The 57,671-nt window shown below is 72.2% G+C and carries 46 protein-coding genes and 1 pseudogene (2 of these 47 running past the window's edge); 11 read left to right on the plus strand and 36 right to left on the minus strand.

Annotation, left to right across the window (positions count from 1 at the left end; genetic code table 11):
* The 6 genes from LNW73_RS00560 to LNW73_RS00585 form a co-directional block, all read right to left on the minus strand.
* Positions 1–872: the 5' portion of an ABC transporter ATP-binding protein gene (locus tag LNW73_RS00560; protein WP_250988404.1), read on the minus strand. Its footprint begins 301 nt before the window's first position; only the first 872 of its 1,173 coding nucleotides appear in the window; it begins with the start codon at positions 870–872; its stop codon lies off the left edge, out of view.
* Positions 850–1,815 (minus strand): ABC transporter permease, encoded by a 966-nt coding sequence (locus tag LNW73_RS00565; protein WP_250988405.1) that lies wholly within the window; start codon positions 1,813–1,815, stop codon positions 850–852. The genes LNW73_RS00560 and LNW73_RS00565 overlap by 23 nt, the downstream gene beginning before the upstream one ends.
* Complete coding sequence (locus tag LNW73_RS00570; RefSeq protein WP_250988406.1) at positions 1,812–2,846, minus strand: ABC transporter permease; 1,035 nt, start codon at positions 2,844–2,846, stop codon at positions 1,812–1,814. Before LNW73_RS00570 ends, LNW73_RS00565 begins: the two co-directional genes overlap by 4 nt.
* Positions 2,843–4,432, minus strand: a complete 1,590-nt coding sequence (locus tag LNW73_RS00575) for an ABC transporter substrate-binding protein (protein WP_250988407.1) — start codon at positions 4,430–4,432, stop codon at positions 2,843–2,845. The genes LNW73_RS00570 and LNW73_RS00575 overlap by 4 nt, the downstream gene beginning before the upstream one ends.
* A 505-nt stretch (positions 4,433–4,937) precedes the next feature.
* Positions 4,938–5,852: a DsbA family oxidoreductase gene (locus LNW73_RS00580; RefSeq protein ID WP_250988408.1), complete on the minus strand. Its 915-nt coding sequence runs from the start codon at positions 5,850–5,852 to the stop codon at positions 4,938–4,940.
* On the minus strand, positions 5,849–6,313 hold the full coding sequence (locus LNW73_RS00585) for an RrF2 family transcriptional regulator (protein WP_250979275.1): 465 nt from the start codon (positions 6,311–6,313) through the stop codon (positions 5,849–5,851). Before LNW73_RS00585 ends, LNW73_RS00580 begins: the two co-directional genes overlap by 4 nt.
* A 274-nt stretch (positions 6,314–6,587) precedes the next feature.
* Between LNW73_RS00585 and LNW73_RS00590 the strand changes: the two genes are divergently transcribed.
* Complete coding sequence (locus tag LNW73_RS00590) at positions 6,588–7,214, plus strand: cupin domain-containing protein (protein WP_250988409.1); 627 nt, start codon at positions 6,588–6,590, stop codon at positions 7,212–7,214.
* 25 nt (positions 7,215–7,239) lie between these two features.
* Here LNW73_RS00590 and LNW73_RS00595 read toward each other — a convergent pair whose 3' ends face one another.
* The 8 genes from LNW73_RS00595 to LNW73_RS00630 all read right to left on the minus strand — a co-directional run bounded on the left by LNW73_RS00595 (position 7,240) and on the right by LNW73_RS00630 (position 17,105).
* The gene (locus LNW73_RS00595) at positions 7,240–8,313 is read right to left on the minus strand and encodes a rod shape-determining protein (protein WP_250988410.1); all 1,074 of its coding nucleotides are present in this window, start codon (positions 8,311–8,313) and stop codon (positions 7,240–7,242) included.
* 180 nt (positions 8,314–8,493) lie between these two features.
* The gene (locus LNW73_RS00600) at positions 8,494–9,729 is read right to left on the minus strand and encodes a transglycosylase family protein (protein ID WP_250988411.1); all 1,236 of its coding nucleotides are present in this window, start codon (positions 9,727–9,729) and stop codon (positions 8,494–8,496) included.
* Between the two features lie 147 nt (positions 9,730–9,876).
* Complete coding sequence (locus LNW73_RS00605) at positions 9,877–10,746, minus strand: chitosanase (RefSeq protein WP_250988412.1); 870 nt, start codon at positions 10,744–10,746, stop codon at positions 9,877–9,879.
* Positions 10,747–10,959: 213 nt separating this feature from the next.
* Positions 10,960–12,282 (minus strand): lipase family protein, encoded by a 1,323-nt coding sequence (locus tag LNW73_RS00610; protein ID WP_250988413.1) that lies wholly within the window; start codon positions 12,280–12,282, stop codon positions 10,960–10,962.
* 148 nt (positions 12,283–12,430) lie between these two features.
* On the minus strand, positions 12,431–13,468 hold the full coding sequence (locus LNW73_RS00615; RefSeq protein ID WP_250988414.1) for a rod shape-determining protein: 1,038 nt from the start codon (positions 13,466–13,468) through the stop codon (positions 12,431–12,433).
* Between the two features lie 67 nt (positions 13,469–13,535).
* On the minus strand, positions 13,536–14,615 hold the full coding sequence (locus LNW73_RS00620; RefSeq protein WP_250988415.1) for a rod shape-determining protein: 1,080 nt from the start codon (positions 14,613–14,615) through the stop codon (positions 13,536–13,538).
* A gap of 311 nt (positions 14,616–14,926) precedes the next feature.
* Complete coding sequence (locus LNW73_RS00625; protein WP_250988416.1) at positions 14,927–15,733, minus strand: SDR family NAD(P)-dependent oxidoreductase; 807 nt, start codon at positions 15,731–15,733, stop codon at positions 14,927–14,929.
* A gap of 91 nt (positions 15,734–15,824) precedes the next feature.
* Entirely contained in the window at positions 15,825–17,105 is a 1,281-nt protein-coding gene (locus tag LNW73_RS00630) for an alginate lyase family protein (RefSeq protein WP_250988417.1), read from the minus strand.
* 321 nt (positions 17,106–17,426) lie between these two features.
* On the opposite strand from LNW73_RS00630, the gene LNW73_RS00635 reads away from it, so the two are divergent.
* Complete coding sequence (locus LNW73_RS00635) at positions 17,427–18,542, plus strand: baeRF3 domain-containing protein (RefSeq protein WP_250979267.1); 1,116 nt, start codon at positions 17,427–17,429, stop codon at positions 18,540–18,542.
* A gap of 19 nt (positions 18,543–18,561) precedes the next feature.
* Positions 18,562–19,521 carry a tellurite resistance/C4-dicarboxylate transporter family protein gene (locus tag LNW73_RS00640; protein ID WP_308407774.1) on the plus strand — a complete coding sequence of 320 codons (960 nt, stop codon included), beginning with the start codon at positions 18,562–18,564 and terminating at the stop codon, positions 19,519–19,521.
* On the opposite strand, the gene recQ is transcribed toward LNW73_RS00640, so the two are convergent.
* From recQ to LNW73_RS00665, 5 genes and pseudogenes are all read right to left on the minus strand, one after another.
* On the minus strand, positions 19,518–21,488 hold the full coding sequence (gene recQ / locus LNW73_RS00645) for a DNA helicase RecQ (RefSeq protein WP_250988419.1): 1,971 nt from the start codon (positions 21,486–21,488) through the stop codon (positions 19,518–19,520). The genes LNW73_RS00640 and recQ overlap by 4 nt on opposite strands.
* Before the next feature lie 86 nt (positions 21,489–21,574).
* The gene (locus LNW73_RS00650; RefSeq protein WP_250992762.1) at positions 21,575–23,515 is read right to left on the minus strand and encodes a Xaa-Pro dipeptidyl-peptidase; all 1,941 of its coding nucleotides are present in this window, start codon (positions 23,513–23,515) and stop codon (positions 21,575–21,577) included.
* A gap of 177 nt (positions 23,516–23,692) precedes the next feature.
* Positions 23,693–24,279 (minus strand): annotated as a pseudogene (locus tag LNW73_RS00655) (oxygenase MpaB family protein); the annotation flags it as partial.
* 84 nt (positions 24,280–24,363) lie between these two features.
* Complete coding sequence (locus LNW73_RS00660) at positions 24,364–26,784, minus strand: Tex family protein (protein ID WP_250988420.1); 2,421 nt, start codon at positions 26,782–26,784, stop codon at positions 24,364–24,366.
* 107 nt (positions 26,785–26,891) lie between these two features.
* On the minus strand, positions 26,892–27,395 hold the full coding sequence (locus LNW73_RS00665) for a GNAT family N-acetyltransferase (protein ID WP_250988421.1): 504 nt from the start codon (positions 27,393–27,395) through the stop codon (positions 26,892–26,894).
* Between the two features lie 157 nt (positions 27,396–27,552).
* Here LNW73_RS00665 and LNW73_RS00670 point away from each other — a divergent pair, with 157 nt between their 5' ends.
* Positions 27,553–28,620 carry a fatty acid desaturase family protein gene (locus LNW73_RS00670; RefSeq protein WP_250988422.1) on the plus strand — a complete coding sequence of 356 codons (1,068 nt, stop codon included), beginning with the start codon at positions 27,553–27,555 and terminating at the stop codon, positions 28,618–28,620.
* Positions 28,621–28,649: 29 nt separating this feature from the next.
* Here the strand turns inward: LNW73_RS00670 and LNW73_RS00675 are convergent, their stop codons facing one another.
* Both LNW73_RS00675 and LNW73_RS00680 read right to left on the minus strand, forming a co-directional pair.
* Complete coding sequence (locus tag LNW73_RS00675) at positions 28,650–30,056, minus strand: M1 family metallopeptidase (protein ID WP_250988423.1); 1,407 nt, start codon at positions 30,054–30,056, stop codon at positions 28,650–28,652.
* A gap of 5 nt (positions 30,057–30,061) precedes the next feature.
* Positions 30,062–31,852 (minus strand): AMP-dependent synthetase/ligase, encoded by a 1,791-nt coding sequence (locus tag LNW73_RS00680; RefSeq protein WP_250988424.1) that lies wholly within the window; start codon positions 31,850–31,852, stop codon positions 30,062–30,064.
* 160 nt (positions 31,853–32,012) lie between these two features.
* On the opposite strand from LNW73_RS00680, the gene LNW73_RS00685 reads away from it, so the two are divergent.
* Entirely contained in the window at positions 32,013–32,750 is a 738-nt protein-coding gene (locus LNW73_RS00685) for a MerR family transcriptional regulator (RefSeq protein ID WP_250979260.1), read from the plus strand.
* Positions 32,751–32,786: 36 nt separating this feature from the next.
* Here the strand turns inward: LNW73_RS00685 and LNW73_RS00690 are convergent, their stop codons facing one another.
* The 6 genes from LNW73_RS00690 to LNW73_RS00715 all read right to left on the minus strand — a co-directional run bounded on the left by LNW73_RS00690 (position 32,787) and on the right by LNW73_RS00715 (position 41,261).
* Positions 32,787–34,964, minus strand: a complete 2,178-nt coding sequence (locus tag LNW73_RS00690; protein WP_250988425.1) for a 3-hydroxyacyl-CoA dehydrogenase NAD-binding domain-containing protein — start codon at positions 34,962–34,964, stop codon at positions 32,787–32,789.
* 31 nt (positions 34,965–34,995) lie between these two features.
* Positions 34,996–36,210 (minus strand): acetyl-CoA C-acetyltransferase, encoded by a 1,215-nt coding sequence (locus LNW73_RS00695; protein WP_250979258.1) that lies wholly within the window; start codon positions 36,208–36,210, stop codon positions 34,996–34,998.
* 46 nt (positions 36,211–36,256) lie between these two features.
* Positions 36,257–37,408 carry an acyl-CoA dehydrogenase family protein gene (locus tag LNW73_RS00700; RefSeq protein ID WP_250979257.1) on the minus strand — a complete coding sequence of 384 codons (1,152 nt, stop codon included), beginning with the start codon at positions 37,406–37,408 and terminating at the stop codon, positions 36,257–36,259.
* Positions 37,405–38,592 carry a CaiB/BaiF CoA transferase family protein gene (locus LNW73_RS00705; protein ID WP_250988426.1) on the minus strand — a complete coding sequence of 396 codons (1,188 nt, stop codon included), beginning with the start codon at positions 38,590–38,592 and terminating at the stop codon, positions 37,405–37,407. Before LNW73_RS00705 ends, LNW73_RS00700 begins: the two co-directional genes overlap by 4 nt.
* 145 nt (positions 38,593–38,737) lie before the next feature.
* Positions 38,738–40,267 carry an APC family permease gene (locus LNW73_RS00710; RefSeq protein WP_250988427.1) on the minus strand — a complete coding sequence of 510 codons (1,530 nt, stop codon included), beginning with the start codon at positions 40,265–40,267 and terminating at the stop codon, positions 38,738–38,740.
* A gap of 37 nt (positions 40,268–40,304) precedes the next feature.
* Positions 40,305–41,261, minus strand: a complete 957-nt coding sequence (locus tag LNW73_RS00715; protein ID WP_250988428.1) for a hypothetical protein — start codon at positions 41,259–41,261, stop codon at positions 40,305–40,307.
* Positions 41,262–41,544: 283 nt separating this feature from the next.
* Here LNW73_RS00715 and LNW73_RS00720 point away from each other — a divergent pair, with 283 nt between their 5' ends.
* From LNW73_RS00720 to LNW73_RS00730, 3 genes are all read left to right on the plus strand, one after another.
* The gene (locus LNW73_RS00720) at positions 41,545–41,910 is read left to right on the plus strand and encodes a nuclear transport factor 2 family protein (RefSeq protein WP_250979253.1); all 366 of its coding nucleotides are present in this window, start codon (positions 41,545–41,547) and stop codon (positions 41,908–41,910) included.
* A 95-nt stretch (positions 41,911–42,005) separates the two neighbouring features.
* Positions 42,006–43,466 (plus strand): MFS transporter, encoded by a 1,461-nt coding sequence (locus tag LNW73_RS00725; RefSeq protein WP_250988429.1) that lies wholly within the window; start codon positions 42,006–42,008, stop codon positions 43,464–43,466.
* Between the two features lie 85 nt (positions 43,467–43,551).
* Positions 43,552–44,682 carry a WD40/YVTN/BNR-like repeat-containing protein gene (locus LNW73_RS00730; RefSeq protein WP_374118256.1) on the plus strand — a complete coding sequence of 377 codons (1,131 nt, stop codon included), beginning with the start codon at positions 43,552–43,554 and terminating at the stop codon, positions 44,680–44,682.
* A gap of 77 nt (positions 44,683–44,759) precedes the next feature.
* On the opposite strand, the gene LNW73_RS00735 is transcribed toward LNW73_RS00730, so the two are convergent.
* The 3 genes from LNW73_RS00735 to LNW73_RS00745 form a co-directional block, all read right to left on the minus strand.
* Complete coding sequence (locus LNW73_RS00735; RefSeq protein WP_250979250.1) at positions 44,760–45,626, minus strand: hypothetical protein; 867 nt, start codon at positions 45,624–45,626, stop codon at positions 44,760–44,762.
* Positions 45,626–46,900 carry a VWA domain-containing protein gene (locus tag LNW73_RS00740; RefSeq protein WP_250988431.1) on the minus strand — a complete coding sequence of 425 codons (1,275 nt, stop codon included), beginning with the start codon at positions 46,898–46,900 and terminating at the stop codon, positions 45,626–45,628. The genes LNW73_RS00735 and LNW73_RS00740 overlap by 1 nt, the downstream gene beginning before the upstream one ends.
* Before the next feature lie 102 nt (positions 46,901–47,002).
* Positions 47,003–48,517, minus strand: coding sequence for an acyl-CoA synthetase (locus LNW73_RS00745; RefSeq protein ID WP_250988432.1), 1,515 nt, complete (start codon positions 48,515–48,517; stop codon positions 47,003–47,005).
* Positions 48,518–48,675: 158 nt separating this feature from the next.
* Between LNW73_RS00745 and paaK the strand changes: the two genes are divergently transcribed.
* Complete coding sequence (gene paaK, locus LNW73_RS00750; protein ID WP_250988433.1) at positions 48,676–50,010, plus strand: phenylacetate--CoA ligase PaaK; 1,335 nt, start codon at positions 48,676–48,678, stop codon at positions 50,008–50,010.
* 23 nt (positions 50,011–50,033) lie between these two features.
* On the opposite strand, the gene LNW73_RS00755 is transcribed toward paaK, so the two are convergent.
* The 3 genes from LNW73_RS00755 to LNW73_RS00765 form a co-directional block, all read right to left on the minus strand.
* Positions 50,034–50,570: a hypothetical protein gene (locus LNW73_RS00755; protein ID WP_250988434.1), complete on the minus strand. Its 537-nt coding sequence runs from the start codon at positions 50,568–50,570 to the stop codon at positions 50,034–50,036.
* A gap of 252 nt (positions 50,571–50,822) precedes the next feature.
* Entirely contained in the window at positions 50,823–51,263 is a 441-nt protein-coding gene (locus LNW73_RS00760) for a nitroreductase family deazaflavin-dependent oxidoreductase (protein ID WP_250988435.1), read from the minus strand.
* 324 nt (positions 51,264–51,587) lie between these two features.
* Positions 51,588–52,541, minus strand: coding sequence for a quinone oxidoreductase family protein (locus tag LNW73_RS00765; protein WP_250988436.1), 954 nt, complete (start codon positions 52,539–52,541; stop codon positions 51,588–51,590).
* A 231-nt stretch (positions 52,542–52,772) separates the two neighbouring features.
* On the opposite strand from LNW73_RS00765, the gene LNW73_RS00770 reads away from it, so the two are divergent.
* Complete coding sequence (locus LNW73_RS00770) at positions 52,773–53,858, plus strand: hypothetical protein (protein WP_250988437.1); 1,086 nt, start codon at positions 52,773–52,775, stop codon at positions 53,856–53,858.
* A 94-nt stretch (positions 53,859–53,952) separates the two neighbouring features.
* Here the strand turns inward: LNW73_RS00770 and LNW73_RS00775 are convergent, their stop codons facing one another.
* Positions 53,953–55,113: a citrate synthase/methylcitrate synthase gene (locus LNW73_RS00775; protein WP_250988438.1), complete on the minus strand. Its 1,161-nt coding sequence runs from the start codon at positions 55,111–55,113 to the stop codon at positions 53,953–53,955.
* Between the two features lie 100 nt (positions 55,114–55,213).
* Between LNW73_RS00775 and LNW73_RS00780 the strand changes: the two genes are divergently transcribed.
* Complete coding sequence (locus LNW73_RS00780) at positions 55,214–56,518, plus strand: citrate/2-methylcitrate synthase (RefSeq protein ID WP_250988439.1); 1,305 nt, start codon at positions 55,214–55,216, stop codon at positions 56,516–56,518.
* Positions 56,519–56,815: 297 nt separating this feature from the next.
* Here LNW73_RS00780 and LNW73_RS00785 read toward each other — a convergent pair whose 3' ends face one another.
* Both LNW73_RS00785 and LNW73_RS00790 read right to left on the minus strand, forming a co-directional pair.
* Positions 56,816–57,004: an acyl-CoA carboxylase epsilon subunit gene (locus LNW73_RS00785; RefSeq protein WP_250979242.1), complete on the minus strand. Its 189-nt coding sequence runs from the start codon at positions 57,002–57,004 to the stop codon at positions 56,816–56,818.
* Positions 57,001–57,671 carry the 3' end of an acyl-CoA carboxylase subunit beta gene (locus LNW73_RS00790; RefSeq protein WP_250992763.1) on the minus strand. 874 nt of this gene lie beyond the right edge of the window, so only the last 671 of its 1,545 coding nucleotides appear in the window; its start codon lies beyond the right edge, outside the window; its stop codon occupies positions 57,001–57,003. The genes LNW73_RS00785 and LNW73_RS00790 overlap by 4 nt, the downstream gene beginning before the upstream one ends.

Genomic DNA, 57,671 nt, shown 5'->3' on the forward strand with positions numbered 1-57,671 from the left:
CGCAGCAGCGCCTCCGTGTACGGGTGCGAGGGTGCGGCGAGCACGTCCGCGGTGGGTCCGTCCTCGACGATCTCGCCCGCGTACATCACCAGAATCCGGTCGCAGACCTCGGCGACGACGGCGAGGTCGTGGGTGACCAGCAGCAGGGCGAGTCCGTGCTCGGTGCGCAGCCGGTGCAGGAGTTCCAGGATCTCCGCCTGGACCACGACGTCGAGTGCGGTGGTGGCCTCGTCCGCGATGAGCAGTTCGGGGTCGCAGGAGATCGCGATGGCGATGAGGACGCGTTGCAGCATGCCGCCGGAGAGTTCGTGCGGGTACTGGTGGTAGACGTCCTCGGGGTGGTGCAGCCCGACGTCGGTGAGGAGCTCGACGGCCCGGGCGTGCGCGGCGGCGCGGGACAGCCGCAGGGTGACCCGCAGTTGTTCGGCGAGCTGGCGGCCGACGGTGAGGGACGGGTTGAGGTAGGACGCCGGGTCCTGGAAGACCGCTCCGAGGCGGCTGCCGCGGACGCCGTCCCACTGACGGCGGGTCAGCGCGGTGAGTTCGATGCCTCCTTCGGTGCCTCCAGCGCCTTCGGCGGAGCCGTCGGCCGCGGTCCCGGTGAGGACGACCCGTCCTCCGGCGACCTCGCAGCCGGGCGGCAGCACGCCCAGCACGGAGCGGCAGGTGAGGCTCTTGCCGCTGCCGGACTCCCCCACCAGCCCGACGGATTCGCCGCGCGCCACGGAGAAGGACACCTCGCGGACGGCCCGCGAACGTCCGCCGCCGACCGTGACGGTGAGCCCCTCGACGGACAGCGCCGTCGCGCCGCGCTCGACAGCGCTCGCGGTGCCTCGTTCGGTGACGCGCTCAGGCGACGGGGACTGCGGCATCGGCCTGCTCCTTCCTGCTGGTGCGGGGCTCCTGAACGGCGGTGCGGAGGTCCGGCACCGGCTCGTCCCGGCCGGTGGGTCCGGCGGGTGCGGCGGGTGCGGCGGCCGGTACGTCCCGCGGCGGCTCGGTGGCGGCGCCGCTGTCGCGGATCGCGTCGGCGAGCACGTTGAGCGCACCGACGGTGATCATGATCACCGCGGCGGGGAGCAGCGGGGCCCAGGGCTGCTGGGCGAGGAAGCCCAGGTCGGCGGCGAGCATGCCGCCCCAGGTCGGGGCGGGCGGCTGGACCCCGAGGCCGAGGAAGGTGAGGGAGGCGACGACGAGGAGGGCCTGGCCGACGGCCTGGGCGGTGGTGACGGCGACCGTCGGCAGGATCTTGCCCCAGATGTGGACGCGCAGGATCCACCAGGGGGAGGCGCCCACGAGTTCGGCCGCCTCGACGTACTGGGCCTGCTTCAGGCCGAGTGCGGCGGCCCGGGTGACCCGGAAGAACAGCGGGGCGAACAGCACGCCCAGCGCCAGCATCGCCTGGTGCATCCCGTTGCCGAGCGCCCCGACCACCGCGATGGCGAAGACCGTGAACGGCAGCGTCATCAGGGCGTCGACCGCCCGCAGCGCGGTCCACTCGACCCCGCGGCCGAGCCAGACCGACGCCAGGCCGGGCAGGATGCCGAGCGCCATCGCGGCGGCGACCGCCTCCAGCGCCCCCGCCACCGACAGGCCGGTGCCCGACAGCAGCCGGCTCAGCACGTCGCGCCCCAGGTAGTCGGTGCCGAGCCAGTGCGCGGCGCCGGGACCGTGCAGCATGTTCGCGGTGTCCTGGGCCAGCGGGTCGTAGGGGCTCAGCGCCCCGCCCGCGACGGCCAGCACGGCGACACCGGCCAGCACGAGCAGGGCCAGGCGCGCCGCACGCAGCCGCCACGCCCGGCGCAGTGACCTCATGATCCGTTCCCTTCGACAGCCGGTGCGGCCCGCCGGGCCGCCGGGTTGAGGGCGGTCAGTGCCGCGTTCACCGCGACGTTGGCGATGAGCACGACGGTGACGGTGACGAGCAGGGTGCCCTGGATGACGGGGATGTCGTGCTGCTGGGCGGACTGCAGGGAGAGTTGTGCGATCCCCGGCAGATTGAAGATCCGCTCGGTGACCACCGCGCCGCCGAGGATCACCGGCACGCTCATCCCCAGGACGGTGAGCGCCGGTCCCGCCGCGTTGCGCAGTACGTGCCCGAACAGCACCCGCCGTGCGGAGAATCCGCGCATCACCGCGCCGGTCACGTAGTTCTCGTCGAGTGCGCCGACGAGTGAGGTCCGCAGCTGGCGGGCGATGGACGCGGCGGCGTCGACGCTCAGCGCGAAGGCGGGCAGGATCGCGTACCGCAGCCAGCCGGCCGGGTCGGCGGAGAAGGCGACGTAGCCGCCGCTGGGCAGGGCGCCCAGTTGGACGGAGAACACGACGATCAGGGCGATCGCCACCACGAACGCGGGCAGCGTGCCCAGGACCGAGCAGACCAGGGTGACCCAGCGGTCGATCCGGCCGCCGGCGTGCAGCGCGGCGGTGATTCCGGCGGCGCCGCCGAGCAGCACCGCGATCAGCAGGGCGAGTCCGGCGATCGACAGGTCCACCGGCAGCGCCTGACCGATGCTGTCGGACACCGGGAGGGTGGTGAACCAGGAGCGCCCCAGGTCACCGGTGAGCGCATGGCCCAGCCAGCTGAAGTACTGGACGATCAGCGGGCGGTCGAGACCGAACTGGTGCTGCATGCGGCTGATGTCGGCGGGGGTCGCCGTCTCCCCCAGGACGGCGGCCGCCGGGTTGGCGCCGGACAGCGCGCCCAGGCCGAAGGTGAGGAACGAGGAGAGCAGGAAGACGGTGCCGCTGACGGCCAGCAGCCGGCCGAGCGGCCGCGGGGCCGCGGCGGCCCGGCGCGCGAGCCGCGGCAGCGATGCCCGGAAGGCAGGCGCTGAGGCGCTCATGACGCGGTGACCCCCTCGAAGCGCTGCACCACGGTGAAGGCGGGGATCTCGGAGACCTTCGGGCTGCGGGCCAGGATGCGCGGAACGGTGTAGAGGAAGACGTTGGGCATCGACCGGACGGCGATCGAGGTGGCCTTCTGCAGCAGCCCGGGATAGTCCGGGGACTCCAGCGGCGTGCGCCGTACGACGTCGAGCGCCGCGGTGAGTTCGGGGTCGACGGTGCGGCCCGGGTTCATCAGCCCCTGCTCGCCGAAGAGCACCTGGAAGGCCTGCACGGCGGAGTCACGTCCGGCGAACTGGTCGGTGAACAGCGCCCGCGAGTGCTGGATGTAGATGATCTGGGTGGCCTGGGCCGCCGGTATCACCTCGATCTTCGCGGTGATGCCGACCTTCTTCAGCTGCGCCTGGACGAGTTCGGGCACACCCTGCGCGGCCGAGGTCGTGATGGTGAGTTCGACGCTGTCGGCGTGCCCCGCCTTCGCGAGCAGCTCCCTGGCCTTCTGCGGGTTGTACGGGTAGAGGTCGTCCAGTTCGTCGTTGTGGCCGACGTAGCCCTTCGGGAAGGGCTGGTAGCTGACCTCCCCGTGACCGAACGCGGTCGCCTTCAGGAGTTCCTGCCGGTCGATGGCGTACTTCAGCGCCAGCGCGACATCCGGGTCGGTGAAGGGCGCCTTCTTGATGTTGACGTCGAGTGTCGCCACCACCAGCGACGGAATCACCTGCACCTGGAGCCCGGCGGCCTTCGCCGCCTCGACCTGACTGCCGGGGATCTGCGCGACGTTGTACTGCCCCGACTGCAGGGCCGCCACGACGGTGGAGGGTTCGGGCAGCGGATAGACCTCGAAGTTCTCGGTCTTGATCCGGGCGGCGTCCCAGTAGGTCGGGTTGCGGCGCAGTACGGCGCGGGAGTTCTGCACGTACGAGGTCAGGGTGAACGGTCCGGCGCCGGCCGGCTTGGTGGCGAGTGCGGCGGCGTCGGCTCCGGCCTCGAAGGCCTTCGGGTTGACCACCATGCCGGTCTTGCCCGCGAACAGGGCCGGGAGTTGGAAGTCGGGCCGCGCGAGGCTGATGGTGACGGTGCCGGCGTCGGGTGCGGTGACCGTCTTGATGTTCGCCAGCTGTGCGGCGATGAGTGACTTCGGGTTGTCCCGGCCGCGTTCGATGCTCTTCTTGACGGCGGTGGCGTCGAGCGGGGTGCCGTCGCTGAACGTCGTCCCCTTGCGCAGTGTGAAGGTGACCGAGGTGCCGTCGGCGTTGTACTTCCAGGACTCGGCGAGGGCGGGAACGGGGTCGCCCTTCTCGTTCTCCTTGGTGAGTCCGGCGTAGACCAGCGACAGGACGTGCACGTCCCAGCCCGCCGAGGACGTCACCGGGTCCCATGAAGTGGGCAGCGCCCAGCCCCACTTGAGGGTTCCACCGGTGCCGCCGGCGGTGGCCGGGGTGGCGTCCGAGCCGCAGGCGGCCAGGGTGAGGACGGCGCCCGCGCCGAGGGCGAGCCCGAGGAACGAACGTCTGCCGAGGCCCGCGGGGAGCGTGCCGGGCCGGTCGGCGTCTGCGGTGGTGGAGGGGGTGCGGAAGATCTGCATGGGCGTGCGCCACCTTTCTCGGCCGTGCCGGACATGCCGGGCGGGGGCATGGGGGCAGGGCCGTACGGCGCCTCGTCGGGTACCGAGGGCGCGGAAGGATTCGGAGTGAGGGTGTGCGGAACGTGCGGAATCGGCGGACGAATGCGCGGGTGCACGTGCAGCGGTACGGCGACGAGGAGGGGCCTGGAGCAGGCGGCAGCGGCGGCGCCGTCAACAGGGGAACGGGGACGCCACAGGACTCGCACGGACGGCCGTCCGTGCGACCGGTGGGCGGCCGGCCCGCGTCAGCGGGTCAGATGCCGGTCGGGCTTCGCCGGGGCTGGGGGCCGGGTGGAGAGGGCGGGGTCAGCGACAGAGTGCGCTGGAGGTACGCCGGTAGTCCACGTATCGGCACACCACACCGGGGTGCGTCGGGTTCATGCGCACATACTGGCGGCGGGTCCAACGCGCTGTCAATGGACACCTTCTGGTGTCTCATGGGCCGAGATCTCGCCAACCAGGCAGATCACGCCACCCCCGACACCGCCGGGTGGGTACGCGCCTCGTCCGGGTGCAGCCACAGCGGCCCGTTCCCCGTCACGATCCGCACCGCGCCCCCGGGCGCCCGGCCATCCCCGGTGAGCAGGCGCAGTTCCGCCTCGGTCAGGGTGCGGTAGCGCTCCAGCGCCTCGTCCGCGGGCATCAGGTCCGCGGACAGCGTGATCCCGGGCGCGGCCCGCAGGACCGCGTCCGCGTACTCCTCGTAGGGCCGCCAGCCGGGCACATGGACGGTGCCGCCGGGTCCGGTCAGCCGCAGGGTCGGCAGGGCGTAGCGGTGCCGGCCGTTGACGAACTTCGCCCGGCCGCCGTGCGGTCCCGGCCCGTCGGTCTCCAGCACACAGCGCGCCGGGGCGCGGGTCTCCCGCCAGTCGCGGCGCACCGCCAGTAGGGTGGCCGGATCCCGCATGTCCCGCAGCAGCCGCTCCGGATCGAGTTCGGGCACCCCGGTGACGGTCTCCCGCACACCGCGTTCGCTGTCCGCGGGCGTCCCGACGACGAACGTGGACTCGCGCAGCCGTCGCAGCACCCGCTCCGCGACCAGTGCGCCCTGCGCCTCGGCGGACTTCGCCGCGAGCGACGCCGGCCAGCTGCTGACGGCCACGCGCTCCAGCCGGTGCGCGAACGGCGCGGCGGTGTGCTCGGCGATCCCCGCGACGAACTCCCGGTACCAGCGCGCCTCCGCCTCGGGGTCGGGAGCGGGGTCGTCGCCCTCGTCGAAGAGGATTCCGCAGACCCGGCGCCAGGAGACGTGCCCGGCCTCCTCCGCGCCGCTCAGCGCGTGCCGCAGCCTGCGGAACGTGGGTTCCGAACCCCAGGCCCAGGGGCAGGCCGGATCGGTGAACTCCACGATCTCCAGGGTCGTTCCGGTGCCCCGCGTCACGCCGGTGCCACCGCACCCGCGCGCGGCGCGAACAGGTCCACCGGCCCCGGCCCGGCCGCCGCTCCCCCGTCCAGCAGCTCGGCGACGGTGATCCGCCCGAGCAGGTCCTCCGCCGCCGCCTGGACCGCGCGCCACACCGAGGGCAGCTGCCGGGCCGCGCCCGGATAGTCCAGTGCGTCCAGGCGCTCGCCGCGCAGGGTCATGAAGTCGCCGTCGACCGCGACCATCACCTCGGCCAGGGTGATCAGCCCGGCGTCACGGCCGAGCCAGTAACCGCCCTCGCAGCCGCGCTGGCTGCGGACCAGTCCCGCCCGGCGCAGATCGCCGAAGACGGACTTCAGGAAACGGAACGGAATCTCCTGCGAGGAGGCGATGCCCTCACAGGTCAGCGGCCTCCCGCCATCGGCGGCGAGCTCCACGAGCGCCCGCACCGCGTAGTCCGTCTTGGCCGAGATGTGCATGGGTACCGTCTTCCTCGTGAGGGTGCGTCCCTGAGCGGCAAGGGGCCCCGGCAAACGGCGTACCGCCAGGCCGGCGCTAATGGACACATCTTGACATCCATTCAACCCGCTCTCTACGGTCGGGGGCCAGGGCCGCCGGGCCCCGCCGTTCGCCCACCGCTGCCGCCTCGTGGAATGTCGGCAACGCCGGCCGCCGCGCCCGCATTCCTGGACGGCGGCCCGACCGCGCGGCGCCGTCCGCATCCGAGCTGTCGAACCCCGGGCAGGAACCACGATGACCTCGCACGCGCACCACCCTCCGCAGCCGGATCCGGCACGCACGCCGGAACGGACCACGGAACGGACGACGGAAACCGGCCCGGAAACCGGCTCCGGATCCGCGTCGGCCACCGCGCTCGACGGCTTCCACCCGGATCTGCCCGACCCCGGTCCCGCGGCGGGAGCCGACAGCTCGCTGCCGCTGCACGCCCGGCTGCACCACATCCGCGCCGGCTCCCTCGACGGCGACACCGCGCAGACCGGCGGCATGCGCCGCTTCGCCGCCATCAGCGGGCGCACGGTCGGTTCAGAACGCATCTGGATGGGGCAGACGCACGTCGCCCCCGCCACCGCGTCCTCCGACCACCACCACGGCGCGTCCGAGACGGCGATCCATGTCGTCAGCGGCCACCCCGAGTTCGTCTTCCTGGACGAGTCGAACGGCGTCAGGGAAGAGGTCAGGCTGCGCACCTCCCCCGGCGACTACATCTTCGTGCCGCCCTTCGTCCCGCACCGCGAGGAGAACCCGAGCGACGACGAGGAGGCCGTCGTCGTGATCGCCCGCAGCACCCAGGAGGCGGTCGTCGTCAACCTCCCGGGGCTGTACGTCCTGGGCGACCCGGGCACCGAAGCGGCGCTTTGAGCCATGGGCCGCACGGCCCGCCGGATCAGACCGGGAGCATCTGCTGGGGCAGGAACTTCGCCTCGGTGAGGTACTTGCGGGCACCGAGGATCGCCGAGGACATCGGATCGGCCGCCGGGAGGACCGGCATGCCGACCAGTTCGGCGAGCAGTTCGCGCAGGCCGCCCATGAGCGAGCCGCCGCCGGTCAGCACCAGACCCTGGCGCGCGATGTCGTCGGCGACGCTGGCGGGACTCTGCTCGAGTACCGCGCCGACCGTCTCGGCGATCATCCGGACGTAGGGCGCGACGACCTCGGTCAGCTCGGCCCTGGCCACCTGCACCGTACGGGGCCGCCCGGTCTCGCCGTCGCGGCCGGTCACCGACAGCGAGGCCGGGCCCGGGGCGCCGGCGGTGCCGCTCAGTTCGGTCTTGATGCCCTGCGCCCAGCGGACGCCGAGCGCCAGCCCGTGCCGGCTCTCCAGGTGCGCGGCGATCACCTCGTCGAAGGTGTCTCCGGCCGCTGCGGTGGACGACGACGCGACCATGCTGCCGAAGGCGAACCCGGCCACGTCGGTGGTGCCCGCCCCCACATCGACGACCATGCACCCGTCGCCGTCCCACACCGGCAGCCCGGCGCCGAGCGCGGCGGCCATCGGCTTGGGCAGCATCCGCACCTGCCGGGCGCCGGCCGCGTGCAGCGCGTCCTGCAGCGCCCGGCGCTCCACCGAAGTGGCCAGGACCGGGACCGTGACCATCACCCGGGGCGGCGCCCACGCCGTCCACTGCCGTCTGCGTCCCAGCACGTGCCACAGCAGCCGCGACGCCGCCTCGAACTCGGTGATCGCCCCGTGGCGCAGCGGGGAGGTGGCCACGATGCCGGGCGGGGTGCGGCCGAGCATCTTCCGGGCGTCCTCGCCGATGGCCAGCACCTTGTTGGTCCCGGTGCGTACGGCCACCACCGAGGCGCCCTCGCTCACCGGGCCGTTCCTGCTGTGCACCCGGGTGGTCGCCGTTCCCAGGTCCACCACCAGGTCGAGGGTGCCGGAGGCCCCGTGCGGGACGGGCGAGTCGGTCTGCTGCCGGCTGGTGAAGACGTTCAGCAGCTGAGGGAGCGTCATGGTGACTCCTCGGAGGGATACCTGGGACGGGCCTGACCTGTCGTCATGAAGGCATGCCCGCCTTCACGCGCGCGGTGGTGCCCGTTGCGTGTTGTCCCTCGAAAGAGTGAATCCCGTCGCCCCGGCGGCCGATGGCCGTGCCGAACGGCCCGGCGCCGGGTGCCCGCGGTCCGGCCGGCGTCAGATGCTGACGCCGTGTGCCCGCAGGTAGGTGAGGGGGTTGATGTCCGAGCCGTACTCGGGCCCGGTGCGGATCTCGAAGTGCAGATGCGGTCCTGTGGCGTTGCCGGTGGAACCGGAACGGCCGATCTGCTGACCGCGGTTGACGGGCTGCCCGGCCCGTACGGACAGTTGCGACAGGTGCCCGTACTGGCTGTACCTGCCGTCGGGGTGCCGGATGACGACCTGGTAGCCGTACGCGCCGCCCCAGCCGGCGGAGACGACCGTCCCGTTGCCGACGGCCTTCACCGAGGTGCCCGTGGAGACCGGGAAGTCGACGCCGGTGTGGTAGCCGCTCGACCAGCTGGCGCCGGAGGCGTGGTACGGGGTGCTCGGGCTGACCCCGCTGACCGGTGCCATGAAGGTCTGCGATCCGGACTGCGCCGGCTTCTGGGCCGGCTTCTGCGCCGCCTTGTGGGTCGCCACCGGCTTGGCGGGGGCCTGGGCGGGTGCCGCCTTCGCGTGCTGCTGCGGCTTCGCGGCGGGCGCCTGGGTCCTGGCCACCGGTCCCTTGGTACCGGTGAGGCTGAGGTGCTGGCCGGGGAGGATCAGGTCCGGGTCGCCGCCGACGACCTGCCGGTTGGCGGAGTACAGCTGGGGCCAGCCGCCCTTGGTGTGATGGTCCGCGGCGATACCGGACAGCGTGTCGCCGCTGACGACCACATACGCGTCGGCCGTGGTCCTGCCGGGCGTCGCGGGCGAGGAGGGCTTGGCGGCCGGCGCCGGCTTGGCGGGCGCGGCCTTGGTGGAGACCTTCACCGGTGTCTTCACGGGGGTGGTCTTCTTCGGGTGCGCCGGGGCCTGTTGCGGGGCCGCGCTGTCGCGGGTGAGCCCGGCCCGGGGGCCGCACACCGGCCATGCTCCCGGTCCCTGGCCGCGCAGCACCTTCTCCGCGACGGCGATCTGCTCGGACTTCGACGCGAGGTCGGCGCGGGAGGCGTACGCGGTGCCGCCGTAGGCCTTCCAGGTGCTCGACGCGAACTGCAGCCCGCCGTAGTAGCCGTTACCGGTGTTGATGCTCCAGTCCTGGGTACTCTCGCACTGCGCGACCTTGTCCCAGGTGCTGAGCGGCGCGGCCGCCGCGCCGCTGACGCTGATCAGCGGCAGGGCGAGACCCGCTCCGCCGGCGGTGACGGTCAGGGAGGCCTGCGAGACCCGGCTGGGCCGGTAGCGGCGGTGACGACCACGTAAGGGCATAGACCTCGTCCTCTTCCACGACCGGGGGCCGGACTGGCGCCCCACAGGGTAGACGCAACGATTTGGCCACCACAAGGGGCGCACGTGGAGCGGCTGTTGGGGCGGGCCGCACCGGATGGCCTCCGGTGCGGCCCGCCCCGCCGTCGATCAGTTGGCGATGTTGTAGCTGTCTCCGTAGACCTTCCAGCTCAGCGGCGGGTTGAGGTCGAAGTTGCCCTTCTGGAGGAAGACGCGCTGCTCGGTGTCGACACGGCTGGTGTCGCTGTGCGCCTCCTCGGTCTTCATCGCGGCCTTGCGGGCGTCGAGGAAGGCATTGAGGTACGTTGTCTCGTTTCCGCCCTGGGCGGGGGTCTTGGCCTTCTTCATGGCGGTCTTGCGGATACCGCCGAAGCTGGTGCTGTCGTCGCCCGGGCCGTGCATCACGATCGCGTCGTAGTAGGCGAACTGGCCGAGCGCGCGCAGGCCGTCGGCCTTGGCCTGGTTGACGGCCGGGTTGAAGTACACCCGGTCGCGCTCGTCGTTCTGCGCGGTCTGGAACGCGGCGTCCTTGGCGGCGGTCTTCCAGGCGCTCTCGAAGGCGGAGCCGAGGCCCGAGTGCGATTCGGTGCCGTTGACCTTGCGCAGCGCGGGGAGGTACTTGGCGAGGGCGTTGCCGGGCTTGCGGTCCGTGTACAGCTGGACGAGGTCCAGCATGTCGCCGGTGCCGGAACAGAAGCCGATGATGCCGGCGGTGTAGCCGCGGCCGTCGCCGATGTCCTCGATGTACTTGTACTGCGACTTCCAGTCCAGCGAGGAGTTCTCGGCGCTGGAGACCAGCTGCATCGCTATGTCCTTCTTGTGGGCGTCGTCGAGACCGACGCCCGCCGCGGCCTTGACACCGGCGCTGTGCGCGGCCACCGGCGTCGCGGCGTTGCCGTTGGCCGCGATCACCAGAGGGGTGGCGCCGGCTGCCAGCAGTCCGGTGGCTATGAGAAAGGTCAGGCGCTTACGGGATCGTCCTGCGCGGTGGTCGTTCACGTGCTCTCCGCTTCCGGCCGGGGGGCGGCCACTTCGGGGCTCGGGAGGTTACTCACGCCTTAGTTAGGAAACTTTCCTAACCGGGCGGGTGTATTCAAGCACCGCAACGAAGGAACGCCAAGAGGCAGTTCAATGATCAATTCCGGATCCGTTCGGGTTCGGCCCGAAATCGGCTCCGGATCGGCCCCGAATACGATCGGGGCCGACTCCGGTTCAGCTCCTGCGCAGTTCCTCGAACCAGCTCAGGATCTGCGGATAGGCCACGAACGGCGTCGACAAGTGCCCCGCATCGCCTGCGGGGAGGAGGGGCGCGTGCACCCCGTTCGCCCGCAGCTGCGCCTGGCAGTGCTCGCTGTTGGCGACCGCCACGTCCCGGTCGGTGCCGGAGGCGAAGATCCGCACCGGCACCCGCGGCGTCCAGTCCGAGCAGGTGGAGTCCCCGACGCGCAGCGCCTCGGCGAAGGCCCCCGTGGGGTGCCGCAGTGTGTCGATGAAGGCCGGGGTGAACAGCTTGCGCGGGTCGCCCGGCAGTGCCCCGAGGATCTCCGCGTCGCTGTGGCTGCCGTCGAAGAGCTGCTCCACGGTCCGGTCGTAGGGCGGCAGGAACGCCTCGGAGGTCGAACCGTAGAGCGGGTGCAGCCGGTTCCAGGACGTCGTGAAGTAGCCGAGGTAGTAGGCCGCGATGGCCGGGTCGAGCCGGCCGTCGAACGCGGCAGGAAGCTCCGCGCCGCGCGCGTCGAACGGGCCGCTGACCGGGGCGAGCGCCTGCAGCCTGAAGTACGGGTCGGCTCCGCCCTGCAGCGCCCGGCCGAGCCCCATCGTGGCCACCCCGCCCTGGGAGAATCCGGTGACCAGCACCTGCCGCTCCAGCGTCCGGCCGTGGCCGGCGGCGAACGTGCGGGCCGCGCGCAGCATGTCCAGCGAGGCGCTGGTCTCCGTGCCGATGTCCATGTACGGGTGGTGTCCGGGGCCGGTGCCCAGCCCGAGGTAGTCGGGGGCGACGGCGGCGAACCCGGCGCCCGCGAACATCACCGCGACCGCGCGGTCCGCGGTGTCCGGGTCCGTGGAGGCCACGCCCTTCTTCTCGGCGCGCGTGCCGTGTTCGTAGGAGACGGTCCGCAGCTCGCGGGGACCTCCCACCGGCAGGGCGACGAGGCCGCTGGCGGTGGTCGGCCGGCCGTCGGCGCCGATCGTGCGGTACGTGATGCGGTACGAGGCGGTCGCGTACCGCGCGCCGGGCACCTCGAACCCCTGGCTCGCGACATAGGAGTCCGTCTGCGTACGGTTCAGCAGGGCGACGGGCACGGCGGAGAGCAACGTGCCGCGGCCGTCCGCGTGTCGAGCGGCCGAGGTGGCCGCCGCGGGGCGGCCGTCAGCGGCCAGTGCGGCGGCCGGCACGCCGGCGACGAGGGCGATGACGAGCGCGGTGGCCGCGGCCCGGGCGGTGCGGTTGCCGCGGGCGGTGCGGTTGCCGCGGGCGGTGCGGTTGCCTTGGGCGGTGCGGTTGCCTTGGGCGGTGCGAGCGGAGCGGGACATGGTTTCTCCTGGTGTGAAAGGTGCGGTGAGCACTGGGTTTCTGCTCCCCTCAGCCTTCCGTTCCGTGCCCTGCCGCTCCATGGCCCCACACACCCGGCGGGGGTGGGGCCAGCAACACCCCTGCTCCGGGGGGAATCCGGCGTACCGGTTACCTCACCGCCACGCTCTGGCGCGCCGGAAGGATCCGGCCCTCCATCATCGCGCCCATCCCCCGCGCCACACACCCGTCCGGATGTTCCGCGATCTGCACCCGCAGCCCGGTGGCCGACCGGAGCAGCGAGTCCAGACCCGGCATCCGGGAGATGGAGCCGCCGAGCGTGAGTCCGCTGTCCGCGATGTCGACCACCAGGTCCGGCGGGCAGCGCCGCAGGACCATGCTGACCCCGTCGAGGATCGGGCGCAGCGGGCCGCGCATGGCGTCCCGCGCCGCCTGGGCGTCGGCCGTCACCGAGCGGGCCAGGCCGCTGACGATGTCCCGGCCGTTCAGCTCGATGCCGGGCTCGGCCGCGGGCGCGGTACCGCCGATGGCCTCGCGCAGCGACTGCACGGTCTGGACGGAGGGCGCCAGTTCATGGTGGCCCCGGAAGTACTCCACGACGGCCCGGTCGATGGTGTCGCTTCCCACCGGGACGGTCTCGGCGGCCACCACCGTGCCCATGGAGAGCACCGCCACCTGCGTACTGTCGGCGTTCGCCAGCACGATCATGGCCGCTTCCGGGTACTCCACGGGCAGTCCGCAGCCGACGGCCGCCGCGAGCAGCGAGTCGACCAGCTCGACACGGCGCAGTCCGAGCCCCGCCAGCGTCTCGAACGCGGTGCGGCGCGCGACCGGCGGAGCGTCGTAGGGAAGGCTCAGGGCGGCCCTGAGCACCGGGGTGCGCAGCCGGGCCCGGCGCAGTCTCGACCCGGCCACGTGCCGGAGCAGGCGCCGCGCCATCTCGACGTCGACCACCATGCCGCCCGCCACCGGCTTGATGACGAGCACGTGCTCCGGCGCACGGCCGGTCAGCTGTTCGGCGGTGGTGCCGATGGCGACCACCTCGCCGCGTTCGGTGTCGAACGCGACGACACTGGGCTCGTCGGCGATCAGGCCGTGGCCCCGCAGGTAGACCCGGGTCCTGTCGGCTCCCAGGTCCACGGCGACGGTGCACCGTCGCAAGCGCTCCAGAACCGGCGCCAGGGTCATCACGCGCTCCCGACCCCGGGGAGGTCCCCGGAAGACATGGATGTGGCCGGCCCGTACGACCGGGCGGTCATGCGAGCTCCTGGCTCGCCGCCCGCACAGCGCTCTCCGGCCGGATCTCGGCCACTTCCTCCGCGGCGGGTTCGGTGGCCTCGGCAGATTCGATCATCATGCCCAGACCCAGCACCGTGGAGAGCGCGGGGTCCTTCGTGATGTGCACCGGCATACCGGTCGCGGCACCCAGCATGGTGTCGAGGCCGGGCAGCACGGCGCTGCCGCCGGTGAGGATGATGCCGCGGTCGGCGATGTCGACCACCAGGTCCGGCGGGCAGCGCCGCAGCACCCGGCCGATGCCGCTCACCAGCGCGGACAGCGGATCGCGCATCGCGTCCCGCACCCCGCCGGTCTCCAGGTTCAGCGAGCGGGCGAGTCCGCTGGACACGTCCTTGCCGTGCACCTCGGTGTTCGACTGCGGCTCCGCCACCGCTTCGGACAGCACCTGGTGCAGGGGCAGCAGCCCCTGGTGCGGGAGTATCAGATCGTGGTGGATCCGCAGGTGTTCGAGCACCGCGTCGTCCATGGCGTTCCCCCCGACCGGGAGGACCTCGCCGGCGATGATCCCGCCGAAGGAGAGCACCGCGACCTGGGTCTCGGACGCACCGCAGATCACGATCATGCTGCCTTCGGGCTGTCCGACCGGGATCGAGGAGCCCACCGCGGCGGCGAGCGGGGCGTAGACGAGTTCCACCTGCCGGGCGCCGAGTTCCGTCAGCGTCTCGGACAGGATCCGGCGCGCCTGTGGTCCGGCGCCGAACGGGACGGCGGCCGCTATCCGCGGCTTGGACTGACGGAGCCAGGCCCTGCGCGCCTTGTCGCCGAGGAGCTGGCGCAGCATCAGGATGCCCATGTCCACATCGACGACGGTTCCGCCGGAGAACGGACGGACCACGCGCACGTATTCGGCGGTACGGCCGGCCATGCGCTCGGCCAGGCCGCCTACCGCGACAAGGCGCCCGTTGCGGATGTCGACGGCCACCAGACTCGGTTCGTCGACGATCAGTCCGGCGCGCTTGGCATAGACGCGAGTCCGTGCAGCCCCCAGATCGATCGCCAAGGTACAGCGGCGCAGATCGTGCAAGCTGTCGGTCACGGTGGTGCCTCTCGAACGGTGAATCCGGCCGCTCGTGCGGCGGCCTTCCCTTCACCATGAGGGCGGCCCCCGGTGATCGCCCGCTGGAATGCGCCGAGTGGGGACACCTCGGATCCGGGCGCGCCGGAAGCGTTCACCACGGGCGGACAGCGGGCGGAGGCGCGTCCGGCTGTCCGTAGCGGGCATGCACGCCGACACCGTCGCCGACGGCTCGCCCCGCGCAGACGCCGCGCATTTCACACGTTCGAGTGAAGCGCCCCTGCGGAGGATTGCCGGCCGGGGCGACCGGCAAGCGGACGGCTCCCGGTCCGTCAGGTCCGCAGGTAGGAGGCGCCGTTGACGTCCAGGACGGTTCCGGAGGCCCACAGGGCCGCGGGCGACGCCAGCCACAGGGCGGCGGCCGCGATCTCGGCGGGCGCGGCGACCCGGCCGAACGGGCTCTGCGCACGGATCGCCTCGCCGCCGGCTCCGGCCAGCCGGTGGGCGACCCGGTCGGTCTCGATGAAGCCGGGCGCGACGGACGCCACCGCGATGCCGTGCGGCGCCAGCGCGACGGCCAGGGACTGGCCCAGCGCGTGGACCGCCGCCTTCGTCGCGCCGTAGGCGGGATGGTCCGGCTCACCGCGGAAGGCACCGCGCGAGCCGATGTTGACGATGCGGCCGCCGGTGCCCGAGGCGATCATCCGGTGCGCGGCGAGATGACTGAGGTTGGCCGTGCCGAGCAGGTTGACGGCGACATGCCGCTGCCAGGCGTCGGTCCACTCCTCGTAGCCGGTGGTCGCGGGCGGGTGCGGGGTGTTGACGGCCGCGTTGTTCACCAGCACGTCGATGCCGCCCAGTGCGGCGGCCGCGTCGGCCGCCAGCCGGGCCGTCGCCGCCGGGTCGGCGAGATCGGCGCCCAGCAGGACATGGCCCGTGCCCGGCAGCTCCGCCAGGGTCTCCTCCGCCTCCTCGCGGCGCGATCCGTAGTGCACCGCCACCCGGTCTCCGTTGGCCGCGAAGGCCTGGGCGAGCGCCCTGCCGAGGCCGCGCGAGGCGCCGCTGACCAGCACGCGGCGGCCGGTGGCCGGGAACGGCGGGACAGCGGTGGAATCGGGTACCGGGCCGGTCTGGTGCATCGCGCGCTGCTTCCTGGAGGGGTGATCGAACCCCCAGCGTAGGAGAGCGTCCGCGCCCTACCGGCCCGGCCCCGTACCGGTCGCCCGGTGGTCAGCCGGCGTTGTCGGCGTGGGTCAGGGTCTCCCAGGCCACGAAGAGGTTGTCGGAGCCCGCGGGACGCTGCTGCTCGGTGAGCTGCTGGGTGTTGGCCATCGCGATGCCGAGCCGGTGGTGCAGCGCGTTGAAGCCGACCTCGGTGACCGGGCCGAGGCCCAGCTTGAGGTGTCCGCCGCACAGCGAGGCCGGTACGGCCGCGCCGAGCTGGTACTTGGCCTGGAAGCCCAGCGCCTGGCGCAGGCGCTCACCGACCTCGGGGTAGAGGTCCTGGCCCTGGATACGGGTGGTCTCCGCGATGTGGGAGATGGCCGAGATGCCGTAACCGGTGTGGGTGAAGTCGCGGCAGGTCTCCTGGGTCAGACCCGCGGTGAACGTGCGCTGGCCCTGCCAGTAGCTGATGATCTCCGCGCTGGTGTCGATGCTGCCGCCGGGCGGGGCCTTGGGGAGGGCGCCGTCGGAGGGCAGGTAGATGTACGCGGGCACCCGGCCGCGGAACCTGGCTATGGCCTTGTCGTAGCTGGTGCGGTCCTCCAGGAAGACCGAGATGCCGACGGCCGCCTCCATCATGCTCAGTTCCCAGTTCCCGTTGCTCTGGGAGCCGTTGATGACCTTCGGAAGGTAGACGGTGCGCAGCATGGTCGCGAAGCGGGTGACACCGGTCGGGGACCAGCCGGCCCCGGTGTAGCGGATGATCTCGGCGGCGCGCGGCCAGGACGAGCCGGCCCAGCCGGTCTGCAGCGGTGCGTTGCTGTTGGTGTGGTTGGTGATGACCGCGGACCAGGCGTCCATCAGCTGGACGGCCTTGTCGGCGTAGCGGTGGTCCTGGCCGATGTACCAGGCCAGCGCGTCGGTGTACGCGGCGATGGCGTCCTCGCGCTCGTCCGTACAGCCGTTGTCGGGGTTGGAGTACGAGCCGCATTCGACGACGGAGCGCGGCTTCGGGGTGCGCGACAGGGACGCGTACGGGCTCGCGAGCATCTTGTCGTAGGCGGCCTTCCAGGGCTGGGCACCCGCCCGGACCTGGGCACGGACGAAGTCGAGCTGGCCCCGGCTCACCAGCACGCCGGGGTGGGTGAACGCGGCGGGGGCGGCGGCGACGGCCGGGCTCTTCGGTGCGCCGGCGACGGTTTGGCTCCGCGGTGCGGCGGGTGCCGTCCTGGCGGCGAGGGCGGGGCCCGCGACCAGGCCCGCCGAGAGCAGGCCGGCGACGGCGGCGAAGGCGAGGACCAGGGTTCTCCGCCTGCGTGGGGGGCGCGGAGTGGTTCCGGTGCGCATGGGGTGGTGCCTTCCGGTGGGGGGTGGCGTCAACTCCCGAGATTCACACCTGTGAACACTGTGCATTGGTATGAACCATCGTGATGAGAGGCGAAGTTAGAAGAAGCCCGTGAACACGTCAAGGATTCGCGTCGACCCGGCCGTCGATTGGCCGGGTTTCGGACGAAGGATTCCCTTTGGCCTGCGGGACGGCGTTCAGAAGAGGGAACCCGGGCCCCGAGGCCCGCCCGGCGCTCCGCGAGTCGCGCTCCGCCCGTAAGCCTGTTCCCCTGGTAGGACGGATCCGCCCGCTCCCGCGGCGGGCATGTGGAGAGGGCGAGCATGCACACCAGTGAACTGACCCCCGCGGTCCTCGAAGGGCTGCGCCGGCCGCGGCCCTATCCGGCCGTCTCGCTGCTGATGCCCACCCACCGGCACCGGCCGGAGAACGCCCAGGACCCCATCCGGCTGCGCAACCTGCTCGAGGACGCCCGCAAGCGCCTCACGGACGACCCGCAGGTCTCGCGCGCGGACCGGATCGACCTGGAGGGGCAGCTGGACCTGGTGGCCCAGGACGTGGACTTCCTGCACGCGGAGGACGGGCTGCTGGTCCTGCTCGCCCCCGGCGAACGGCACATCTGGCAGCTGTCCTCCCCCGTGGAGATCCAGGAGCGCGTCGTCTTCGCCAACACCTTCCTCACCCGCAACCTCGTCGCCGCGCGGCTGTACGCCCGCCCGTACTGGGTGCTCGTGGTGTCCGAGGAGACGACGCTGCTCTGGGAGGGATCCGGCGACCGGCTGGTACCCGTCGAGCGCCACGGCTTCCCGCTGAAGCCGGGCATCCCGGACCCGGAGGACGCCGTCCCCGGGGCGAACATCGGCTCCGTCCCCGGCCACCAGCGCGAAGAGCGGATGCGCCAGTACCTGCGATCCGTCGACGCGGCGCTGGACAAGGCGCTGGACCAGGAGCGCCGGCCGGTCTTCCTGGTCGGTACGGCCAGCACCGTCACCCTCCTGGCGGAGCTGTCCCAGCACCCGCAGGATCTGGTGGGCCGGCTCGACCGCGCCGGGCTCGACAAGGCGCCCGCGCACGAGCTCTCGGAACGGCTGCGCCCGGTGTTCGAGGAGTACACGGCCAAGCGGAACGCCGACGGACTGGAGGAGCTCGACTCCGCGCGCGGCCGGCGCCGCTTCGCCGGCGGCCTCGACGAGGCCTGGCGGGCGGTCACCGAGGGCCGTGGATCGCTGCTGCTGGTCGAGGAGCACTTCCAGGCCGCGGCCCGCATCCAGGACGGCCATCTGGTGCCGGTCGAGGGCGGCACCGCCGCCGACGGCGTCGAGGAGGACGTCGTCGACCAGCTCATCGAGGCGGCCCTGGACAAGGAGACCGAGGTCCGCTTCGTCCCGGACGACTCGCTCAGCGACGACGGCCGGGTCGCCCTCGTCCTGCGCTACTGACCGTCCGGTGCCCGAACGGGTGACGGCACGGCGCTGGTGGGCCGGTCGTCCTCCCGCCGCCGGAGGGGCCTCGATGGCGGCCGCGATCATCTCGGTCGGCCTGCGGCTGACCGGGTACGACGTGGCCTCGGCGGTCTTCCTCGTGCCGGCGGTCGTGGCGTGGCTGCTGCTCGCGGCACTCTTCGCCGACCGGCTGCTGCTGGACCGCGGCACCTGGAAGGCGCAGGCCGAGACCCCGGCCGCGCTCACCTCGATCGCCGCGACGACCGTACTGGGCACCCGGCTGTCGCTCCAGGGCCGGCAGGAGACGGCGGCGGCCCTGCTGATCGTGGCCACGGTGCTGTGGCCGGTGCTGCTGCCGTCCGTCGTCCGGCACTGGAAGCCCCGGCTGCCGGGGGCCGGCTTCCTCGTCTGCGTCGCCACCGAGGGCCTGGCCGTCCTGGCCGGGTCCCTCGCGCTCGCCCAGCGGCAGGCCTGGCTGATGTGGGCGGCACTGGGGTGTTTCGTGCTGGGCCTGCTGCTCTACGCCGCGGTGCTGCCGCGCTTCGACGCCGGCCAGCTGCGGACGGGCAGCGGCGACCAGTGGGTGGCCGGCGGCGCGCTGGCCATCTCCGCGCTCGCCGGCTCCAGACTCGTCACCGCGTCCGCCGCGAACGGCCCCCTGCACTGGGCCCCTTCGGCGCACGGAACGCTGCGCGTGCTCACCATCGTGCTGCTGGTGCTGGACCTGTGCTGGTTCGCCGTCCTGCTGGTCTGCGAGGTCCGGTGGCCACGTCCGCGCTACGACGTCCGCCGCTGGTCGACGGTCTTCCCGATCGGGATGACGGCGGTGGCGTGCCTCGCCGTCGCCACCGCGGCGGACGTCCCGGTGGCGGAGACCGCGGGACGCGTCCTGCTGTGGCCGTCCCTCGTGCTGTGGGTGGTCGTCTTCGTGGGGACGGTCCGCTCGGCGCTGGCCGGCCGGGAGCCGCCGGCCTAGAACTCCGGGTCGGGCTCCCCCGCCGGGTCCTCCGCGTCCTCGGGCTCCGGCATGTCGCCGAACCCCTCCGGCTCGTCCGCCGCGTCCGGCATTTCCGCCGCTTCCGCCGCTTCCGGCTCGCGCTCCGTGCCGGAGAGCGTGTCCAGGATCTGCTGCCCGTACTTCGCCAGCTTGTTCTCGCCGACGCCGCTGATGGTGCCGAGCGCCGCCAGGTCCGTGGGAGCGGCCGTGGCGATCTCACGCAGGGTCGCGTCGTGGAAGATCACGTATGCGGGGACGCCCTGCTCCTTCGCACTGGCGGCACGCCAGGCGCGCAGCTTCTCGAACACCGGCAGCAGTGCCTCGGGCAGGTCGACGGGAGCGGCCCGGCGGGACTTGGCCGACTTCTCCGCACCGGCGGCCTTCTCCGGCTCGCGCCGCAGCAGCACCTCACGCTTGCGGCCCAGCACCTCGGCGCTGGCGTCGGTGAGCACCAGCGTGCCGTAGTCGCCCTCGACGGCGAGCAGCCCCTGGGCCAGCAGCTGGCGGACCACCCCGCGCCAGCCGGACACACCGAGCTCGGTGCCGATGCCGAACACCGACAGCGTGTCGTGGTCGAACTGGATGACCTTGGCCGTCTTCTTGCCGAGCAGGATGTCGATGATCTGGCCGGCGCCGAACTTCTGGTGGCGCTCACGCTCCAGCCGCAGCACGGTCGAGAGCAGCTTCTGCGCGGGGATGGTGCCGTCCCACGACTCCGGCGGGGTCAGGCAGGTGTCGCAGTTCCCGCACGCGGTGCTCTGCTGGCCGAAGTAGGCCAGCAGCCGCACCCGGCGGCACTCGACCGTCTCGCACAGCGCCAGCATGGCTTCGAGGTGGGTGCCCAGCCGGCGGCGGTGGGCCTCGTCGCCCTCGGACGTCTCGATCATCTTGCGCTGCTGCACGACGTCCTGGAGGCCGTACGCGAGCCAGGCGGTGGACGGCAGGCCGTCGCGCCCGGCCCTGCCGGTCTCCTGGTAGTAGCCCTCGACGGACTTGGGCAGGTCCAGGTGGGCGACGAAGCGCACGTCCGGCTTGTCGATGCCCATGCCGAACGCGATGGTCGCGACGACCACCACCCCGTCCTCGCGCAGGAACCGCGACTGGTTCGCCGCCCGGACCCGCGAGTCGAGACCCGCGTGGTACGGCACCGCGTCGATGCCCTTGCCCACCAGGAACTCGGCGGTCTTCTCCACCGAGGCGCGCGACAGGCAGTACACGACGCCCGCGTCGCCGGGGTGCTCGGTGCGCAGCAGTTCCAGCAGCTGCTTCTTCGGTTCGTCCTTCGGGGCGATCCGGTACTGGATGTTCGGGCGGTCGAAGCTCGCCACGAAGTGCCGGGCGTCCTTGAGGTTCAGCCGGGACGCGATCTCGCCGTGGGTCGCCTCGGTGGCCGTCGCGGTCAGCGCGATGCGGGGCACCTTCGGCCAGCGCTCGTGCAGCGCCGACAGCATGAGGTAGTCGGGCCGGAAGTCGTGGCCCCACTGGGCGACGCAGTGCGCCTCGTCGATCGCGAACAGCGAGATCGTGCCGCGGTCCAGCAGTCGCAGCGTCGCCTCGGAGCGCAGCCGCTCGGGCGCCAGGTAGAGCAGGTCCAGCTCGCCGGAGAGGAAGGCCGCCTCGACCGACCGGCGCTCGTCCAGGTCCTGCGTGGAGTTCAGGAACCCGGCCCGCACACCGAGCGCGGTGAGCGCGTCGACCTGGTCCTGCATGAGGGCGATCAGCGGCGAGATGACGACACCGACACCGTCCCGGACCAGCGCGGGGATCTGGTAGCAGAGCGATTTGCCGCCACCGGTCGGCATGAGGACGAGGGCGTCACCGCCGGCGACCACATGATCGATGATCTCCTGCTGCGCCCCTCTGAACGACCCGTAGCCGAACACACGGTGCAGGACGCGCAGCGCGTCGCTCGTCTCGGACGTCTCGTCGAGGGCAGCAGCAGTCATCCGGGCAGTCTACGAGGAGCCCGGTGCCCGCCATGACACGATTCCCCGTCCCGGCCGGGTTCGGCCGGGACGGGGACCGTCCGGTGTCAGCGCAGCCGCGCCGCCGCCGGGAGGCCGTCGAAGGCCGGGCGCGGGGCGGCCGGGGCGCGCAGCCCGCGGGCCTGCGGGGCCACCGCGGCGGTGGAGGTGTGCAGAGCGCCGTAGCCACCGACGAGCGGCAGGTCCACCCCCGAACGGGCCAGGTCGACAGTGATCTTCGGGGTGGTGTCGGCGGGCTGGATCAGCCCGCCGTCGGTACCCGCGATGATGACGGCGAGCCGGTGGCCGGCCGGGATCACATGGTCGGTGGCGGCCAGCTTCAGGGTCATCGTGTACGGCTTGCCCGGGACCAGCGGCACACCGTGGTTCAGGGACGCGTAGTGGCCGAGGTCGGCCCAGCCCCGGCTGAACACGGTGTGGTCCACGGTGGTGGTGTCCGCCGCCGTGTCGAGGAAGCAGGCGCTGTCACCGGCGGTGCTGTCCCCGAAGCAGGAACGGGTGGCCAGCGTCTTGATGCCCTCGCCGTCCCCCAGATAGTTCCTGATGGTGGCCGGGCCGAGGTCGACCAGGACCGCCGACAGGTGCGCGCTGGTGGTGGAGGAGGTCGCGGTGACGGTGACCGTGCCGTTGCCGGACAGCCGCAGGTCCTTGGTGAGGACTCCGGTGGTGAAGGCCGTCCTGGCGGGGCCGGCGGCGTCGGGCTGGGCGGCCCAGTCCTCCTCCCACAGTGCCGGGTCGTCGGTGAACGACGCGGTGCTGCCGTGGTCGGCGGGCTTCGTGCCGAGGGTGCCGACGCCGGGCGTGGTGCCGGCGCGCAGGTTCAGCCGCGTGTCGCCGGTCGCGGCCGGCGGCCAGACGCGGTCGGTGGTCCAGTGGTCGGGGGTGCGCTCGATGTCGGCCATCGGCTCGCGCTCGATGCCGTTGCGCACGCCCAGCAGGTAGTGGTCGAACCAGCGCTGCAGGGTGGGCACCCAGGCGGTGCGGCGGGCGTCGAACGGGTCGACGTGTCCGGTCTGCGAGAGCCAGACCTTGCGCTCGACGCCGTTGGCGGCGATGGCGTCCCACCACTGACCGAAGTTTTTCGTGCGGACGTTGAGGTCCTGCATGCCCTGGACGGCGAAGACGCTGGCGCGCACGTTGTCCGCGTCCTTGACGTAGTCGCGCTCGGTCCAGAACGGGGTCCAGTCACCGGTGCGCGGCGAGCCGGCGATGATCTTCTGCTGCTGTGCGGCGCAGTGGGCCTTGGCGTTCGGGCTCTCGACCAGGTCCGACAGCCACTCGGGGCCGTCCTGGAGCGGAGCGCCCTGGTGGAAGTAGTAGTCGTACCAGGAGCTGATCGCGCTGATCGGCACGATGGTCTTCAGACCGGCCACTCCGGTGGCGGCGACACCGTTGGCGATGGTGCCGTCCCAGCTCTTGCCGATCATCCCGACGGCGCCGGTGGTCCAGCTCGCCCTGACGGACCGGCCGCCGGCGCGGGCGCTGTAGCCCCTGGCGCGGCCGTTCAGCCAGTCGACGACGGCCTTGGCGGACCGGACGTCGGACCGGCCGCCGACGTCGACACAGCCGTCGGAGCGGTTGGTGCCCGCCAGGTCGACCAGGACGGCGGCGTAGCCGCGCGGCACGAAGTAGTTGTCGTAGAAGAGCGGCGCCTGCACGATGTCGCCGTTGGCGTCGTACGTCTTCAGCTGGCTCTCGTTGCCGCGGCCGCAGCAGGAGTAGTAGGGACTGGCGTCCATGATCACCGGTATCTTCCGGCCGGCCTTGGCGGGTTCACTGGGCCGGACGATGTCGACGGCGACGCGGTCGGCCTTGCCGTCCGCGTCGCCGTCGAGTCCGGTGTCCACCCAGACCGATTCGCGGATGGCGTCGGCGTAGGAGTAGTCGGGTTGGCTCAGTCCTTGCCGTACCGTCCCCGCGTCCCGGGTGTTCGCGTGTGCGGCGGTCGGTGCGGTGAGTACGGCGGCCAGGGCGGCGAGTACTGCCACCACGGCGGATATCCATTGGGTGCGGGTTCCCCGCGCATGTATGAGCACGGGCGGACCGTAGCGGTTGTACCTGCCATGACAGAAGGGGGATACGAGACAACTTCTGGTTCAGCCGGGGCGGTTGTGCCCGCCCCTGTCGTGCGGCACCGGGCAGCCGCCAGGACCGAAGGTGCCCAGTGACGCCATCAGGTCCAGGGTCGCGTCGGAGACCCTGCGGCCGCCCTCGTCCCAGCCGAAGTGCGCCACCTCGTAGGCGTCGAGGTGCGACTCGAACTCCTCGAAGGTCCGCGGGAGTTCCGTGATCCCCATATGGGCGCCGAGGGTGCGGTAGTACACGGCCGCGGCGCGCAGCTCGTGCGGCGACAGCCGCCGCCAGCCGTAGGCGTCGAGCCAGCGCTTCGGCATGACGACGAAGGTGCACAGCACGTACCGCAGATCGTCGTTGCTGATGTCGTGGCGCCCGTGCATCTGGTTGATGCGGCGGATCGCGGTGCGGCCGTTCGCGCTCGCGAAGCCGTGCCCGACGACGGCGTCGAGCAGCAGCGCGGTGTCGTCGTAGCGCTTCTGCGAACGGTCGGTCAGCTCCGCGGTCTCCGCGAGCAGCCGCCCGATGCTGGGGACGGCGTAGGTGCGGTAGAGGGCGAGTTCCAAGGCCCGGGCGAAGTCCCAGGGGAACTCGAGGGTCGCGCTGATCCGGTAGATCCGCAGGAAGTCCCGCTCCGGATCGAGCGGCGGATCTCGCGTAAGTGGTCGTAGCGTCCCACGGCATACCCCCTGGTTCCCGGCACCCGGCGGGAACCCACTCCACGGCCGGCGCGGGCGCGCCGGCCGTAGAAAGTGACGACGGGTCAGCGGCCGCCCTTGCCCTTGTCCAGGCCCGCGCGGCGCAGCGCGTCGGCCATGGCGCCGCCGGGGGCCGGAGCCGCGGAGCCGCCGCCGCGGCGGTCACCGCGGTCGTCGCGGGCGCCCCGGCCGCCGCCCTGGCCGCCCTGCCCGCCCCGGGCCTGGCGCGGCGGGCCGCCCCGGCGCTCGCCGCCACCGCCGCCGCCCGGACGCTGGTCGTCCCGCGGACCGCGCGGGGTGGCCTCGTCCTCCAGCCGCAGCGTCAGCGAGATGCGCTTGCGGGGGATGTCGACCTCCAGGACCTTCACCCGCACGATGTCACCGGGCTTGACGACCTCGCGCGGGTCCGAGACGAACTTCTGGGACATCGCCGAGACGTGCACCAGGCCGTCCTGGTGGACGCCGACGTCGACGAAGGCACCGAAGGCGGCGACGTTGGTGACCACGCCCTCCAGCAGCATGCCGGGCTGCAGGTCCTTCATCTCCTCGACGCCGTCCTTGAAGGTGGCGGTCTTGAAGGCGGGTCGAGGGTCGCGGCCGGGCTTCTCCAGCTCGGCGAGGATGTCGGTGACCGTCGGCAGCCCGAAGGAGTCGTCGACGAAGTCCTGCGGCTTCAGGGCCCGCAGCACGGTGCCGTTGCCGATCAGCGACGGGATGTCCGTCTTGGCCGTGGCGCTGATCCGGCGCACCACCGGGTACGCCTCGGGGTGCACGCTGGAGGAGTCCAGCGGGTCGTCGCCGCCGGGGATCCGCAGGAAGCCCGCGCACTGCTCGTAGGCCTTCGGGCCGAGCCGGGCGACGTCCTTGAGCGCCTTGCGGGACCGGAAGGGCCCGTTGGCGTCGCGGTGGGCGACGATGTTGCCCGCCAGCCCCTCGGTGATCCCCGAGACCCGGCGCAGCAGCGGCGCGGAGGCGGTGTTGACGTCGACGCCGACGCCGTTCACACAGTCCTCGACGACCGCGTCCAGCGAGCGCGACAACTTCAGCTCGGACAGGTCGTGCTGGTACTGGCCGACGCCGATGGACTTGGGATCGATCTTGACGAGTTCGGCCAGCGGGTCCTGCAGCCGCCGGGCGATGGAGACGGCGCCGCGGATGGAGACGTCCAGCTCCGGCAGTTCCGCGGAGGCGTAGGCCGACGCGGAGTAGACCGAGGCGCCGGCCTCGGAGACCACGGCCTTGGTCAGGTTCAGGTCCGGGTGCAGCCGGATCAGATCGGCGGCGAGCTTGTCGGTCTCGCGCGACGCCGTGCCGTTGCCGATCGCGATCAGGTCCACGGAGTGCTCGCGGGCGAGTGCGGCCAGGGTGGCGACCGACTCGTCCCACTTGTTGCGCGGCACATGCGGGTAGATCGTCTCGAAGGCGGTGACCTTGCCGGTGGCGTCCACGACGGCGACCTTCACCCCGGTACGGAAACCGGGGTCGAGGCCCATGGTGGCGCGGGTGCCGGCCGGTGCGGCGAGCAGCAGGTCGCGCAGGTTGGAGGCGAAGACCCGGACCGCCTCGTCCTCGGCGCCCTGGCGCAGCTGTCCGCGCAGGTCGATGCCGAGCCGGACCAGGAAGCGGGTGCGCCAGGCCCAGCGCACGGTGTCCGCCAGCCAGCGGTCGGCGGGCCGTCCCCGGTCGGCGATGCCGAAGTGGTGCGAGATGCTGCGCTCGTAGCTGCTGGGGCCCTCGCTGGGCTCCTCGGGCTCCAGGGTGAGGTCGAGGACGTCCTCCTTCTCACCGCGCAGCATGGCCAGCACGCGGTGCGAGGGGAGCTTGGCGAACGGCTCGGTGAAGTCGAAGTAGTCGGCGAACTTGGCGCCCGCCTCCTCCCGCCCCTCGCGCACCTTCGCCACCAGGCGGCCCCTGGACCACATCCGGGTGCGCAGTTCGCCGACCAGGTCGGCTTCCTCGGAGAACCGCTCGGTGAGGATGGAGCGGGCCCCTTCCAGCGCGGCTGCCGCGTCCTCGACGCCCTTGTCCGCGTCGGCGTAACCGGCGGCCACCGTCTGCGGGTCGAGGCCGGGGTCGGCCAGCAGCGCGTCCGCCAGCGGCTCCAGGCCGGCCTCACGGGCGATCTGCGCCTTGGTGCGCCGCTTGGACTTGAAGGGCAGGTAGATGTCCTCCAGCCGCGCCTTGGAGTCGGCGGCCAGGATCTGGGCCTTCAGGGCGTCGTCCAGCTTGCCCTGCGACTCGACGGACTCCAGGATCGCGGCCCGCCGCTCGTCCAGCTCCCGCAGGTAGCGCAGCCGCTCCTCCAGGGTGCGCAGCTGCGCGTCGTCCAGAGTGCCGGTGGCTTCCTTGCGGTAGCGGGCGATGAACGGCACGGTGGCGCCGCCGTCGAGCAGATCGACGGCCGCCTGCACCTGTGCCTGCCGTACCCCGAGTTCCTCGGCGATCCTGCGCTCGACCGACGGCCCGACCGACCCTGCAACAGACATCGTCACGATGCTGAACCTGCTCTCTCCGCTGGACTTCTGCGTGCATTATGCCCGCGCGGGCCGGGACCGCGCGGACGGCCCGCGGCCGTACCGCGCCCCCGGCGGAGTCAGACCAGCTTCTTCTCGAACCAGTGGTCGGCGTACTGGCTGTCGTTGTAGGCGGGGATCTCGCGGTATCCGTGCTTGGCGTACAGCGCCCGGGCCTCCACCAGGTCCTTGCGGGTGTCGAGCCGCAGCACGGCCACCCCGAGGACGTCGCGCGCGGCGTGTTCCGCGGCGGCGATCAGCCGGCTCGCGACGCCCTGGCCCCGGGCTTCGGCGCGCACGAACATCCGGGTCAGTTCACCGGTGTCCCGGTCCAGTACCCGGACGCCCAGGCATCCCATCGGCACTCCGTCACGGCGTACGACCAGAAAGTGACCGGTGGGGACGGCCAGGTCATCGCTGGGCTCGTCCAGCAGGACCTGGTCCACTTCCGCGTCGGTCGCCGGCCGGTCGTGGTACCGGGCGACCAGTTCGACGTAGTACTGCCGCAGCAGCGCGGATGCCTCGGAATGCCCCGGTGCCAGGGGGACGGTCTCCCACCGGGCAGCGTGGTCTGTTGTTGCCATCACGCGGCCCATACTTACAGGACCGTGCGGGGGTTAGCCCCCGAATATCCGGGGGCTTGGCACCCCAGCGGTTGGGGTGATGCCGTCATGGCTGCTCCGGGCCGCTGATCCGTAAGTTCGACCTACGGATTCCGCACGCCAGCATCGAGGAGCACCCATGCCCCCCGTCAGCATTCTCGCAGCCCCTGTCATCGACGCCTCCGACGGCGCCGACTGTCCAGCGGGCAGCGACTTCGCCCCCTTGCTGCGGGAAGTCAAGGAGCACGGGCTCTTCAAGCGGAGGCCTGGGTACTACGCCGCCGCGATCGCCCTGAACCTGGCCGCGCTGGGCGCCATATGGAGCGGGGTGCTGCTGCTCGGCGGCTCCTGGCTGGTGCTGCTCCTCGCCCTGCCGGCCGCGGTCTTCGGTGCCCGTACGGCCTTCTTCGGCCATGACGCCGGACATCAGCAGATCGCCCGCAGCCGGGACCGCAACCGGCTCATCGGCCTGGTGCACGCGAATCTGCTGCTCGGTATGAGCTACGGCTGGTGGAACGACAAGCACAACCGGCACCACGCCAACCCCAACCACATCGAGAAGGACCCGGACGTCGAGGTGGGCGCACTGGTCTGGACGCGGGCCCAGGCCGTCGAACGGCAGGGCTTCGCACGCTTCCTCACCCGGCACCAGGCGCGGCTGTTCTTCCCGATGCTGCTGCTGGAGGGCATCGCGCTGAAGGTGTCCAGCTTCCAGAGCCTCAAGTCCCGCACCGCACGCGAGCGCGGCGTCGAGGGCGCCCTGCTCACCGCCCATCTCCTCGGCTACATCTCCCTGTTGCTGATCGCGATGCCGGTCGGCCAGGCCATCGCCTTCGCGCTGCTGCACCACGCGCTGTTCGGTCTGCACCTGGGCTCCGCCTTCGCCCCGAACCACAAGGGCATGGAGATGCCGGAGCCGGGATCGCGCTGGGGCCACCTGCGCCGTCAGGTCCTCACCTCGCGCAACGTACGCGGCGGGCTGGTCACCGACTGGTTCCTCGGCGGGCTCAACTACCAGATAGAGCACCACCTCTTCCCGAACATGCCCCGCCCGCACCTGCGCCTCTCCCAGCCGCTGGTCCGCGAGCACTGCGCCCGGCTGGGCGTCCGCTACACCGAGACCGGGCTGCTCGACTCGTACGCCCAGGCGCTCAGCCACATGCACGAGGTCGGCGCCCCGCTGCGCGACCCGGCCCCCGCCTCCTAGGCCTTGTCTGACGCGAACGCCCCCTGCCCCTAAGGAGCTTCGGGGCGGCCGTCGCCGTACAGCCAGGCGGCGAACAGGCCGCTGAGGTCCTTGCCGGACTGCTTCTCGCACCAGGCCGTGAACTCGGCGGAGTCGACGTTCCCGCCCCGGTGCCCGATGGCCCAGCCGCGCAGGATGGCGAAGAACGGCGCGTCCCCGACGGCCTGCCGCACCTTGTGCAGGACCATCGCGCCGCGTCCGTAGACCGGGGCGTCGGAGACGTTCTCCGGCTTGCCGGGGTCGGCCGGCGGGAACGCCCACTGGGCGTCGTCCCGGTAGGTCTCGTCGAAGTGCTTCTGAACGCTCTCACCGCCGTGCTGTTCGTCCCACAGCCACTCGGTGTAGGTGGCGAAGCCCTCGTTGAGCCACATGTCCTGCCAGGTGCGCGGCGTGACGGAGTCGCCGAACCACTGGTGCGCCAGTTCGTGCACCAGGGTCGGCTCGTCCAGGGTGGTGCCCTTCCGGTCGCCGGGGAACACCGGTTTGGTCTGGGTCTCCAGGGCGTAGTTGACGGTGTCGCCGTCGACTCGGTCCACGATGGCGCCGGTGGACGAGAAGGGGTACGGGCCGAAGAGCCCGCTCTCCCAGTCCACGATCTGCGGGATCTTGCGCAGCACACCGGACCGGTCCTCGCCCGCCTCGCGGGGGTCGACGGCGACGTAGACAGGCAGTCCCGAGGCCGTGGCCGACCGGGTCACCTGGAACTTCCCGATGGCGACGGTCGCCAGATAGCTCGCCATGGGCTCGGCGCTGTGCCATCGGAACGTGGACCGGCCGCCCGTGGTGCGGGTATCGGTCAACTCCCCGTTGGACACCGCGGTCAGGCCTTCGGGCACGGTCACCGTGATGTCGTAGGCGGCCTTGTCCGAGGGGTGGTTGTTGCCAGGGAACCAGGCCATCGAGCCGACCGGTTCGCCCAGGCCGACGGCGCCGTCGTCGGTGCGGACCCACCCCTCGTGCGAGCCGTCGGCGTCCTTGATGGTGCCGGGGACCCCGGAGTACTCGACGACGGTGGTGAACTCCGCGCCGGAACCGACGGCGTGGGCCGGCCGCACGGTCAGTTCGGTCCCGGCACGGGAGCTCCCGGCGGCGGCCCCGTCGACGGTCACCTTGCCGACGTCCAGGCCCGACAGGTCGAGGTTGAAGGCCGGCAGACCGCGGGTGGCCCGCGCGGTGATCCGCGCGGTGCCGCGCAGCAGCCGTGTCGCGGGGTCGTAGTCCAGTTCGAGGCCGTAGTGCGAGACGTCGTACCCGCCGTTGCCCGCCAGCGGGAACAGCGGGTCGCCGACTCCGGAGGAGCCGTTCGCGGACGGCGGTGACGCGGAGGGGCGCCCCGCGGTGCACGCGGTCACGAGGAGCAGCCCGGAGAGCGCCGCGCGCAGGAGTCGGTGGTGCACAGGTCCTACCCCTCGTACAGGAAATCGATCTCCTCAGCGTACGTACTGCGGATCACCCGGCGCTTCAACTTGAGCGACGGGGTGAGCTCTCCGGTGGCCGGTCCCCACTCGTCGGTGAGCAGGTGGTAGCGCTTGATCTGCTCGGGCCGGCTCAGCCGCGCGTTGGCGGTGGCGACCGCGCGGGCGATCTCGGCGCGCAGCGCCTCCGGGCCCTCCCGGTCCGCCCAGGCGGGAGCCAGCTCGGGGTCGAGGACGAGGAGCGCGACGAGGTAGGGGCGGCCGTCGCCGTGCACCAGGGCCTGGCCGATCAGCGGGTGCTCCTTGAGGGCGTTCTCGACCGCTGCGGGGGCCACGTTCTTGCCCGAGGAGAGCACGATGATCTCCTTCTTGCGGTCGGTGATCCACAGATAGCCGTCCTCGTCGATCCGGCCGACGTCCCCGGTGGGGAACCACCCGTCGGCGTCGGTGGCGGGGAGCGCCGTGCCGTCCGGCCGCAGATAGCCGGCGCAGACGATCGGTCCGCGCACGAGGATCTCGCCGTCCTCCGCGGTCCGGATCTCCACCCCGTCCAGCGGCCGTCCGACGGAGCCGAAGCGGAAGCCGCCGGGGCTGTTGGTGGTGGCCACACCGGTCGTCTCCGTCAGGCCCCAGGCGTCGACGATGACGAGCCCGAAGCCGGCCCAGAACTCCAGGATGTCGACGGGCATCGGCGCGGCGGCGCTCGCCGTCCAGGTCAGCCGCTCGAAGCCGGCCAGGGCGAGCACCGGGTCGAGCACCCGGGCCTTCGCCTCGGCGTAGGCCGCGGCCAGGGCCGGTGCGGGCTCCTCGCCGCGCTCGCGGCACTTCACCACGGCGCGCGCGGTCTCGGCGGCCGCCTCGACGGCCGCCCGCCGCTCCTCGGGCAGCAGGCCGAGAGCGGCCCGTACCGAGGAGGTGAGCTTCTCCCAGACCCGGGGCACACCGAAGAACTGCACGGGGCGCAGTTCCCTGGCGGTCGCGGCGACGGCCTGCGGATCGGCGCAGAGGTGGACGTGCCCGGCCCGGAAGACCGGCAGATAGATTCCGAGCATGCGCTCGGCTATGTGGGCGAAGGGCAGATAGCAGATGCTCGCGGCATGGCCGGGGAAGTCCGCGACGCGGTCCAGCGCGATGCCGTTGAGCAGCACATTGCGGTGCGAGAGCACCACGCCTTTGGGGTCGCCGGTGGTCCCTGAGGTGTAGACGACGGTGAGCGGGTCGGCCGCGCCCACCGCGCGCCAGCCCTTCTCGAAGGCGTCGGCGTCGTACAGCCGGACGCCCTGCGCGGCGATCGAGGAGTACGCGACGTGCGGCCCCGCCTCGCCCGGTTCCACCACGACGATCCGCCGCAGCCGCGTCTGCGGGTCGTCGAGCAGCGGCTCCCAGCGGGCCCCCTCGCGCGCCGATTCCACGACCACGAGCCGGGCCCTGCTGTGGCGGGCGATATGGCCGATCTGTTCGGGCGCGGCGGTGCCGTAGACGGAGACCGGCACGGCGCCCAGGTGGACGAGGGCGAGGTCGGAGAGCCAGTGCTCGGGGCGGTTGCCCATCATCAGCAGGACGTGCTCGCCGCGCTCCACGCCGATCGCGGCGTAGCCGGAGGCGAGGACGGCCACCTTGCGGCGGACATCCGACCACGTGAGGGTGGTCCAGCCGGTCCCGTCGGCGGTGCGCCAGGACAGCGCGGGGAGGTCCCCGTGGTCCTCGGCGTTGCGCAGCAGCAGCGCGGGGAGGGTGAGCTCGGACGGTTCGGCGGGGAGTCGCAGGATCGTGGGCATGACGGCCTCCTGGCCGGCCTGGCGGCCGGTCTCCTGGAACCTGGTGGAGTACGGGAACCGCAAGCTTTCACACCATCGCTGAGACAGCAATACTGTTGAGCACGATCCGCCGCATCGACCGGGGCGGCACCGGGGTACCGACGGAAGCGAGGCGCAGCGCATGACGCAGTCCCTGATCCAGCCGGCCGGCCTCACCGTCGACGAGCTGGCGGCGCGGGCCGGAGTCACCGTCCGTACGCTTCGTTTCTACAGCAGCAAGGGCTTGCTCCCGCCGCCCGTGCTGGGTCCGCGGCGGGTGGGGCTCTACGGGCCCGAGCACCTGGCGCGGCTGTCGCTGATCGAGGAACTGCAGCACCAGGGGCTGACGTTGGCGGCGATCGAGCGCTACCTCCTCCAGCTGCCGGCCGACATCACCGCGGAGGATCTGGCGATGCACCGGGCGCTGGTCGCCGCCTGGGTGCCGGACTCCGCCGAGGAGACGCCGCGCGCGCAGCTGGAGCGGCGGGCGGGCCGGGCGCTGACCGACCACGACGTGGACCGGCTGTCGGCGATGGGCGTGCTGGACCGCACCGACCGTCCCGAGGTCTTCCTGGTCAATCCGGCGATGCTGCACCTGGGGGTGCGGCTGCTGGACGTGCCGATCCCGCTGGAGACGGTGCTCGCCACCCGCGAGATCGTGCTGAAGCACACCCGGGCCGTCGCCCATGAGCTGCAGAAGCTCTTCCGCGAGCAGGTCTGGCAGCCGTATCTGGACGGTGACCCGAGCCCGGAGGAGACCGCCCGGATGCGCTCGCTCACCGAGTACATCCAGCCGGCCCTGGTCCAGGCCCTGGTGACGGCCTTCCAGCGGTCGCTGGCGGAGGAGCTGCGGGCTTCGGCCTCGTCCGGGAGGGACTGAGACCGAAGCCCGCACACCGACAGCTGCGGTGACCCGTCAGCCGTCCGTGAAGGTCTCGCCCTTCTCCGCCTTCGCGACCAGCAGCGCGGGCGGGGTGAAGCGCTCGCCGTACGCGGCCGTCAGCTCTCCGGCGCGGGCCACGAAGCCGGGCAGTCCGCCCTCGTAGCCGTTGATGTACTGCAGGACGCCACCGGTCCAGGCGGGGAAGCCGATGCCCATGATCGAGCCGATGTTGGCGTCGGCGACGGAGGTCAGCACGCCCTCCTCGAGGAGCCGCACGGTGTCCAGCGCCTCGGAGAACAGCATCCGCTCCTGCATGTCCCGGAACGGGATCCGCGCGTCGGGCTTGCTGAAGTGCTCGCGCAGACCGGGCCACAGCCGGGTCCGCCTGCCGTCCTCGTAGTCGTAGAACCCGGCCCCACCGCTGCGGCCGGTGCGGCCGAACTCGTCGATCAGCCGGTCCAGGACCAGATCGGCGGGATGGGCCCGCCAGCTGCCGCCCTCGGCCTCGATGGCGCGCTGCGACTCCGCGCGGATCTTGCGCGGCAGGGTGAGCGTCAGCTCGTCCAGCAGCGAGAGCACCTTGGCCGGGTAACCGGCCTGCGCGGCGGCCTGCTCGACAGAGGACGGGTCCAGTCCCTCGCCGACCATCGCGACGCCCTCGTTGATGAAGTGCCCGATGACGCGCGAGGTGAAGAAGCCGCGCGAGTCGTTGACGACGATCGGGGTCTTGCGGATCTGCCGCACCAGGTCGAAGGCGCGGGCCAGCGCCTCCGCACTGGTGTGCTCGCCCTTGATGATCTCCACCAGCGGCATCTTGTCGACGGGCGAGAAGAAGTGCAGACCGATGAAGTCCTGGCGGCGCTTGACGCCTTCCGCCAGCAGTGAGATCGGCAGCGTCGAGGTGTTGGAGCAGAGCAGGGCGTCGGGGGCGATGACGTCCTCGATCTCCTGGAAGACCTTGTGCTTGAGCGACGGGTCCTCGAAGACCGCCTCGATGACGGCGTCACAGCCCGCGAGGTCCCGCGGGTCGCCGGTCGCCGTGATGCGGCCCAGCAGCTCGTCCCGCTTGGCCTGGGTGGTGCGGCCGCGGGCGAGCGCCTTGTCCAGGATGGCGGCCGAGTACGCCTTGCCGCGCTCGGCGGCCTCCGCGGACACGTCCTTCAGGACGACCTGGATGCCCGCCTTTGCGCAGGAGTAGGCGATACCGGCGCCCATCATCCCGGCGCCGAGGACGGCGACCTTGGTGACCGGGCGCGGGTCGATGCCCTGCGGACGGTTGGCACCGGAGTTGACGGCCTGCAGGTCGAAGAAGAACGCCTGGATCATGTTCTTCGAGATGGGGCCGCAGGCCAGTTCGGTGAAGTACCGGCCCTCGATCGCGAGCGCGGTGTCGATGTCGACCTGGGAGCCCTCGACGGCCGCCGCGAGGATGTTGCGCGGCGCCGGGTACGGGGCGCCGGCCAGCTGCTTGCGGAGGTTGGACGGGAAGGCCGGCAGGTTCGCCGCGAACGCCGGGCTCTTGGGGGTACCGCCGGGGATCCTGTAGCCCTTGACGTCCCAGGGCTGCTGCACCTGCGGGTTCGCGTCGATGAACGCGCGGGCCCTGGCCAGCATCTCCTCTCGGTCGGTGGCGACCTCATGGATCAGGCCGGCCTCCAGCGCCTGCCGCGGGGCGTACTGCCGGCCCTGCAGCAGCACCTTGAGCAGCGCGTCGGCGATGCCGAGCAGCCGGACGGTGCGCACCACTCCGCCACCGCCGGGCAGCAGCCCGAGGGTGACCTCGGGCAGACCGATCTTGGAGCCGGGGGCGTCCAGGGCGATCCGGTGGTGGCAGGCCAGCGCGATCTCGTACCCGCCGCCGAGCGCGGCGCCGTTGATGGCGGCGACGACCGGCTTGCCGAGGGTCTCCAGGCGGCGCAGCCGGCCCTTGATGCGCATCGAGCCCGCGAAGACGTCGGCGGCGTTCTCGGGCGTGGCGCGGATCAGGTCGCGCAGGTCCCCGCCGGCGAAGAAGGTCTTCTTCGCGGAGGTGATGATGACGCCGCGTACGGAGTCGGCCTCGGCCTCCAGCCGCTCCAGGACGGCGTCCAGGGAGTCGGCGAAGGCCGCGTTCATGGTGTTGGCGGACTGGTTGGGGTCATCGAGGATCAGGGTGACGATTCCGTCGCCGTTCCCGTCCTGCTCCCAGCGGATGGTGGTGGACTCGCTCATCTCAAGGTCTCCGTAAGGGGGTTGGACGGGATCAGACGCGCTCGATGACGGTGGCGATGCCCATGCCGCCGCCGACGCACAGCGTCAGCAGGCCGTAGCGCAGATCGCGCCGTTCCAGTTCGTCGATGAGGGTGCCGAGGATCATCGCGCCGGTCGCGCCGAGCGGGTGGCCCATGGCGATGGCGCCGCCGTTGACGTTGACCTTGTCCAGGCTCAGGCCCATCTCGCGGACGAAGCGCAGCACGACGGCGGCGAACGCCTCGTTGATCTCCACCAGGTCGATGTCACCGATGGTGAGGCCCGCCTTGGCGAGCGCCTTGCGGGCGGCGGGCGCGGGGCCGGTCAGCATGATCGTGGGGTCGGCGCCGGAGACGGCGGCCGAGACGATGCGGGCGCGCGGGGTGAGGCCGTAGCGCTCACCGGTCTCGCGGTTGCCGATGGCGACGAGCGCCGCGCCGTCCACGATGCCCGAGGAGTTGCCCGCGTGGTGGACGTGGTCGATCTTCTCGACCCAGTGGTACTTCTGCAGCGCCACGGCGTCGAAGCCGCCCGCCTCGCCGACCGTCGCGAACGACGGCTTGAGCTTGGCGAGGGTCTCGGCGGTGGTGCCGGGGCGGATGAACTCGTCGTGGTCCAGGACGGTCAGTCCGTTGCGGTCCAGGACCGGGACGACGGACCGGGCGAAGCGGCCGTCCTTCCACGCCTCGGCCGCCCGCTCCTGCGACAGGGCCGCGAAGGAGTCGACGTCATGGCGGGAGAAGCCCTCGATGGTGGCGATGAGGTCGGCGCCGACGCCCTGCGGGACGAAGCCGGTCTCGAAGTTGGTCATCGGGTCCATCGCCCAGGCGCCGCCGTCGGTGCCGAGCGGAACGCGGGACATGGACTCCACACCGCCGGCCAGCACCAGGTCCTCCCAGCCGGAGCGCACCTTCGCCGCAGCCAGGTTGACCGCTTCCAGGCCCGAGGCACAGAAGCGGTTCTCCTGGAGGCCGGCGACGGTGTCGGGCAGCCCGGCGGCGATCGCGGCGATCTTGGCGATGTCGGAGCCCTGGTCACCGATCGGGCCGACGACGCCCAGCACGATGTCGTCGATGGCGGCCGGGTCCAGCCCGGGGAACCGGCGGCGGATCTCGTGGATGAGGCCGACCACCAGGTCGATCGGCTTGGTGCCGTGCAGTGCGCCATTGGCCTTGCCGCGGCCGCGCGGGGTGCGGATGGCGTCGAATACGTACGCTTCGGGACTCACGTCGGGTGCCTTTCGGGAATGAGGGGTCCGGAGAACGGTCGGGGGATCAGGAGAGCAGGGAACGGCCGATGATCTCCTTCATGATCTCCGTGGTGCCGCCGTAGATGGTCTGGATACGGCCGTCGGTGAACGCCCTCGCGACCCGGTATTCGGCCATGTAGCCGTATCCGCCGTGCAGTTGCAGACAGCGGTCGGCGACGCGCTTCTGCAGTTCCGTCGCCCACCACTTGGCCATCGAGGCATGGACGGCGTCGAGCCCTCCGGTGCTGTGCTCGGTGATGCAACGGTCGATGAAGGAGCGGGTGACGGCGCATTCGGTGGCCATCTCCGCGATCTCGAAGCGGATGTGCTGGAGCTTGGCCAGCGGACGGCCGAACGCCTCGCGCTGCTTGACGTACTCGGTGGTCAGCTCCAGGACGGATTCGGCGGCGGCGATCCCGGAGACGGCGATGGCCAGCCGCTCCTGCGCGAGATTGGTCATCAGATGGAGGAACGCCTGGTTCTCGCCGCCCAGCAGATTGCTCTTCGGCACCCGCACATCGCTGAACGACAGTTCCGCGGTGTCCTGCGCGTGCTGGCCGATCTTGTCCAGGTTGCGGCCGCGCTCGAAGCCCGGCATACCGCGTTCGACGACCAGCAGGCTCAGGCCCTTGGCGCCCTCCTGGCCCGGCTCGTGGCCGGTGCGGGCCACGACGATGACGAGGTCGGCGAGGATGCCGTTGGAGATGAAGGTCTTGGAGCCGTTCAGGATCCAGTGGTCGCCGTGGTCGGCGGCGGTGGTGCGGATGCCCTGCAGGTCCGAGCCGGCGCCCGGCTCCGTCATGGCGATCGCGGTGATGATCTCGCCGGAGCAGAAGCCGGGCAGCCAGCGGCGCTTCTGCTCGTCGGTGGCCAGCGAGGTGAGGTACGGGCCGATGATGTCGTTGTGCAGGCCGATGGCCAGCCCCGAGACGCCCGCCCTGGTGAACTCCTCGCCCAGCACCACCCCGTAGCGGAAGTCCGGCTCTCCCCCGCCGCCGAACTCCTCGGGCACGGCGACGCCGAGCAGTCCCTGGCGGCCGGCGGCCAGCCAGGCCTCCCGGTCGACGATGCCCGCCTTCTCCCAGCGCTCGTGGTGCGGCAGCGCCTCCTTCGCGAGGAACGTCCGCACGGTCTCACGGAAGGCGTCGTGGTCGGAGGTGAAGATCTCGCGCTTCATACGGACTGGTCTCCTCGGGGGCTTTCGGACGCGTCGGGCGCGGGGCCCTGGCCGGGCTCGGCGCCCTGGTCGAGCGCGGGAACCCGCCAGTCCCGGGCGACCTCCGCCGTGTGCGCGCCCGGCTGGGCGGGCGGGAGGCGTACGGCGCCGGGGGTGACGGAGAAGCGGGGCGCGGGGGCGGGCTGGACGATCCCGGCGTCCTCGGTGAAGGTGCCGCGGGCGGCGAGGTGCGGGTGGCCGGGAGCCTCGCGCAGCGAGAGGACCGGGGCGACGCAGGCGTCGGACTGCTCGAAGACGGCCGTCCACTCGTCGCGGGTGCGGGTCTTGAAGCGGGCGGCGACGGCGGCGCGCAGATCGCCCCAGCGGGCGAGGTCACCCCGGTCCGGGGCGTCCTCGCCGAGCTCCAGCAGCGCGGTGAACTCGGCGTAGAAGCGCTTCTCCAGGGCTCCGACCGCCATGTAGCCGCCGTCCGCGGTCTCGTAGACGCCGTAGAACGGGCAGCCGCCGTCGAGCAGGTTGGCGCCGCGCCGGTCCTGCCAGCCGCCGGCCGCGACCATGCCGTGGATCATCGAGGTCAGATGCGCGGTGCCGTCCACGATCGCGGCGTCGACGACCTGTCCGGTGCCGGTGGTGCGGGCGTGCTGCAGGGCCGCGAGGACGCCGATGACGAGGTAGAGCGAGCCGCCCGCGTAGTCGCCGACGAGGTTGGCGGGGATGGCCGGCGGGCCGTCGGCCGGGCCGATCATGCCGAGCGTGCCGGTGATGGCGATGTAGCCGATGTCATGGCCGGCGGTGTGCGCGAGCGGGCCCTCCTGGCCCCATCCGGTCATCCGCCCGTACACCAGCCGGGGGTTGCGGGCCAGCGCCTGCCCGGGGCCGACGCCCAGCCGTTCCGCGACGCCCGGCCGGTAGCCCTCGATCAGGATGTCGGCGCGTTCGACCAGGTCCAGGACGGCGGCGGGGCCCTGCGGGGACTTCAGGTCCAGCAGCACCGACCGCTTGTTGCGGTTGGTGATGTCGTACGTCGGGTTGATGGCCAGCCCGGAACCGCCGGGCCGGTCGACCCGTACGACATCGGCCCCCAGGTCGGCCAGCACCATCGCGGCGAACGGCCCGGGGCCGATGCCGGCCAGCTCCACGACCCTGACGCCGGCCAGTGGGCCGGGACCTGCCTGCACGTCCATCGGCTCCCCGATCACTTTGACAGTAGTGATGTCACATCAGTGATGTTAGGAACGTGTTCCAGTCCTGGCAAGGGCCGGACGGGCGGGTCCCGGAAACGACACCGGCCCGCCGCGCCTCCAGGGCGTGGCGGGCCGGTGCGAGCGGTCAGGCGGAGGTCTCGGAGACCGCGGCCTTCTCCAGCTGGAACGCCTCGTTGCCCAGGCCGACGCGGGCGTGCACCTCGGGCTTCCGTGCCTTCAGCACCAGGCCCAGCACGATCCCGACGACGCCGGAGATCCCCACGATGCCCGGCAGGATCCAGGCCAGCGCCGCGTCCTGGTCGGGACCGATCAGCACGTCGAAGTCCTTGACCGCGTAGACGAGTACGAAGAGCAGGGCGGCCCCGGCCACACCGGCGCTCAGCAGCCGCCAGATCTGGGCCCGGCCGGCCCCGCGGCGGACGAAGAACGCGATAACGGAGGCCGAGGCGACCGCCATGAGCAGGATGACGCCGACCGCGCCGACGTTGCCGCCCCAGGTGAACAGCCGCAGCACCGGCACCGTCGGGTCACCGGCCGGCTTGTCATCGGTGACCGCGAAGGCGACCACGACGAGGAGGGAGATCACGGTCTGCAGCATCGAGCCGATGGCGGGAGCGCCGCTCGACTTGGAGGTGCGGCCCACGGCGGAGGGCAGCAGGCCCTCGCGGCCCATCGCGAAGGCGTAGCGGGCGACGACGTTGTGGAAGCTGAGCATCGAGGCGAAGATGCCGGTCAGGAAGAACACGTGCAGCAGGTCGGTGAAGGTGCCGCCGAGCCGGGACTCGGTGAGGCCGAACAGCAGGCCCGCGCTCTGCTCCTGCGCGGCGCCCACGACCTGCGAGGGACCGGCGGCCACGCCCATCAGCCACGAGGTGAGGGCGAAGAAGACACTCGCGAAGGCGACGGCGAGGAACATCGCGCGCGCCACGGCTCGCCCCGGCTTGCTGGTCTCCTCCGCGTACACGGGAGCCTGTTCGAATCCGACGAAGCCGACGACGGCGAAGCAGAGCGCGATACCGAGGCCGGCGCCCGTCAGCGTGCTGGGGTCGAAGCCGGTCAGCGACAGGCCCTGTCTCTTGTCCGGATCCGCGACGAACGCGATGTCGCAGACGATGACCAGGGCGCACTCGACGACCAGCAGCACGCCGAGCACCTTGGCGTTCAGGTCGATCTTCAGCGCGCCCAGCGCACCGGTGAGCAGCACCGCGAGGAGCGCCGGTATCCACCAGTCGACGGATATGTCGAAGTGCTGGTCGAGCTGGCCGACGACCTCGAAGCCGAAGATGCCGTAGATGCCGACCTGCATGAGGCTGTACGAGACGAGGGCGACGAAGGACGCGCCGACACCGGCCGTCGCGCCGAGGCCGCGGGCGATGTACGCGTAGAAGGCACCGGCGTTGTGCACATGCCGGCTCATCTCCGCGTAGCCGACGCTGAAGAGCGCCATCACCACACCGAGGATCACGAACAGCAGCGGCTGCCCGACGATGCCGGTCGCACCGTACGTCGTGGGCATGACGCCCGCGACGACCATGAGCGGCGCGCTGGCCGCCAGCACCGAGAGCAGGAGCCCGGTCGTACCGATCCGGTCGGCGCGCAGCGCCCTTTCCTGCCCCTTGAAGGTGCTGATCTCGGTCTTACTGCCCGTCAGCATGGCTGCGGTGTCCTTCCGGTGAGGTGAGCGTCGGGTCCTACGGAGAACCGAAACCGAGCGCGGAGCTGCGCGCGGTGCGGAATGCCTTCTTCGGATCGCGGCCGAAGTACGACCAGGGGCGCCGGGTGGCGTGCGGGCCGATCCGGTTGAACAGCGCGGCGGCCTCCACCGGACGGCCGCTGTGCACCATGGCGAAGGCGAGCAGGTTGAGATCCAGCTCCAGCCGGGGATGGTCGCCGCCGTGCCATTCGAGCCACCAGTCGAACGCCGCGCGCAGGCTCTGCCGGCCGCGGCCGCTGGTCCAGTGCGGCAGGCCGGTGGGATCCTTCGGCTCGGCGCCGGTTCCGGCGAGCACCCGGTACCGCTCGACATGGGCGAGCAGCGGCAGTCCGGCGAGCGGCGATCCCTCGGGCGCCTCCCCCGCGGCCCACTCGGCGAACTCGTACACCTCATGGAACGGGTCGTTCCGGTCCGTCTTCTGACGCTCGGCCAGACACGCGGTCATCAGATGGTGCGCGTGGTGGTGGCTGCGGTGCCGGCCGCGTACCTGGTCGAACGCGCGCACCTGGTCCTCGTCGGTGCCGGTGCGGCGGGCCAGGATCAGCAGGGCCAGCCACGGCGAGGGGTCCGCCGGCGCCAGCCGGGCCACGGCGAGACAGGCCTCCCGCGCGACCTCCGGGCTCGCCTTGCCGGCCACGGCGCGGAACACCGTGGAGCAGGCGAGCAGCATCGCCGCGTCCAGGCTGTCCGGTTCCGCGAGCTGCCATTCGCGCGTCCAGGCGGCGGTGGCCGGGCCCTCGGCGAGCACGACCAGCCGGTGACCACGGCGGTCCCACTGGTCGCCGGTCGCGGCCAGCAGGGCGCGTACCTCGGACCAGTGGCCCTGTCCCAGGGCAGTGCGAGCCGCGACCAGCTCGACGTCGTCGAGGGCCGGATCGAAGCCGAAGTCGTCCTTGGCCCGGGAGAAGCCGAAGGGGGGCGGAGGTGGGCTCATCCGCGGGCTGCCTCCACGGGCGGGTTACGAACAGTGATCGTCCACAGCCAACCGGTAGGCACAGGTCCGCTTCAAGACCATGCCTGTTGTCTCCCTGTAGTCCCCTACGGGTTTCCGGCCGGGGAGCGGCGGCCCGCCCCTTCATGATGCCGGGCCCGGAAAGTACCTAACGATGACTGATTCCGCGTCCGTCCGATCTCCGTAACGTCTTGACCTGCAGGAACGCAGCACAACACAGAACACGACAGCGCACTCCGCGCACCGACCGCAGGGAGAACCGGACATGAGCGACACCCAGTACCTCGTCGAGCGCTACCTCGCCACCTGGAACGAGACCGACCCCGCCGCCCGCCGGGCCGCGATCGACGAACTGTGGGCCGACGACGCCCAGTACACCGACCCGCTGGTGGTCGCCGAGGGGCGCGACGCGATCGACGCGACCATCGGCGCCGTGCAGGCCCAGTTCCCCGGGCTGGTCTTCACCCTGGGCGGCCCGGTCGACGCCCACCACAACATCGCCCGGTTCACCTGGGAACTGGGCCCGGCCGGCGGTGAGTCGCTGGTGATCGGGTTCGACGTCGCGGTGCTGACGGAGGACGGCCGGCTGCGCAGCGTCCTCGGCTTCCTCGACAAGGTCCCGGCCGCCTGAGCCGCGTCCCGGGGGCGGGCCCGTCCGGCCCGCCCCCGCGCGCCCCTCCCCTATTACCGACCGCGTATCGCCCTCGTGCCCACAGGAGTTCCGCCATGGCATCGCCTCTGACCGACGAACGCACCGTTCCCTCCGCCGCCGACCGTCAGCGGCCGCCCAGCCGCCGGTCGGGGCTCGGCCTGCTGGTGCTCCTGATCGCGACCTTCATGACCGCCCTCGACTTCTTCATCGTCAATGTCGCGATCCCGTCCATGCAGGTGGACCTGCACGCCGGCACCGCGTCGATCCAGTGGGTGGTCGCCGGCTTCGGACTCGCCCTGGCCACCGGGCTGATCACCGCCGGACGGCTGGGGGACATGTTCGGCCGCAGACGGATCTTCGCCGTCGGACTGGCGCTGTTCACCCTGACCTCCGTGGCCTGCGGAATCGCCCCAACCGCCGGGATACTCGTGGCCTCCCGCGTACTGCAGGGCCTGGCGGCCGCGCTGATGGGCCCGCAGGTGCTCTCCATCATCCAGACCGACTACGCCGGCAAGGCCCAGGCCCGCGCGTTCAGCATGTACGGGCTGACCATGGGCATCGGCGCGGTGTTCGGCCAGCTGATCGGCGGCCTGCTCATCAAGGCCGACGTCCTCGGACTCGACTGGCGCATGTGCTTCCTCATCAACCTGCCGGTCGGTGCCGTGACGCTGCTGCTCGTCCCGCGCGCCCTGACCGAGTCCCGCGCCCCGCAGCGCCCCCGCCTCGACGTGACCGGAGTCGTCCTGTCGACCCTCGCCGTCGTCGCCCTCGTACTGCCGCTGATCCAGGGCCGTGAGCAGGGCTGGCCGCTGTGGACCTGGCTGTGCCTGGCGCTGTCCGCCCTGCTGTTCGCGGAGTTCGCCGTGCACCAGCACCGGCTGGGCCGGCGTGGCGGCGACCCGCTGCTCGACACCGCGCTGTTCCGGGAGCGGACGTTCACCGTCGGCGCCCTCGCCCAGCTGGTGTTCTGGATCGGCCAGGCGTCGTTCTTCCTGGTGCTCGCCCTCTATCTGCAGCAGGGCCGCGGTCTGGACGCCCTCGCCTCCGGAGTGGTCTTCACCGCGATCGGCGCCGGCTACATGATCACGTCGACCACCGCCCACCACCTGGCCGCACGGCTCGGCCGGCACACCATCTCGGTCGGCGCCCTCGGCATGGTCCTCGGCCTGGCACTGCTCTGGGAGGCCTCGCACCGCATCGGCACCACCGGCGCCATCGGCTGGCTGGCTCCCGGACTGTTCCTCGACGGCCTGGGGATGGGCATGGTCATCGCACCGCTCACCACCACCGTGCTCCAGGGCGTCACGCCCCAACGGGTCGGCTCCGCCTCAGGCGCCGTGGCCACCGTCCAGCAGATCGGCGGAGCGCTGGGCGTCGCGCTGATCGGCATCATCTTCTACGACGCGGTCGGCAGCGGACTGCCGGAGTCCTTCCCGCACGCCTTCGGCCTCAGCCTCGTCTTCCTCATGGCCGTCGAAGTCGCGCTCGCCGCACTCGTCCTGCTGCTGCCCCGCAAGGCGGCCACCACGGGATGAATCCACCCGGGCAACATCCGCCGACCCCGTCGGTGCCGTCTGGACGGCACCGAGGGGGTCGGCTACGTTCCGCGGCATGAGTGCCATGGGGATACTGAGACGTACGGTGACGATCGGGTTGTGCGGGGCGGCACTTGTCGCGGTGGCCGCGCTTCCCGCGCAGGCCGGCCCGGAGCCGGGCGGGACGAAGCCGGCCGCGCCACAGGCGAACGGGGCGAAGGTGAGCCTGCCGAAGCTCGGCTGGGAGCTCAAGGCGACCGGGACCACGTCCCGGTTCCGCGGACTGTCGGCGGTGAACAGCAGGACCGCCTGGGCGGCGGGCTCCGCCGGCACCGTCCTGCGGACCACCGACGGCGGCGCCAGCTGGGGAAATGTGTCCCCGCCGGGCGCGGCGGAGCTGGAGTTCCGCGACATCGAGGCGTTCGACGCGCGGCACGCGGTGGCCCTGGCGATCGGCGAGGGCGACGCCTCCCGCGTCTACCGGACGCAGGACGGCGGCGCCAGCTGGACCGAGACCTTCCGCAACCCCGACCCGAAGGCGTTCTACGACTGTCTGACGTTCTTCGACGCGAAGAACGGACTGGCCGTCAGCGATCCGGTGGACGGCAAGTACCGGATCCTGTCCACGGGTGACGGCGGCCGCAGCTGGCGGGTACTGCCCTCCGCCGGCATGCCCGCCGCTCAGGACGGCGAGGCGTCCTTCGCGGCGAGCGGCCAGTGCCTGGTCACGGCCGGCAGCCGTGACGTGTGGCTGGCCACCGGCGGCGGTGCGGCTTCCCGCGTGCTGCACTCCGGTGACCGGGGTCTGACGTGGACGGCGGCGCCGACCGTGATCCCGGCCGGCGACCCCGCCAGGGGCGTCTTCGCCCTCGCCTTCCGTGACGCCCGGCACGGCCTGGCCGTCGGCGGCGACTACCGCGCCGACCAGGCCTCGCCCAGCGCCGGAGCGGTCAGCCAGGACGGCGGCGCCACGTGGACGGTGTCCGCGACGCCGCCGCAGGCGTACCGGTCCGGGGTCGCCTGGCTCCCCTATCTGGGCTTCGCCGCGATCGCGGTCGGGCCCACCGGCAGCGATCTGTCGCTCGACTCGGGGCGCGGCTGGCGGCAGTTCGACTCCGGGTCCTTCGACACGGTCGACTGCGCGCCCGACCTCAGCTGCTGGGCGGCGGGTGAGAAGGGCCGGATCGCCCGTCTCACCCTGACCGTCTCGCCCTGACGCTCTCGCCCTGATGGTCGCGCACCCTGACGGTGGGGAGAAGGCGGTCGAGCTTCCGACCGCCTTCTCCCGGCCGCTCAGCGCCTCGAGTACGCCTCGGCGTCCCGTGAACCGCTGGGCGGCCCCGCGTACGCTTGGGCAGGCACCCGGGCCGACCGGCGCGGTCCCCGGGTGAGGGTGTAGCCGCCGATCGCGGCGAGCGCGCCCAGCACCCCTCCGCCCGCGGTCCACAGCCAGCGGTCGGACCACCAGCCGGAGGTCCAGCCGTCCTCCGGGGCGGCGAGCGCGTCCGGCTGGCCCGCGGGGGTCAGCGGGGCGGCCAGCTCGCCGCCCTCGGAGTGCGCTCCCCCGGCGTCCTTGGTGGTCGCGAGAATCTCCGCCTTGAACGGCTGCCCGAGATCGTCGGCGGGCAGATCGATGACGGTCAGCCGTACGTAGTACGCGCCCGGCAGCGGGTCGTTGGACCTGGTGTCGGCGATCGGCCGCACCGTGCGCAGGGTGCAGGTGAGGGTGACGGACGGACCCGAGTCCGGGCTCCGCACCGTCCGGTCGCCCGAGACGCACGGCTGACGGCGGCGCAGCCCGTCGTAGACGTCGATCTGCCAGGTCTGCGCACCGTGCCGGCCGGCCTGGTCGGGCAGTGTCACCGTCGCCTTGGCGGTGGCGGTCTGCCCCGCGCCGGCCGGGAACATCCAGTACAGGTAGTCGCCGGTCGAGGCGGCGGCCGTGGCGGCCTGTCCCTGCCGGATCGCGGTGGCGGTGCGGAAGGCGGTGCCGGCCTCGGTGGGCGCGGCCTCCTCCTCGGTGCCGGAGCTCCCGCTGGGGCTCGCGGCGGGGTCCGTGCTCGGACTGGCGCTGGGGGTGTCGGCCAGCGCGGTCGCGGCGGGCCCGAGCAGGGCCGCCCCGGTGAGCAGTGCGGCGGTCACCAGACGTGTCGTACGCATCAGTTGCTCCTCCATACGGCGACGCGCCAGCGGGCCAGCCAGCCCCAGATCAGTCCGGCGAACAGTCCCGTGACCGCCAGGGCGCCGAGCAGCACCCAGCCGCGGCCGAGGCCGAACGCGGCGACATCAGCGGCTTCGTCGGGGGCGTCGACCAGGTCGAGCGTCAGCTCGACGGGCAGGCCCGGGGTGCGCTTGACGGCGTCCGGTGCCGAGAAGGAGTTGCTGACCTCCAGGCACACCGTGTGCGGCGGCGGGGCGTCGTCCGAGTCGGTGTCCTTGTCCGGGTAGACGTAGCGCAGTCCGGAGGACATCACATCGGTCCGGCCGCTGCCGGCGTCCGAGCCGCGGACCAGTTCCTGGCCCTCGCCGCTCACCGCGCGCAGCAGTACGCCGTAGTCCGCGTTCACCGCCCGGTCGGCGCCGACGCTGACCGTGGCCCGCAGTTCCTGGCCGTCGGTCACCGCGACCTTGTAGTAGCGGTGCTGCCCGAACTCCTCACGGTCGGTGTACACACCCGGGGTGATGCCGGCCGCGTTCCCGCACTGTGCCGAGCCCTGGACCGCCTTCGGAACGACCGGCGGGGTCTGCGCCGAGCGCCGTACCAGCTGCTTGATGCGCGACGAGAGCTGGTCGGTGTGCTGTACGGAGGTGTAGGTGCCGCCGGTGGCCTCGGCGATGCAGCTCAGCTGCTTGCGGATCTTGTCGTTCGCCACCAGGCCGAGGGTGTCCACCACCAGATGGGTGCCCTGCGCGGCGAGTTCACGGGCGACGTCGCACGGGTCCGGCTGACCGCAGGAGTCCTCGCCGTCGGTGATGAGCACGATCCTGCGGGTGGCGTCACCGCCCGCCAGGTCCTGGGCGGCGCCGCGCAGCGCCAGCCCGATGGGGGTCCAGCCGGTGGGGCGCAGCGTCGCGACGGCCGCTTTCGCCTCGGTCCTGTTGACCGGGCCCACCGGGTACAGCTGCTTGCTGTCCAGGCAGCCGGTCTTCATGTCCTTGCCGGGATAGGTGGCCCCCAACGTCCTTATGCCGAGCCGGACATCGTCCGGCACGGCGTCCAGCACGTCGTTGAAAGCCTGCTGCGCCGCGGACATCCGCGACTTCCCGTCCACGTCCCGCGCGCTCATCGACCCGCTGACGTCCAGGACCAGGTCGATCTTGGGTGGTTCCTGCGCTGTGGGCTCGTCCGCGGCGGCGGACGCCGGGAACAGTCCGGCGGCGAGAGTTGCGGCAAGGCCGCACAGGCCGGCCGCCAGCCGTCTTTTGGTGATCATCCGGGGAGCTTAGTGACCGCCAACTCCACGGCGAAATCCGGGACCTTGAGCGCCCGCGCGACGGACTGCCGCGACGCCGGCCCGCTCCGCACGCGCCCGGTGTCAGGCGCTCCCGGGCCCCGGTGCGAAGCGGTCGCGCAGCTCGCGCTTGAGGATCTTGCCGCTCGCGTTGCGCGGCAGTTCGTCGACGAGCAGGATCCGCTTGGGCGCCTTGAAGTGGACGAGCTGTCCGCGGGCGTACTCCAGCAGTTCGTCCTCGGTGACGTCGCCGCGCGCCACGACCACCGCGGTGACGGCCTCGATCCAGCGTTCGTCGGGCAGCCCCACGACGGCGACCTCGGCGACCGCCGGATGACCGTAGAGCGCGTCCTCGACCTGCCGGGAAGCGACCAGCACGCCACCGGAGTTGATGACGTCCTTCACCCGGTCGACGACGGTGAGATACCCCTCGGCGTCGCGTACGGCGAGGTCGCCGGAGTGGAACCAGCCGTCGCGGAAGGCCTCCGCCGTCTCCTGCGGCTTGTCCCAGTAGCCCTCGCAGAGCTGCGGTGAGCGGTACACGACCTCGCCCGGTGTGCCGTCCGGTACGTCCTTGCCCGCCTCGTCGACCACCCGGGCCTCGACGAACAGCACCGGGCGGCCGCAGGAGTCCATCCGGCCCTCGTGCTCGTCCGGGCCGAGGACGGTGGCGAGCGGGCCGATCTCGCTCTGCCCGAAGCAGTTGTAGAAGGCGAGGTGCGGCAGCCGGGCGCGCAGCCGCTCCAGGACCGGAACGGGCATGATCGAGGCGCCGTAGAAGGCCTTGCGCAGCCCGCTCAGGTCGCGTTCGGCGAACTGCGGGTGGTTGGCGAGGGCGATCCAGACGGTGGGCGGCGCGAAGAGGCTGTCCGCCCGGCCCTCCTCGACGAGGTCGAAGATCGTCTGCGGATCCGGTCCCGCGATGATCGTGTTCTCCGCGCCGACCATCAGGTACGGCAGCAGGAAGACATGCATCTGCGCCGAGTGGTACAGCGGCAGCGAGTGCACCGGCCGGTCGCCCTCGCGCAGACCGAGCGCGGTGACGGCGCTGACGTACTCGTGGACGAGCGCGCGGTGCGTCATCATCGCGCCCTTGGGCAGCGCGGTGGTCCCCGAGGTGTACAGCAGCTGCGCGAGGTCCTCGGCCCCGGGCTCGTACGCCCCGGTCGCCGGTCCGGCGGCGGGCAGCAGGGCGAGCAGCGACGCGTCGTCGTCCCGGAGCGCCAGGACGGGGACGCCGGCGGGGAGCCGGCCCCGCAGCTGCGGGTCGCTGAGCACCAGCACGCTGCCGGACTGCCCGAGCTGGTAGGCGAGGTCCTCGCCCTCCAGATGGTGGTTGACGGGCACGTGCACCAGGCCGGCGCGCGCGCAGCCGAGGAAGCCGATCAGATAGGCGTCGGAGTTGTGCCCGTACGCCGCGACCCGCTCGCCCGGCCGCGGCCCGCGCTCCAGGAGTACGGTCGCCGCCGCGGACACCGCCTCGTCGAGTTCCCGGTAGGTCCACGTCCGGTCCCCGAACCGCACCGCCACCCGGTCGGGTACCCGCCGGGCGCTGCGCCGCAGCACTCCGTCGACCGTATTGCCGTGCACCGCGACCATGACGCCTCCCCGCTGCCGGACCTGCCCCGGGCCACCTTCGGACGGCACGGGGGCCCGGGTCAAGCACTACCGCACGGTGCGCCGGTCCTGCCGCAAGGAAGTCTGTGGATCACCGCGCGTCTCTTGACCTGCGGTGCGGATCCTGATTACTTGAGCCCGTGACGACAGTACCGAACGATCGGTCGGGAGCGGACGGCGCCCTCCTCGACGCCGGTGAGCAGCTGAGCGGTGCGGAGCTGCGGGATCTTCAGCTGCGGCGATTGCGGGCCACCCTGCGGCACGCGTACGACAACGTCGCCTTCTACCGGAACTCGTTCGACGCGGCCGGGGTGGCGCCGGAGGACTGCCGCACTCTCGACGATCTCGCCCGGTTCCCCTTCACCACCAAGGCCGATCTGCGCGACAACTACCCGTTCGGCATGTTCGCGGTGCCCGAGGCGGACATCCGGCGCATCCACGCGTCCAGCGGCACCACCGGTGCCCCGACCGTCGTGGGCTACACGCGCAACGACCTGGACATGTGGGCGGACATGGTCGCCCGGTCCATCCGTGCGGCGGGCGGCCGGCCCGGTCAGAAGATCCATATCGCGTACGGGTACGGCCTGTTCACCGGCGGCCTGGGCGCCCACTACGGCGCCGAGCGGCTGGGCTGCACGGTCATCCCGGCCTCGGGCGGTATGACGGCGCGCCAGGTCCGGATCATCCAGGACTTCAAGCCCGAGATCATCATGGTCACCCCCTCGTACATGCTCACGCTGCTGGACGAGTTCCAGCGGCAGGGCGTCGACCCGCGCTCCACGTCCCTGCGGACCGGCATCTTCGGGGCCGAGCCGTGGACCGAGGAGATGCGGCGGGAGATCGAGGAGCGGATGGACATCGACGCGGTGGACATCTACGGGCTCAGCGAGGTCATCGGCCCCGGGGTGGCGCAGGAGTGCGTCGAGACCAAGGACGGGCTGCACATCTGGGAGGACCACTTCTTCCCCGAGGTCGTCGACCCGCTCACCGACCAGGTGATGGCGCAGGGCGAGAGCGGTGAGCTGGTCTTCACCTCGCTCACCAAGGAGGCGATGCCGGTCATCCGCTACCGCACCCGCGATCTGACCCGGCTGCTGCCCGGCACGGCGCGCCGCCCGTTCCGCCGGATGGAGAAGGTGACCGGCCGCTGCGACGACATGATCATCCTGCGCGGCGTGAACCTCTTCCCCACCGCGATCGAGGAGATCGTGCTCCGCACCCCCGGCGTGGCACCGCACTTCCAGCTGCGGCTCACCCGTGAGGGCCGTCTCGACCGGCTCACCGTACGCGCCGAGGCCCGCCCCGGCGCGAGCCCCGAGCAGCGGGCCGCGGCGGCGGCCGCCATCGCCCAGGGGGTCAAGGACGGCGTGGGCGTGACGGTCGAGGTGGCCGTCGTCGATCCGGAGACCCTGGAGCGCTCGGTCGGGAAGATCAAGCGCGTCATCGACGAACGGGAGCCGCGGCCGCGCGCGTAGCTCGCGTCCGCCGCCGCCCGGACTCAGCCGGCCGGGCGGCAGCGGCGGCGGTGGTAGCCGTAGGTCAGGGCCAGCAGCAGGGGGCCCCACAGGGTCAGCAGCGCGCTGACCGTCATCGCCAGCGCGTCCCAGCCCGGGGCGTACGGGAAACCGGGCGAACCGCCGATGTGGAAGGCCGTGAAGAACCAGTTGGCCATCAGCCCCAGGAGGAGGAGTCCACCGGCGGTGGCGGGAACGATGACCGCGAAGGGCGGGATGCGCCGGCCGCCCAGCCGGGGGACCCAGCCGGGCACCACCTCTCCCCATCGGCGCACCAGCCCGAACCCGAGCAGCGCGAACGCCTCCGTCAGGAGACTGAGTCCGAAGACGTAGGGGATGTGCCACCACGCCGACGGGGTGCTCTCCCCGCCCATCGGGTAGCCGAAGCCGATGGGCAGCCGCCAGAGACACACCGGCAGCCCCACCAGCGGGATGAGGTGGGCGACCCGTTCCGCCCACGGCGGGACCGGGCGCTCCGTCCCGCCGCTCTCAACTGCCGTGCCTAACGTGGTGGTTGACATGCCCTCAGTGTTGCGGGGCCGCCCCTGACGGGGATCAACCTGCGGGTTGACGTCACTACCCCGCTCGGCTGACGGCCGCGGGCCGCAGATCCTCCGCATGTCGCACGACGGGCCGGACACTCGGCCGCAGGACCCTCCCGCGAACCGGCGCCCGCCTGCGAACCGGCCCGCCCGCGGACCCCCGCCTCCGGGGCGGCGAAGGAGTGGTGGCGCGGGCCACCACCGTCTCCGCCTCCCCCGGCCGGGGTCACCTCAGACGCGGCGCAGCCGCACGACAGGGATGTCCCGGTCGGTCTTCTTCTGGTAATCGGCGTACGGGCCGTAGACGTCGACGAGGTGGGGCCAGACGCGGGCCTTCTCGTCGGGCGACAGGGTCTCGGCGGTGGCGGTGAACCGCTCGGTGTTCACCCGCAGATGGACCTCGGGGTTGTCCTGCAGGCTCAGGTACCAGAGCGGGTGGTTGTCGTCGCCGCCCTTCGAGGCGACGATCAGGTAATCGGCGCCGTCCCGGCCGTAGATGAGCACCGTCCGGTGCCACTTGCCGCTGCGCCGGCCCAGGTAGTCCAGGAGCAGGCAGGGCGAGCCGTTCATGTCGGTGCCCTCGGTGCCACCGGACTCCTCGTAGGTCCGCGCCTGCGTGGCCACCCACTCCGTCGGGCTGATCTGTACTTCCTTCACGTCGTACGCCGTCACGCCACTGCCTCCAGATCGTTCTCGGATGTGGTCCCCACCCTAGGCCGGTCGGAGCGGAACAAAGGGATCAAAACCGGCCGGGAGTCATGGATTCCGTTCCGCGCTTCACGGCGCGTCAGCTCACAGCCCGGACGCAGGCGGATCGCGGGCCGGGCGCAGGCGGATCGCAGGCCGGACACAGGCGGATCGCAGGCCGCGGCCCGTCGTACGACGTTGTCCACCATGCATCGTGGACAACGGACACGACGGGCCGCGGGTTTCCTGATCAGCGGGTCACTCGGCGCCCGACGGGGGCCGGCGACTCCCGGCCGCCGGCAGCGCGGCTCAGCGCGTCACGTCCAGGATCAGCTTGCCGTGGGTGCGCCGCGCGCGGATGTCCTCATGGGCGCGGGCGGCGTCGGCGAGCGGGTACACGCCGCCGACCTGGGGCTTGAGGCGTCCGTCGGCCGTCATCGCCAGGAGCTCGGCCATCGGCTCGCGGTACATGCCGGGGCGGCCGAGGCAGTGCATCAGCCAGAAGCCGACGACCGCGCGGGAGCGGCCCATCAACTGGGCGGCCTGGACCGGCGTCGGGGGGACGCGGGAGGCCATGCCGTACGTCACGAGCCGGCCGAAGGGCGCGAGGGCGGCGAGTGACGCGTCGAAGACCGGTCCGCCGGTCATCTCCAGGACGATGTCGACCTTCTTGCCGTCGTTGGCCTCGACGAGCCGCTCCTTCATCCCCTCGGCGTCGGCGTCGACCGCGATGTCGGCGCCCAGTTCCAGCGCGAGGTCCCGCTTCTCCTTGGTGGAGGCGGTGGCGATGATCCGGCCCGCGCCGAAGGACTTGGCGAGCTGTACGGCCAGCGACCCGGTGCCGCCCGCGGCCGCGTGCACCACGACGCTCTCGCCCGCGGCGATCCGCGCGGAGGTGCGCAGCAGGTGCCAGGCGGTCAGCCCCTGGACGATGAGGGCGAGGGCCTGGCCGTCGCTGACGCCTTCGGGGACGTCGTGCGCCAGGTACTCGCGGACGGCGGCGACCTCCGCGTACCCGCCGTTGTCGGCGAGGGCGACGACGCGGCGGCCGTCGGAGGTACGGCCGACGACCTCGGCGCCGGGGACCATCGGCAGGGTGGAGCGCGAGAGGTAGCTGTCCTCGACGGTGTGGGTGTCGGCGAAGTTGATCCCCGCGGACGACACCTCCACGAGCAGGTGTCCCGGCTGCGCCTCGGGTGCCGGCAGTTCCACCTGCCGCAGTACCTCGGGTCCGCCGAACTCCGTGATCTGGATCGCGCGCAACGCGACTCCTTCCGCTGTTCCTCGTCGTTCCTGGTGGTTCCCGGTCCGTCATGGGCCGTGTCCCGCAGGTTTCACGGTAGAGCGTGCGCGGCGCCAGGGGAATGGGTGACCGACCAGTCGGTATGTGATCTGTGCCGCGCGTGCCCCGGCCGGTTCCGGTACCGCCGCGCTTACGCTTTCCCGCGAAGCGAGTCGATCTTCCGGCCCGCTCCGACCTGGAAGGACACCGCGTTGCGCGCACTGCTGGGCGTTGTGGGCACCGCCATCGTGCTCGGCATCTACTCCTCCGTGCTGCGGACGCTGGTGATACCGCGGGCGAGCCGTTCGGGATTCACTCAGATCGTCCAACGACTGGTGCACGCGCCCTTCCAACTGGTGGCGGACCGGTGCGACAGCATCGAGAGCAAGGACCGGGTGCTCGCGCCCGCCGCCCCGCTGGCGATCGTGATCACGCTGATGAGCTGGCTGGCGTGTTTCATGGGCGGCTACGCCCTGCTGGAGGCCGCGGTCAGCGGGCTCGGCCCCCAGGCGTCGCTGTTCGAGGCCGGCTCCTCGCTGTTCACGCTCGGCTTCGCCAGCAGCAGCCGCCCGACGCTGACGGCCATCGACTTCTGCGCGGCGGCCACCGGCCCGATCGTCATCGGTCTGCAGATCGGCTATCTGCCGACGCTCTACGGGGCGTACGCGCGCCGCGAGACCGAGGTGACGATGCTGCAGGCCCGCGCCGGGAACCCGCCGTGGGGGCCGGAGATCCTGGCGCGGTACGCCCAGGTGGAGCTGCTCGACAGCCTCACCGAGCTGTTCCGCAACTGGGAGCGGTGGGCGGCCGAGGTGAGCGAGAGCCATACGACCTACCCGGTGCTCATCATGTTCCGCTCTCCCCGGGCCACCCGGAACTGGCTGATCAGCCTGCTGTCGGTGATGGACGCGGCCGCCCTGCGGCTGGCGCTCAACCCCTCCCGGCCGCAGGCCGAGGTGCGGATGGCGCTGCGCGGCGGCTTCGTCTGCCTGCGCGACATCGCCGACATGCGCGGTGTCGCGTACAACCACGATCCGCTGCCGGAGGACCCGTTGATCCTGGAGTACGCGGAGTACCTGCGCGGCGTGCGGCGCATGGCGGACCAGGGCTATCCGATGGAGCGGACCCCGGAAGAGGCCTGGCCGCACTTCAGGGGGTGGCGGGTGAACTACGAGGCGCTGGCCTATCGGCTGGCGCGGGACATCGACGCCGTTCCGGCTCCGTGGTCGGGTCCGCGCCGCACCTCGGTGACCATCCGCAATCCGGTGACGCCGGTGGACCGCCGGCCCGTCGGCTGACCCGCCGCACGGGCCGGACGAACCCCACGGGCCGGACGAACCCCACGGGCCGCGCGGGCTCCCGCCGGCGCCCGTCCGGGTCGCGGAGCGCCGGTCAGACCGCCGGGACCGGCCGCGGCGGCGGGGGGCCGGTGTAGCGCGCCGCCGGACGGATGATCTTGCTGTCCTCGGCCTGCTCCAGGACGTTGGCGCACCAGCCGACGACCCGGGCCGAGGCGAAGGTCGGGGTGAACATCTCGCGGGGCAGCCCGCACAGCTCCATGACCACCCCCGCGTAGAACTCGACGTTGGTGTGCAGTTCCCGGCCGGGCTTCAGCTCGGCGAGGATCGCCTCGACCCGCTCCTCGACCTGGACGGCGAAGTCCACCAGCGGCCCGCCGAAGCCCCGGGCGATCTCCTTCAGCATCCGCGAGCGCGGGTCCTCCGTGCGGTAGACCGGATGCCCGAAGCCCATGATCCGGTCGCCCGCCAGGACGCGTTCGCGGATCCACGGGTCGATGCGCTCGGGTGTGCCGATGGCGTCGAGGGTGTCCAGCGCGCGGCTCGGCGCGCCGCCGTGCAGCGGCCCGGAGAGCGCGCCGATCGCGCCGACCAGACAGGCGGCCAGGTCCGCGCCGGTGGAGGTGATGACCCGGGCGGTGAAGGTGGACGCGTTGAACCCGTGGTCGATGGTGGAGATCAGATACCGCTCGATCGCCCGGGCACGGGCGGGCTCGGGCTCCCGCCCGGTCAGCATGTACAGGTAGTTGGCCGCGTACGGCAGGTCCGCGCGCGGCTCGACGGGGGCCAGTCCCTGGCCGAGCCGGTGCAGCGCGGTCAGCAGCGTCGGCACGATGGCACTCGCCGCGAGCGCGTCCGCGCGGCGCCGGTCGGCGTCGATGTCGTACAGCGGCCGGAAGCCGGCCGAGGCGCCGGCCAGCGACAGGGCGGTGCGCAGTCCGGCGAGGGGTCCGGCGAGCGCGCACGAGCGGGCTATGGCGGGCAGCGCGTCGCGGACGTCGTCGGGCAGCCGGCGCAGCGCGGCGGTCCGCGCGGTGAAGGCGGCGCGCCCCGCCGCGTCGGGCAGCGTGCCGTGGAACATCAGATGCCAGACGTCCTCGAAGGTGCGGGTCTCCGCCAGCTCCACGGCCGAGTACTCGCGGTAGTGGTAGAAGCCCTCAAGGCCCCGGACGTCGCCGAGTGCGGTGTCGGTGACGACCACTCCCTTCAGTCCGCGGGGTACCTCGATCGGAGCGTTCCGCTCGGTGGTGGGCATGGTTTTCCTCCCTGGATGTTGATTCGACTGTCTATGATTGATTCAATGCTTGTCAACGTTGATTGAATCAATATGGATACGACTGGATACGGTGTGGCCCATGACGGACGACGCGGCGGGCGGAACGAGCGGGAGCGGACAGCGGCTGAGTACCCGGGAGACCGCCGACCGGCTCGGGGTGAAGTCCGAGACGGTCTACGCGTACGTCAGCCGCGGGCTGCTCACGAGCCGCCGCGCGCCCGGCGGGCGCGGCAGCACCTTCGACCCCGACGAGGTCGACGCACTCGCCCGCCGGTCAGGACGCGGACGGCCGGGCGGCGACGGTACGCCGGCGGACCGGGCGGCGGCCTCCGGCGGTGACGGGCTGTCGGACGGAACCCTGACCGCCAGGACCGGCATCACCCTCATCGACACCGACCGCTACTACTTCCGGGGCGTCGACGCCTGCGCCCTCGCCGCCCGTTACGGCTACGAGGAGACCGCCGCGTGGCTGTGGACGGGTGAACTGACGCCGGGGATCCGTTTCACCGCGCCGCCCGAGAGCCTCGCCGCCGCGCGCCGGGCCGTCGAGGCGCTGCCGGCCCACAGCGGGCTGGTGGACCGGCTCAGGGCGGCGACGATCGCGGCGGCCGTCACCGATCCGCTGCGGTTCGACCTGTCGGCGCCCACCGTGCTCGCCGCCGCCCCCGCCCTCATCGCCACGCTGGTCGGCGCCCTGCCCGTACGGGAGACGGACGCGGCGGACGAGCCGGGGACCGCGCTGGCCGAGCGGCTCTGGCCCCGGCTCACCCGGCACCCCGCCGACCAGGCGTCGGTATGCGTCCTGGACGCCGCCCTCACCCTGCTCATCGACCACGACCTGGCCGCCTCCACCCTCGCCGCCCGGGTCGCGGCCTCCGCACGCGCCAACCCGTACGCAGTGGTCTCCGCCGGCCTCGGCGCCGTGGACGGACCGCTGCACGGCGCCGCCAGCGGCCTCGCGCACCGGCTGCTGACGGACGTGCTGGACCGCGGCAGCGCGGCGGCGGTCGTCGCCGACCAACTGCGCGAGGGACGGCGGATCCCGGGGCTCGGCCACCGGCTGTACCCGGGCGAGGACCCGCGCGCGCGGATGCTGTTCGGACTCCTCGAGGAGCTGCCGCGGGCGGCACCCGCACTCGCGGCGGCTCGCGAGGTGGTGGAGACGACCGCCCGGTACACCCCGCTGCACGCCAACGTCGACCTCGCGCTCGCCGTGCTGTCGGTCTCCGCCGGCATGCCCGCCGAGGCGGGCGAGACGGTGTTCGCGGTGGCCCGCACCGCCGGCTGGATCGCGCACGCGCTGGAGGAGTACCAGGAGCGCCCCCTGCGACTGCGCCCCAGCGGCCACTACACCGGACCCACGCCGCCCCAGCCACTGCCGTGACCCACCTGCGCGTTTCGCGCTGTCGCCGCGTCCGCCGTCCTCGCCTCGGCGTCCGTCACCCCCTCGGCGACCTGTGCGACCAGGACGTCCAGGACGCGGCCGCCGAGTCGCGTGACGACGGCCGTGCGGCCCCCGCGCCCACCGCACGCGCACGCCCCGCCGGGCCCGTGTCACCGGCGGGGCGCGTTTCGCGTGCGGGTCGTCAGGTCTCGGATCCGCTCTCTCAGAGCTGCCAGGACGCGCCGGCCGTCGTCACTTCGCGTGCCGCCCTCGACGGCGTCCCGGCCGCCCCCGGGGTCATCTCCCGGCCGCCCGCCAGGAGCCCGCGCTCTGGTAGCCGTAGCCCTGCCGCCACTCGGCACGGAACGGCCCCGCCGCGGGCTCGGGCACCTGGGCCCGGGTCGACAGGCTCGCCAGGACCACGGCCAGGGCCGCCAGTTCCTCCTGGCCGACGTCACCGCGCTCGACCGCCCATCCCCCGCTCATACCGGCGGGTTCCCGTGCTTGCGGGCCGGCAGGACCTGCTGCTTCGAGCGCAGCATCTCCAGCGAGCGGGCCAGGGTGCGCCGGGTCCAGCGCGGGTCGATGACATCGTCGACCAGCCCGCGCTCCGCCGCGTAGTAGGGGTGCATCAGTTCCTCCCGGTACTCCTCGACCAGTTCGCGCCGGGTGCCCTCGGGGTCCGGCGACGCCGCGATCTGCCGGCGGAACACAACGTTCGCGGCGCCCTCCGCCCCCATCACCGCGATCTCGTTGATCGGCCAGGCGTAGGAGAGGTCGGCGCCGATGGACCGCGAGTCCATGACGATGTACGCGCCGCCGTACGCCTTGCGCACGATCACCTGGATGCGCGGCACGGTCGCGTTGCAGTACGCGTACAGCAGCTTCGCGCCGTGCCGGATGATGCCGTTGTGCTCCTGGTCCTTGCCGGGCAGGAAGCCCGGCACGTCGACCAGGGTGATCAGCGGGATGTTGAACGCGTCGCAGGTCTGTACGAACCTGGCCGCCTTTTCCGAGGCGTGGATGTCCAGCACGCCGGCCATCGAGGCCGGCTGGTTGGCGACGATGCCGACGACGTTGCCGCCGATCCGGGCCAGCGCGCACACCACGTTGGTCGCCCACCGCTCGTGCACCTCGAACAGATCGCCCTCGT

This window comes from Streptomyces sp. RKAG337, from assembly GCF_023701715.1.
Lineage (GTDB): Bacteria > Actinomycetota > Actinomycetes > Streptomycetales > Streptomycetaceae > Actinacidiphila.

Bases quoted from the DNA above. Each gene is read 5' to 3' on its own strand.
- LNW73_RS00565 (WP_250988405.1), bottom strand. From the start codon at position 1,815: ATGAGGTCACTGCGCCGGGCGTGGCGGCTGCGTGCGGCGCGCCTGGCC.
- LNW73_RS00570 (WP_250988406.1), bottom strand. From the start codon at position 2,846: ATGAGCGCCTCAGCGCCTGCCTTCCGGGCATCGCTGCCGCGGCTCGCG.
- LNW73_RS00575 (WP_250988407.1), bottom strand. From the start codon at position 4,432: ATGCAGATCTTCCGCACCCCCTCCACCACCGCAGACGCCGACCGGCCC.
- LNW73_RS00585 (WP_250979275.1), bottom strand. From the start codon at position 6,313: ATGCACATCTCGGCCAAGACGGACTACGCGGTGCGGGCGCTCGTGGAG.
- LNW73_RS00590 (WP_250988409.1), top strand. From the start codon at position 6,588: ATGACCTCGCACGCGCACCACCCTCCGCAGCCGGATCCGGCACGCACG.
- LNW73_RS00595 (WP_250988410.1), bottom strand. From the start codon at position 8,313: ATGACGCTCCCTCAGCTGCTGAACGTCTTCACCAGCCGGCAGCAGACC.
- LNW73_RS00600 (WP_250988411.1), bottom strand. From the start codon at position 9,729: ATGCCCTTACGTGGTCGTCACCGCCGCTACCGGCCCAGCCGGGTCTCG.
- LNW73_RS00610 (WP_250988413.1), bottom strand. From the start codon at position 12,282: ATGTCCCGCTCCGCTCGCACCGCCCAAGGCAACCGCACCGCCCAAGGC.
- LNW73_RS00615 (WP_250988414.1), bottom strand. From the start codon at position 13,468: ATGACCCTGGCGCCGGTTCTGGAGCGCTTGCGACGGTGCACCGTCGCC.
- LNW73_RS00625 (WP_250988416.1), bottom strand. From the start codon at position 15,733: ATGCACCAGACCGGCCCGGTACCCGATTCCACCGCTGTCCCGCCGTTC.
- LNW73_RS00630 (WP_250988417.1), bottom strand. From the start codon at position 17,105: ATGCGCACCGGAACCACTCCGCGCCCCCCACGCAGGCGGAGAACCCTG.
- LNW73_RS00635 (WP_250979267.1), top strand. From the start codon at position 17,427: ATGCACACCAGTGAACTGACCCCCGCGGTCCTCGAAGGGCTGCGCCGG.
- recQ (WP_250988419.1), bottom strand. From the start codon at position 21,488: ATGACTGCTGCTGCCCTCGACGAGACGTCCGAGACGAGCGACGCGCTG.
- LNW73_RS00660 (WP_250988420.1), bottom strand. From the start codon at position 26,784: ATGTCTGTTGCAGGGTCGGTCGGGCCGTCGGTCGAGCGCAGGATCGCC.
- LNW73_RS00665 (WP_250988421.1), bottom strand. From the start codon at position 27,395: ATGGCAACAACAGACCACGCTGCCCGGTGGGAGACCGTCCCCCTGGCA.
- LNW73_RS00670 (WP_250988422.1), top strand. From the start codon at position 27,553: ATGCCCCCCGTCAGCATTCTCGCAGCCCCTGTCATCGACGCCTCCGAC.
- LNW73_RS00680 (WP_250988424.1), bottom strand. From the start codon at position 31,852: ATGCCCACGATCCTGCGACTCCCCGCCGAACCGTCCGAGCTCACCCTC.
- LNW73_RS00685 (WP_250979260.1), top strand. From the start codon at position 32,013: ATGACGCAGTCCCTGATCCAGCCGGCCGGCCTCACCGTCGACGAGCTG.
- LNW73_RS00690 (WP_250988425.1), bottom strand. From the start codon at position 34,964: ATGAGCGAGTCCACCACCATCCGCTGGGAGCAGGACGGGAACGGCGAC.
- LNW73_RS00700 (WP_250979257.1), bottom strand. From the start codon at position 37,408: ATGAAGCGCGAGATCTTCACCTCCGACCACGACGCCTTCCGTGAGACC.
- LNW73_RS00705 (WP_250988426.1), bottom strand. From the start codon at position 38,592: ATGGACGTGCAGGCAGGTCCCGGCCCACTGGCCGGCGTCAGGGTCGTG.
- LNW73_RS00710 (WP_250988427.1), bottom strand. From the start codon at position 40,267: ATGCTGACGGGCAGTAAGACCGAGATCAGCACCTTCAAGGGGCAGGAA.
- LNW73_RS00715 (WP_250988428.1), bottom strand. From the start codon at position 41,261: ATGAGCCCACCTCCGCCCCCCTTCGGCTTCTCCCGGGCCAAGGACGAC.
- LNW73_RS00720 (WP_250979253.1), top strand. From the start codon at position 41,545: ATGAGCGACACCCAGTACCTCGTCGAGCGCTACCTCGCCACCTGGAAC.
- LNW73_RS00725 (WP_250988429.1), top strand. From the start codon at position 42,006: ATGGCATCGCCTCTGACCGACGAACGCACCGTTCCCTCCGCCGCCGAC.
- LNW73_RS00730 (WP_374118256.1), top strand. From the start codon at position 43,552: ATGGGGATACTGAGACGTACGGTGACGATCGGGTTGTGCGGGGCGGCA.
- LNW73_RS00735 (WP_250979250.1), bottom strand. From the start codon at position 45,626: ATGCGTACGACACGTCTGGTGACCGCCGCACTGCTCACCGGGGCGGCC.
- LNW73_RS00740 (WP_250988431.1), bottom strand. From the start codon at position 46,900: ATGATCACCAAAAGACGGCTGGCGGCCGGCCTGTGCGGCCTTGCCGCA.
- LNW73_RS00745 (WP_250988432.1), bottom strand. From the start codon at position 48,517: ATGGTCGCGGTGCACGGCAATACGGTCGACGGAGTGCTGCGGCGCAGC.
- LNW73_RS00755 (WP_250988434.1), bottom strand. From the start codon at position 50,570: ATGTCAACCACCACGTTAGGCACGGCAGTTGAGAGCGGCGGGACGGAG.
- LNW73_RS00775 (WP_250988438.1), bottom strand. From the start codon at position 55,113: ATGCCCACCACCGAGCGGAACGCTCCGATCGAGGTACCCCGCGGACTG.
- LNW73_RS00780 (WP_250988439.1), top strand. From the start codon at position 55,214: ATGACGGACGACGCGGCGGGCGGAACGAGCGGGAGCGGACAGCGGCTG.
- LNW73_RS00785 (WP_250979242.1), bottom strand. From the start codon at position 57,004: ATGAGCGGGGGATGGGCGGTCGAGCGCGGTGACGTCGGCCAGGAGGAA.